Source organism: Nocardiopsis sp. NRRL B-16309, from assembly GCF_001279585.1.
GTDB lineage: Bacteria > Actinomycetota > Actinomycetes > Streptosporangiales > Streptosporangiaceae > Nocardiopsis.
Map to the genome: position 1 here is coordinate 173,015 of NZ_LGEC01000058.1, position 56,477 is coordinate 229,491.

The window sequence follows — 56,477 nt, forward strand, 5'->3', positions numbered from 1 at the left end:
TTGTTGTCGTCGGCCGCGTCGATGGACACGACCGTGAGGTTCTCCCCGGTGAGGCTGTCGGCGGCGGCGTCGAGCGCGGCGGCCTCGCCCTCGGGGACGTAGGCGGCCAGCGCCTCCAGGCGCGCCTCGGGGTCCTCGGTGTCGAGGTAGGTGTCGGCGAAGCGCAGCGCGAAGGCGGCCGCCGCGGTCTCCGGGAAATCGACCGTCTCGGCCTCCTCCGGTTCCTCGGCCGTGGCCGGCAGGGCGAGGCCGCCGCGCAGGGGGTACCAGATGCCGTTGAAGAGGACGACGATGATGAACGCCCACAGGACGGCGCGTCCCACGCCGACCCACCAGCGTCCGCCCGCACCGGCCCGCGGCCGACGGGCGCGCGGTGCACCGAGCCCCGCGTCGTCCTCCAGGTCACCCGCGGCGGTGCCGCGCCGTGACGCCTTCGCCATCCCGCCTCCTGCACACAGGTCCGTGCCGCCCGGTCCGGGCGGCGTATCCGCCATGCCTTGTCTACCCCATCCCTATAGTGAGGCATTGTGCGGGTTGGGAGCGGACATGGCGTCTCCGCGTTTCCCCGTCAAGGGCACATTGCACGCACCAGCCAAACACCCCAAAAGGTGCACAATACGGCAATAAGCCACCTAACTCACCACTCAACTCCCCTAGAGAACCCCTTTTCGGCTCGACCAGAAAGGGATTAGTCACCCGGCGGAGAGCAAGATGTCTCCTTCGTGACGGCCGAACCCCTCCGGAAACCGTCCGCACCCCGGGCCGGTGTCCCGAAGGCGAGACGAGGGTCACTCGCCACGCGGGCGACAGGTGTCGGTTGATGCGGAATGCCCGAAATCGGGCCGGTGTTGAGGACCTCAGCGGAGAGAACCTCCACGGTGGGAGCGGCACGCGCCCGCCCGAGCACAGCCACAAGGAAGCCGCCCATGCGCGTCGAGATCTGGACCGACATCAACTGCCCCTGGTGCTACGTCGGCAAGGCCCGCTTCGACCAGGCCCTCGCCGGCTTCGAGCACCGCGACGAGGTCGAGGTCGTGCACCGCTCCTACGAGCTGGACCCCTCGCGCCCCCAGAGTGTGACGGAACCCGTGCTGCCCATGCTCGCGAAGAAGTACGGCCTCACCGAGGCCCAGGCCCGCCAGGCCGAGGAGCGCATCGCGGGCAACGCCGCCGCCGAGGGCCTGGAGTACCGCACCGCCGGGCGCGACGTCGGCAACAGCTTCGACATGCACCGCCTCCTGCACTTCGCACGCGAGCACGGCCGCCAGCACGTGCTGATCGACCTGCTCTACCGGGCCAACTTCGCCGAGGAGCGCTCCGCCTTCGAGGGCGTCGAGCGCCTCGTCGAGCTGGCCGTCGAGGCGGGGCTCGACGCCGATGCCTCCCGCGCGGTGCTGGAGGATCCCGAGCGCTACGCCGCCGACGTCCGCGAGGACGAGCGGGAGGGCGCCCGGCTCGGAGCGACCGGGGTGCCCTTCTTCGTCCTGGACCGCGCCTACGGGGTCTCCGGGGCCCAGCCGGTCGAGGCCTTCGGCCAGGCCCTCGAACAGGCCTGGGCGAACCACGCGCCGCTGGCCACGGTCGGCGCGGCGCGGGACGGCGAGGCCTGCGGCCCCGACGGGTGCCCGCTGCCCGCCGACGACTGAGCACAGGGACGCGCCCGACGGCTGACCGGGAACCGACCCCGAAGCGCGCCCGGCCGGACCGCGCACCGGCCGGGCGCGCTCATGCCCGCCGGGGCGGGGCGGGGGCGCCGACGCCCGCCACGAGCAGGTCGGACCGGGCGAAGTCACGTCCGCCCGGCGGAACCCGGCGCGCTCAGGCCCGCCAGGGAAGACCGGTCCCGGTCAGGAACAGCACCGCCGAGACCGCCGAGAAGCCCAGCAGGACCACACCCATCACCGGGCCGACGTAGCGGCTCGTGGCGACCTCCCTCCCACGCAGCCGCGGCACCAGCAGCGCCAGGGCGACACCCTGGACCACCCCGACCGCGGCGATCGACACGTCGTCGAGCAGCAGAGCCAGCGGAAGGAAGTGCGAGGCGACGATCACGGCCACCCACCAGGCCATCCAGCGGACGTTGCCGAAGCCGGCGAGAACCAGGCACCCGACACCGGCGGCGACCACCTCCACGGCGACGAGAACGCCGAACCAGTGGTACTGGCCGTCGAGGGCGGACTCCCCGGACCAGCGCAGAGCCGTGGCGACTCCGAACAGGCCCGCCAGTGCGATCCCCAGGACCGAGCCGACCCCCAGCCGCCACCGCCACGGGCCCGGCGGGTCCTCCTGGCCCCAGCCGAACCACACCACGGCCATCAGGCCGAACCAGGCGATGGTGAACGCATGGTCCCGCGCGTACTCGGTGAGCACAAAGCACCTCCACGGCGGATTATCGCGTCACCGTGCTCCCACGGTTCCCCGCGGGGCACGCTGGACCCTCGCGCGCCTGAGCGACACCCTGGACCACCCGCCGGAACCCGCGGGTCGCCACACGCAGATCGGCGCAGGCGGACCGGCTGACACCGCGTGCCCGCGCGGGCCGATGGGCGCCGACCCGCGTAGGCTCGCGTCGTGACAGTGAAGATGGACAACGTCGGCATCGTCGTCGAGGACCTCGACGCGGCGATCGAGTTCTTCCGCGAACTCGGACTCCGGCTCGAAGGACGGACCGTCGTGGAGGGCGAGTGGGCCGGACGCGTCACCGGCCTGGCGGACCAGCGCGTCGAGATCGCGATGATGCGCACACCGGACGGCCACGGACGACTGGAGCTCTCGCGCTTCATCGAGCCGTCCGTCCTCGCCGACCACCGGAACGCGCCGGTGAACGCGCTGGGCTACCTGCGCGTCATGTTCGCGGTCGACGACCTGGACGCGACCCTCGACCGGCTGAGCGGGCACGGCGCGGAACTCGTCGGCGAGGTGGTCCGGTTCGGGGACGCGTATCGGCTCTGCTACGTGCGCGGACCCGAGGGCATCCTCATCGGGCTCGCCCAGGAGCTCGGCTGAGTTCCGGGCACGGCCGAGGACGGGCGGCACGGGGAGCGACCGCGTGAGGGTGCTCGCGTTCGGCCGCGGTGGGATCACACGGCTTACGGATGAGCGCTCGGGTGAACAGGTCACCATGTCGGGTCCCTTGTGCGACTTCCTTGTGCGACCGGGCCGATCAGCGCGGCACGGAGACACGACCGAGTTCGGGACCCGCCGCCTGGTGGAACCGCTCGGATCGGCCGAGAGGCACCGTGGCTCTCGAAGACCGGTCGCCTCACCCCGCTCCCCCGCCGTCCTCGGGTCGCTCGGCTCCCATTGGGCCGAGGCATTGAGTTCAGCAACTGAACTCTGTAGCGTGAAGGCATGTCACGCCGCCGCTTCGCCGAGTTCGCGTGTTCGCTCGCCAGGTCCCTCGACGTCATCGGCGACACCTGGACACCGCTGATCCTGCGCGACGTGTTCCTCGGTGTCGACACGTTCAACGACATCGTCCGCGACCTCGGCATCTCCCGCGCGCTGCTCACCGACCGCCTCGCCCTCCTCGTCCGCGAAGGGATCCTCGACGAAGCCGAGTACCGCGAGCGCCCGCGGCGCGTGCGGTACACGCTGACCGACAGCGGCCGGGAACTCGTTCCGATCCTCGTCGCTCTGACGCAGTGGGGCGACCGGTGGCGCAGCGGCGGGGAGGCCCCGCTGGAGTTCACCCACGACTGCGGTGCGCCGCTGGAGTCCCGTGTCTCCTGCGACGCGTGCGGCTCACCGATCACGTCCGAGTCCCTCACCGCACGGCCCGGGCCCGGCGGGCGCGCGGCCCCCGGCACCGCGGTCATCGCCGAGCACCTATCCCGAGGAAGGACCTGACGATGAACGCGGCTCTGACGGCGTGGATCCGGGCCGGCGAGCACGGCGATGCCGAGGCGGCTCGCGTGGCGCTCGCCGACGACGCCGTGATCGTCTCGCCCCTGACCGACCAGTTCGTGTTCCGCGGCAGGGACGAGGTCGTCGACCTCCTGCGCGACGTGTTCGAGGTCGTCACCGCGACCCGCTACGTCCGGACGGCACGCGTGGAATCGGGGGCCGTGCTCCTCGCCGAGACGCGGGTGGACGGCCTCGCGATGAACGAGGCCCAGTTCGTGGACCTCGACGAGGAGGGGCGGATCGCGGCGGTGACGCTGTTCATGCGGCCCCTGCCCGCGAGCACCCGCTTCCTGCGACGGCTCGGACCACGCGTCGCGCGTCGGCAGGGCAACAACGGCGTGGCCCGCACCCTCTCGCTCGCAGGGGCGTTCCTCGACTCCGTCGCGACGTCCGGCGACCGTACGTTCGTCCCGATGGCCGCACCGACGAGCACGCGCCGCGGTTGACCGGCGCTTCGATCACACATCGCACCGGAACCCCGCCGCGTTCCGCGATCCGGGCGCACCGGCTCCTGCCGCTCAGACGTTGAAGCGGAACTCCACGACGTCGCCGTCGGACATGACGTAGTCCTTGCCCTCGATGCGGACCTTGCCCGCGGCACGGGCGGACTGCATGTCGCCGTGCGCCACGAGGTCGTCGTAGGAGACCACCTCGGCCTTGATGAAGCCGCGCTGGAAGTCGGTGTGGATGACCCCGGCCGCCTCGGGCGCGGTCGCGCCCTTCTTGATCGTCCAGGCGCGGGCCTCCTTGGGCCCGGCGGTCAGATAGGTCTGCAGGCCCAGGGTGCCGAAGCCGACCCGCGCCAGCTGCGCCAGGCCCGACTCGGTCTGCCCCATGGACTCCAGGAGCTCCTGTGCCTCGTCGTCGTCCAGCTCGGCCAGCTCGGCCTCGATCTTGGCGTCCAGGAAGATCGCCTCGGCCGGGGAGACGAGCGCCTGCAGCTTGGCGCGCAGGGCCTCGTCGGAGAGCTCGTCGCTGTCGAGGTTGAACACGTAGATGAACGGCTTGACGGTGAGCAGGCTCAGCTCGCGCAGCCGGTCCAGGTCCACGCCCTCGGCGACCGAGAGCGAGACGCCGCCGTCCAGGATCTCGCGCGCCTCCAGGGCCGCCTTGAGCAGCTCCTGGGCGTCCTTGTCCTTGGCGTTGCGCTTGGCGTCCTTCTCCAGCCGGGGGATCGCCTTCTCCAGCGTCTGCAGGTCGGCGAGGATCAGCTCGGTGTTGATCGTCTCGATGTCCCGGGAGGCGTCGACGTCGCCGTCGACGTGCGTGACGTCGGCGTCCTCGAAGGCCCGGATGACCTGGCAGATCGCGTCGCTCTCCCGGATGTTGGCCAGGAACTTGTTGCCCAGGCCCTCACCGGTGGAGGCGCCGCGCACGATGCCCGCGATGTCGACGAAGTCCACGGTGGCCGGGAGCACCTTGGCCGACCCGAAGATCTCGGCGAGCTTGGCCAGACGGTGGTCGGGCACCCCGACCACCCCGACGTTGGGCTCGATGGTGGCGAACGGGTAGTTCGCGGCCAGAGCGTCGTTCTTGGTCAGGGCGTTGAAGAGGGTGGACTTGCCGACGTTGGGCAGGCCGACGATCCCGATAGTCAGACTCACAAGGTCAGAGTCTATGCGGACCAACGGGTCGGCCGGTCCGTACAGGTCGGAAAGCGGGGCCAATCGTCGAAACGCGCTGCGCCGACAACACTACGCAGAGTAGGTTTGGACGACCGCCGGAGGCCCGGGGCCGATGCCGCGCGGTGCCTCCCGGGGTGCCGCGCACTCCCCGGCCCGACCGGTGAACGTACGGCCGCCGGTACGGGAGGGACGGGGCGTCGGCGGACGGCCGACCGCCTCGCGCGAGGACCGATGAGGGAACCGGAACGCCACGGCGTCCGGCATCCCGGCGGCCCAGGGGGAGTCCGCCGGCCTCGGACCGTGCGGGCGGCACTGGTTCCTTGGGGGGAAGGCAACTGTGGTCACCGACCAACTGCGCGCACTCGTACGGCGCTACCCGCTCATCCGCTTCGCCACGCGGCGCGTCCGTGTCCACCTGCCCAGACGCCTGGGCGGACTGGATCCGGCCCGGGTGCCGCCGCGGAGCCGCCGGTTCACCGTCGCGCTGCCCCGGCTGGACACGGACAAGCGCCGCCACGGTCCCGACAGCCTCACCCTGGAGCTGTCCGGCGACCTCACCGTGCCCCGGCGCCTGGCCGAGTTCGGGCTCGCGCGGCACGAACCGGACAGTCTGGCCTGTTTCCTGGCCATGCTCGACCACACGCGGCCGGGCGCCGCCCTGGACGTCGGCTCGGGCATCGGGGTGTACGCGGCCCTGGCCGCGGCGCGCTCGCGCCGCCCGGTCTTCGCGTTCGAGCCGACGCCGGAGATCGCCTCGGCCGCCCGGGTGGTCTCCGCCACCGCCGAACTGGGGTTCACCGTGGTCGAACTGGCCCTGAGCAACCACAACGGCACCACCCACCTTCGGCGCGCCGCGCACAACGACATGTGCAACCGGCTGGTGCACTCCACGCGGACCGACCTCACCCACGTCACGGTGGACGTGGCCACACTGTCGCGGTGGCACGAGCGCGCCGCCGTCGTCCCGGCGGTGCTGACGGTCGACACCGCCGGGACCGAGCCCGACGTGGTGGCCGGGGGCCTGGAGGTGCTGCGCCGGTACCGGCCGTGGATGCTGGTGAAGGTCCGCCCCGACCGGGGTGTCGAGGAGCGCCTGATGGCCCTGCTCGAACCGCTGGAATACACCTGGTACCCGGTGAGCGGGCCACGGCCCTACGTTCCCGTGTCGGAGATCTCCGGGCGGGCGTCACCGGCCTGGGAGCGGATGTGGATGTTCGCCCCGGAGCCGGCCACCGCCGAATTCTGGTCCTCCGTCGACGCCTGGCGCGCGGCGCTCGACCGCTGCTCCCCCGTTCCAGCGCTGTCGTGACGCCGCGGGCAGGGGCCGGCTCCCGGCCCCTGCCGGGTACCTGGCGCCGGGTGCCCGGGGCGGTCCCCCCGGCACCCGGGCGGCCCCGGGCCTCCGGGCACCCGGGCGTGGTCTCCGGCCTCCGGGCGCCGGGCCCGGGAACGGGCCCGGGAACGGACCCGGCGCGGGCCAGGGGTCCCGGCGCCTCAGCCGCCCAGTGCGGCCACCAGTTCCGCCAGCCGCTCCACCTCGGCGGGGTCCTCGCCGGAGGCGTAGGTGCGGTCGGCGGTCAGCGCGCTCACCGAGACCGCGCCCTCCGCCAGGAGCGCCGTGCTGTCGGCGTCCGCGCTGGTCTCGGGCACACAGCCCGGGGTGTCCGGCTCGCACACCCGCACGCCGAGTTCGTAGGCGTCCTGTCCGGTGAACTCGGGGATCAGGACGGTTCCGGTCCCCGCCCGCGTCCACCGGACGTCGGTGCCCGGTGCGCCGTCCGGCGCGTGCGGGTGGTTGACGTTGATCATGTAATCGCTGGTCAGAAGGTCCGACCCGACCAGTCGGGCCACGAGATCGGTGCTGAACTCCGCGGCGGCCGTGTACGTCCGCGGCGCCACGGTGAAGTCCTCGTCCAGGCCCGCGCTCACCGCGATCGCGGGGACGCCCGCGCCCTGGCCCGCGAACGCCGCCCCGGCCGTGCCGGAGTTGGCGATCTGGGAGGCCACGTTCGGGCCGGAGTTGACCCCCGACACCACCAGGTCGGGCGGCCCGTCCCAGCCGACCAGCTCGGAGAGCCCGTGGTGGAGGGCGAAGGTGACGGAGTCGACGGGCGTGGCACTGGGCGAGTCGTCCTCGCAGGGGCCGTCGGCGACGCAGACCCCGTGGACCGCTCCGCCGCTCGGGGCGTCGGCGCAGTCCCCGGCGTACTCCTCGGGCGGACCCGGGTGCGCGCCCAGGCCGAAGGAGCCGCTGTGCGAGATCGCGCTGCTCATGCTCGACTGGTAGCCCCAGGGCGCGAAGACCACGACGTCGGCGCCGGCCGCGCACAGCGCCGAGCGCAGCTCGTACAGCCCCAGGCCGTCCGAGCCGTCCTCCTCGCCGGCCTGCATCGAGTCGTCGTTGGCCAGGAGCACGCGCAGTCCGTCGAGGGACGCGGCGGGGAAGTCCGCACCCGTCCCCGCGTCCTGGTCGGGAGCGGGGTCGGGGTCGGCGGCACAGGCGCCGAGCAGGGTCAGGGCCGCCAGGGCGGCCGAGGCGGTCAGCGCGGCCGAGCGGATCGGGGCGGCCGGGGCGGCCAGGTGTCGCGGGGACGTACGAGGGGGCATGGTCGTGCCTTTCTGGGGGATTCGGGGGGTGGCCGTCGTCAGATCCAGCCGTCGAGCGAGGCGAGGAAGCCGGGCAGGTCGTCGCGGTGGACGCAGTGCCCGGCGCCCGGCACCACGCGGACCGTGAATCCGCGCTCGGCCAGCAGGCGGGCGCCGTCGGCGTCGACGGTGAAGCTGGGGTCGGCCAGCTGGACCAGGGAGGGCACCACGGCCTTGGCCGGAAGCCGGTCCCCGGCCGAGGCCTCGTCGATGACGTCGAAGAACGCGGGGTCGAAGGCGGCGAACCCGGCCAGCTCGGCCGCGATGTCGGCGTCGCTCCAGCGGGGGTTCATGGCGCGGACGCTCTCGGCGGTGGCCCGCTCGACCATCGAGCGCATGGCGCCGGTGGCCGCGGTCGTGACCGAGCCGAACTGGAAGGCCGGGTCGGAGTACACGGCGCGGGCCGGGCGAAGGTGCTCGACGGCCAGCGACAGCGCCAGGCCGCCCATGGAGTGGCCGATGGCCAGGTCGGCGCCGGTGGGCAGGGTGTCCACCAGGTCCTGTCCCAGCGCCGCCACGGTGTACTCGCCGCGCGGGCTGCGGCCGTGGCCGCGCAGGTCCACCCCGACCACGCGGTAGCCGCGGTCGACGAGGTCGGCCTCGACGGCGTGCCAGGTCCCGTGGTCGGACATGGCGCCGTGGACGAGCAGTGCGGTGCGCGGGCCGGTTCCGGCCTCGTAGGTGTTGAGTCGCATGAAGGTCTCCTGAGGAACGGTCGGGGGCGGGCCGGGGAGGCGGGGCGCCCGGGTCCGCCCGTCGGCGGAAGGGAGGTCAGCGGACACCGCGGACGAAGACGAGGGCGAGCGCGCCCAGCAGGCCCACCGCCGATCCCACGAGGAAGAGGGACCCGTAGCCGCCGAGGTGCAGGATGATCGCGGAGGCGATGAACGGGGCGATGATCTGCGGCCCGGCCGCGGCGATGTTGAGCACGCCCATGTCCCGCGCGGCGTCGGCGTCGTTGGGCAGGACCAGCGTGGCCAGGGCGGTGTCCACGGCCATGAAGCAGCCGAACGCGCCGCCGTTGACGACGGCGAACACCAGCATCCCGCCCCAGGTCGGAGCGAAGTACGGGATGAGCATCGCCAGCGCGGACGCGGAGCCCGCGACCAGCGCGAACAGCCTGCGCCGGTCGAGGCGGTCCGAGAGCGGCCCGCCGACGGCGGTCACCACGATCGTGCCGACCGCGGTGACCATGGTGAACACGGTGACGGCGGCGGCGGGCTCCATCCCGGCGGGCAGCTCGATGAAGTAGTCGAAGAGGTAGAACTGGAAGCCGAGGATGAGGAAGTAGCCGAGGAAGAGCAGCGCCCGCCCGACGAAGACCAGGGCGAAGTTGCGGTGGGACAGCGCGGACAGGAACCGTCCGAAGGCGGCCGCGGGGCTGGCGGAGGCCACCGCGCCCCGCTCGGGCAGTTCGTCGCCGCGGGGGTCGTGGGTGAGCGTGGTCATGAGGACCGCCACCGCGACGACGAGCCCGCCCAGCACGATGTAGCCGATCGGGAGACGGGCGGTGAAGAGGGACGCCAGCCCCGTGCCCACGACTCCGGCCAGGGAGAGCGCGACGCCCATGAACGCGGCGGCCGTACCGCGCATCCCTGGGGAGACGCGGTCGGGGATGACGGCGGTGAGCGCCGCCTGGTGCAGGTTCATGGCGCCCTGGGCCAGGCACCAGCCGATGACGATCATCAGCAGGGAGTCGGCGTAGCCCAGGACGAACACCAGGAGGAACCCGGCCACCGCGCCGCCGAGGATCCACGGGTTGCGGCGTCCCCAGCGCGACCGGGTGCGGTCGGACAGCGCGCCGCCGATCGGGTTGAAGACCGTGCCGAAGACGGCGGCGATGCCGGACACCACGCCGAGGTTGGCGACGGCGGCCTGCTCGTCGCCGGGGGTGAGGGCCTGCACCTGGAGGGGCAGGAGGACGGCCCCGATACCCAGGTAGAAGGCGAAGACGGCGAGGTTGCCCACGCCCAGCATCGGCAGGAGGCGCCGCATGCTGCGTCGGCCCGAGGGTGTCGGGGTCGTCTGCTCCGCGTCCGAGAGGGGGGAGGGATTTTCGGACATCTGGTTCTCCCTGGTGTGAACCCACGAGGAAATGCCTGTTCAGGCTCCGGTTATGCGATTAAGCTAGGTTAAGCGTTTAACCTTGTCAATACATTCGACATCAGGAGTTCACACCGGGATCGGTCCCGGACACCGGACTCCCCGGCAGGCAGGGCAAGATAGCCGCATGACTTCGATCCGCCCCCGACCCGCGACCATCACCGACATCGCCAAGCGCGCCGGAGTGTCCACCGCGACCGTCTCGTACGTGCTCAACGACGCCCCGGGCTCCCGCATCCCGGAGAGCACCAGGACCCGGGTGCGGTCCATCGCCGACGAACTGGGGTACGTGCCGCACGCGAGTGCGCGGTCGTTGCGGAAGGGGTCCAGCGATCTGGTGCTGTACGTCCAGATGGACGTCGTGCACGGCCCCCTGGCCGCGGAGTTCCACCACCAGCTCACGCTGCGGCTGCGCGACATGGGGTACACGCTGCTCCAGTACGGGGGCGAGCGGCACCGGGGTGTGAAGGCGGCGCGCACGTGGGCGGCGATGCGCCCCAGCGCCGTCATCGTGGAGCACGAGCGGCTGACACCGGCCGGCATCGAACTGCTGCGCAAGTCGGACATCCAGGTGATCGCGACGGGCGTGGCCGCCGAGGCCGTCAAGGGCGAGGGCGTGTCCACGCTCAACATGGACGACGTCGGCGTCGGTGCCCGCGCGGGCGAGCACCTGCTCGGGCGCGGGTACCGCGACCTCGCGGCCGTCGTGCCGCGCGGCAACGTGCTCCGGCGCATCGGCACGCTGCGCCTGAGGGGCCTCCAGGAGGCCGTCGGCCCGGCCGGAGCCACCGTGCGCTCCCAGGACATGGACTGGTCGCCGGAGAGCGCCGCCGAGGTCGTCCGTACCTGGCTCGACGAGGGGTTGCCGGAGGCGGTGTTCGGTTACAACGACGAGTTCAGCGGGCTGCTCCTGGGAGCGCTTCAGGACGCGGGTGTCCGGGTGCCCGACCAGACCGCGCTGGTGGGGGCGGACGACGTCATGCTGTGCCGGATGCTGCGGCCCCGGCTGACCAGCGTCCGCCTCGAACCCCAGAGCATCGAGGCGACCGCCGGGGAGATCATCCGGGCGGTCACGGAACGCACGGAGGTCCACCTGTCCCCGTGGACGCCGGTCCTGGTCCGCCGCGACACCTGAGCCCCGCGCGGACGCGTCGGCGAAGCCTCGCGCTCCCCGGCCCCGAGCCGTCGACACACCCGCCCGGTCAGCCCGCGGGCGGACCGGCGGGGTTCAGGCCAGGCGGAGTTCTCCGACCAGGCGGGCCACGCGCTCGCGGTCGGCGGCGCCCAGGCCCAGGACCGGGCGCGGCAGGCAGTGCGGGGCGACCAGCCCCAGGTGCTCGGCGATCGCGGCGGTCACGCGCAGGCTGCCGTGGGCGGCGAACAGGTCCCACAGCGGCCGCAGCCGCTCCGACTCGGCCCCGGCGGTCGCGGTGTCACCGCCGAGCGCGGCGCGGGCCAGGGGCAGCACGGCGCCGGGCACGGTGCCGCCCACCACGGAGTACCAGGCCCGGCAGCCGGCGGCCAGCCCGGTGGCGGCCGCGCCGTCGCCGGAGACGCCGATGCTCACGTGGTCGGGCACGGCCCCGCGGATCGCGGCGACGTGTTCGCGGGCGGCGGCCGGGTTCGGCGGAACCGGCGGGATCTTGATCGCGGCCACGTTGGGCAGCGCGGCGACGCGCGCGTACAGCTCGTTCGAGAAGGTGACGTGCGTCGTGCCCGGGTTGTCGTAGACCACCAGCGGCACCGACAGCTCCGCGGTGACGTCCTCGTAGAGCCCGAACACCTCCTCGTCGGTGAGCTTCTGGTAGCTCGTCGGGGACAGCAGGACCGCCGCCGCACCGGCCCGCTGGGCGTCCTCGGCCAGGGCGCGCACGTGGGAGGTGCGCAGCGAGCCGATACCGACGATCACCGGCACGTCCCCCACCGAGCGCACGGCGGCCCGGGCCACCCGGCGGCGCTCCTCCCGGTCCAGGTAGGCGAAGGATCCGGTCGATCCCAGCGCGCCGATGGAGTCGACGCCCGCCTCGACCAGCCGCGTGACGAGCCCGGTGAAGGCCCGTTCGTCGAAGCGGTCGTCGTCCAGCGGGGTCAGTGGGAAGGCGCTCAGGCCGGTGAACATGCTCTCTCCGTGCGTTGCCGGGCGGCTCGGCCGCGTCGTGGCGGTTCCCGGGCGATGGAGGCGAGGCTAGCGGACCGGCCCGCGGCGAACGCCCTCGGCGTGCCCGGAGACCGCGCACAGTGCCCAGGACGGCCGACCACCGCACACCGCAGGGGGAGGCCGACACCGGTCCCTCCCCCGCTAGGCGAGTTCGATGCGTGCGGTCAGGCGGGTGTCAGCGCTGGAGCGGCCGACCAGGAGGTCGTAGCCGCCCGGGACGAACTCCCACTCGTCGGCGTCCTCCGCCCACCGGCGCACGGCCGAGCGGGGCACGGTCACCTCCGCCTCGGCGGAGGCCCCCGCCTCCGCGCGCACGGTCGCGAATCCGGCCAGGACGCGCGCGGGCCGGCCGCCCGGTTCGCGCGGGGCCAGGTAGGCCTGCACGACCTCGTGGCCCTCGCGGTCTCCGGTGTTGGTCACCCGGACCCTGACCACCGCCAGGTCGTCCCCGTCGGTGAGGTCGACGTGGACGGCGTCGTAGCGCCAGGTCGTGTAGGAGAGCCCGTGCCCGAAGCAGAAGGCGGGCTCGGCGCCCGCCCGGTCCCAGGCCCGGTAGCCCACGAAGACCCCCTCGGCGTAGTCCAGCGCGCCCTGGTCGGGCGCCACGCCCAGGACCGGCACGTCCTCCTCGCGGGCGGGCCACGTGGTGGGCAGGCGGCCGGAGGGGTCGCGGCGGCCGAGCAGGACGTCGGCGAGCGCGCCGCCGAGCTCCTGGCCGCCGAACCAGGTCAGCAGGATGCCCGAAACGTCGTCGCGCCAGGGCATCGTCACCGGGGCGCCCGTGTTGACGACCACCACCGTGCGGTCGTTCACCTCGGCGACCCGCGCGACCAGTTCGTCCTGGCGGCCGGGCAGGGTGAGGGTGGACCGGTCGAAGCCCTCCGACTCCACGTCGGCGGTGGTGGCGACCACGACGACGGCGACGTCCGCGTCACGGGCGGCGGCGACCGCCTCCTCGATGAGCTCGTCGTCACCGGCCATCGGCGCGCGGTGGGTGAGGGTGAAGCCGATGAACGCGAAGTCGCCCATGCCCAGGTCCTGGTGGGCCTTGACCACCCGCACGTTCACCTTCTCGCCCTCGGTGAGCGGGATGACGGCCGTGGTGGCGGGCGGGTCGAACATGGCGGCGGCCGGGTCGTCGCCCTCGAAGTCGAGGTCCCCGTCGAAGAGCACCCGCTCACCCACAGTGAGGCGGTACCGCCCCGCGCCCGAGACGCCGAAGACGTGGTCCCCGGAGGCGGCCGGGACGAAGTCCCCGCTGACCTCGATCCGGTCGAGTTCGGCGTTGGTGACGCCCTCGGGGAGCTCCCCGATCCAGCGGGCGGTGCCGTCCGGCAGGGGTTCGCGGGCGAGCACCCGGCCGTCGGCGGCGTGGAAGGTGGCCGTCATCGGCGCCTCCACGGCGGGCAGGCTCGCCCGGGGGTCGGTGCCCACGGCGTAGGTGAGCTCGACGCCGTCGGGCAGCGCCGCGCGCAGGCCCTCCAGGGGCGAGACCGTGCGCTCGGCGAACACGCTCGCGCTGCCGCCGCCGCTGGTGCGCGCCTCGGAGGCGGCCAGGCCGATCAGCGCGACGCGGTCCACGCTCCGCGGCTCGACGGGCAGCGCGCCCTCGTTGCGCAGCAGGACGAAGGAGCGGGTGGCGACCTCGCGGGCGACGGCCCGGCCGTCCAGCCCGGCGGGCCGGTCCCGCGGGGCGACCACGGGGTCGGCGCCCTCCAGCAGGCCCACGCGGGCGGCCAGGAGCAGGACGCGCCGCGCGAGGGCGTCCACGGCCTTCTCCGGGACCCGGCCGTCGCGGACCGCGTCGAGCAGGTGCTGGCCGTAGACCGTGTTCGGGCCGGGCATGGCCACGTCGAGGCCGGCCAGGCAGTCGCGGACGGTGTCGCGGGCCGCGGTCCAGTCCGAGACGATGAACCCGTCGAAGCCCCACTCGTCGCGCAGCACGGAGTTCAGCTCGGTGTGCTCGGTCATCGTGACGCCGTTGACCTTGTTGTAGGCGGCCATCACTCCCCAGGGGCGGGCCCCGCGGACGATGCTCTCGAAGGGCGCGAGGTAGATCTCCCGCAGCGTGCGCTCGTCGGCCCGCACGTCCACCGTGAACCGGTCGGTCTCGGAGTCGTTGGCCACGAAGTGCTTGACGGTGGTGCCCACGCCCCCGTCCTGGACGCCGAGCACGTAGGCGGTGCCGATCTCGCCGGTGAGGTAGGGGTCCTCGGAGAAGGTCTCGAAGTGGCGCCCGCCCAGCGGCGAGCGGTGCATGTTGACCGCCGGGGCCAGCAGGACGTGGACGCCCTTGCGGCGCGCCTCCTGGGCCAGCAGGCGACCGACCTCGCGGACCAGGCCGCGGTCCCAGGTGGCGGCGATGGCCGTGGGGCTCGGCAGCTGGATCGAGGGGTCGTCGGGGGTCCAGCGCTCGCCCCGCACGCCCACGGGGCCGTCGGACATCACCAGGCGGCCGAGGCCGATGGCGGGGTTGGCGGCGATGGACCACATGGAGTCACCGGAGAGCAGGCGGACCCTGCCCTCCAGGTCCAGTGCGGCCAGGGCCTCGTCGACGCGCCGTGCGCGGGCGGCGTCGTCCGTCGGTGCGGTCATGTCTCTCCGTTCGTCGACAGCCCTTGCGGCTGGTCGCTGTAAAACCGGGTTTCCCTACCGATCACTCGGCTAACTCGTAGCTTAAACGAATAACCTCGGTCTGTGAAGGACGTCGCGGAGGTGTCCGATATGAGAGGGGTTCTCCCCACCCTGCGTGGCGAGAGGCCCTCGGGGGCCGCGGACTGACACCATGGAGCGCCATGGACGGCCTCGTACTCGTACTCATGCTCCTGATCGGACTGGCCATCGGTGCGGCCGTGGGATGGATGCTCGCGCGCGGGCGCGACGCCGAGGCACGGGCCCACGCACGCGCCGCCGAGGAGCGGGCGGCCTACGTGGAGGAACAGCTCGCCGACCGGTTCCGCGCGCTCTCCGCGCAGGCGCTGGACCAGACCAACCAGCGCTTCCTCGAACTGGCCGAGGGGCGGCTGCGCGCGGTCAGCGCCGCGGCCGACGGCGACCTGGAGGAGCGCCGCCGCGCGGTGGAGCGCATGGTGGAACCGCTCACCGCGACGCTGAACCGGGTGGAGACCCAGCTGCGCGAGGTGGACGCCGGACGGGCGGCGGCCCACGCGGAGCTGGCCAAGCAGGTCGAGACCGTGCGCGAGGGCTCCGAACGGCTCCGGGACCAGACGCAGTCCCTGGTCACGGCGCTCCGGCGCCCCGAGGCCCGGGGCCGCTGGGGCGAACTCCAGCTGCGCCGGGTGGCGGAGCTGGCGGGGATGAGCGCGCAGTGCGACTTCGAGGAGCAGGCCGCGACCCGGGACGGTTCGCGGCGCCCCGACATGGTGGTGCGCCTGGCCGGCGGCAAGAACATCGTCGTGGACTCCAAGGTGCCGCTGGCCGCGTACCTGGACGCCGTGGAGGCGCGGGCGGAGGAGGCCGCCGAGGACCGGCTGCGCGCGCACGCACGGCAGCTGCGCACCCACGTGGACCAGCTGGCGGCCAAGTCGTACTGGGCCGCGTTCACCCCGGCTCCGGAGTTCGTGGTGCTGTTCATCCCCGGCGAGGCCTTCCTCGCGCCGGCGCTGGAGTACGACCCGGGGCTGCTGGAGCACGCGATGGCCCGGCGGGTGCACATCGCGACCCCCACGACGCTGATCTCCCTGCTCCGCACGGCGCAGTACGCCTGGCAGCAGGAGGCGCTGAGCGAGAACGCCCGGGCCGTGTTCGACCTGGGCAAACAGCTGCACTCCCGGCTCTCGACCCTGGGCGGCCACGTGGAGGGGCTCGGGCGGGCCCTGACCCGCACGGTCAGCGCCTACAACCAGACGGTGGGATCACTGGAGAACCGGGTACTGGTGACGGCACGGCGGTTCCACGAGATCGGCCTGGTGGACGGCGAGCTGGACCGGCCCACCGGAGTGGAGGACAGGCCCCGCACCACCGCCGCCCCCGAGCTGACCGACATGGACACGCCCCCGGTCGACGACATTCGGCGAGTAGAAAATGGGCCCAACGGCTCGACCCAAAACCCCGGAACCGAAGACGCTCACGGACGGTGACGCACGCCCGCCGCGCGGCCCGCGGGGGCGGACTGCCCGGTTTCCACCAGAACCGGGGTGGCGCATCCCGGCGTCCAAGGGTGAGGGTGGAGTGTTCGGCGCGGAAGGGGTCAAGTAGCCGAAATGACGACACGATCCCCGGAGAAGTCGAGGGATCCTCACTAGAAGTGACACACTAAATACCGTGAGTAACAAACTTGGGAGGCGTACGGTCGTGCCTCAGCGCAAGACGGACGGTCCGGTACCCGGACGCGCCCCGTACTTCGTGCGAACGCAGGACCGCGGCCACAACGGACCAGCCGCAGGACAGGCGACGCGCGCCGACGCGCGTCCCCAGGCACCGCAGGGAGCGCCGGGACCGCACACGGCCCCGTCCCCCTGGCGGCCACCCCGGTTGACCGGTCGCGGCGGCATCCTGCTCATCATCCTCAGCAGCTTCGCCGGGACCATGGTCGCGCACTGGACGGAGACCTCGGCCCCGCCGGGTGTGGCCTTCACCCTGGCCTGCCTGCTGACCGCGGCGCTGGTCCGCCCCACCGACCTGCTGTCACTGTCCGTGAGTCCGCCGATCGCCTTCTTCGCCTCCGTGGTCGCCGCGGAGGCCGTGCTCGCCCTGGGCAGCGAGGGGTTCGCGCGGGTGCTGCTGCTGGGGCTGGCGTCCCGCCTCGCCGAGGTCGCTCCGTGGCTGTTCCTCGGGACGGCGCTCGTCCTGGTGATCAGCGTGTTCCGCGGCCTGCCCGGCAACATCCGGGAACTGGGCGACGAGCTCAACGGCCGCAGGTAGCGGACGGGCGCCGCCGGTCCCGCTCCCAGGCCGCCCCGACGCGCTCGCCGCGCCTCCCCCGCGCCGGCCCTCCGCGCGCCCTGCCTCAGAAGGGCGTGTCCTCGTCCTCGGAGGTCTCACCACGGCGCTCGTCCATGGCCGCGGCCATCGTGGCGCGGGCCCCCTCCAACCAGTGCTCGCACGTCTTGGCCAGCTCCTCGCCCCGCTCCCACAGGGCGAGGGAGTCCTTGAGGCTGAGGCCGCCGGACTCCAGCCGGCGGACGACGTCGGTCAGCTCCTCCCTGCACTCCTCATAGCTCTGCTTCGGCTCGGCTGCGCCCTTGTCGGCCATCTCTGCTCCGTCCGTCGGTGGGTGGGTGTCCCGGGCTGGGCCGGGTGGTGTCGGTGCCCGGAGGCCGGTGTCCCCGTGGCTGCGCGCCCGGGACTACCGCCCGGTGTCATCCGTGGTGGCGTCGGATCCGCCTGATCCGCTCTCGGTTTCGTCGACCGGTCCGGCCGCTCCGCCGTCGGCCGCGTCGGACCCGCCGTCGGGCCCGCCGTCTGCTCCGCTGACTGGTCCGGCCGCTCCGCCGTCGGAACCGGCACCGGCGGGGTGCACGGCCGTCACGGTCGCGGACAGGCTGTCCTCGGCGAAGCGGATCCGCAGCTCCTCCCCCACATCGGGCTCGGCGGCCGAGCGGACCACCGACCCGTCCTCGCGCTGCACGATGGCGTAGCCCCGGGCCAGCGTGGTGGCCGGGGACAGCGCGTGCAGGCGGGCGCGCGTGTGGGCGAGTCCGTCGGCCGAGCGGTCCAGCGCCACGGTCAGGCTGCGGCGCGCGCGGTCGCGCAGGTCCACGACCTGTTCGGTGAGCCGGTCGATCTCGCGGACCGGGTCGGCGAGCGCCGGACGCGAGCGCATGCCCTGGAGCCAGGACAGCTCGCGGTCGACGGCCCCCCGCAGTACGCGCCGTGCCCGGTCGCGGAGCTGGCGGACCAGCTCCAACTGCTCGCCGACGTCGGGCACGGCCTTCTTGGCCGCGTCCGTGGGGGTGGAGGCGCGCACGTCGGCGACGTAGTCCAGCAGCGGCGCGTCCTGCTCGTGGCCGATCGCGCTCACCACCGGTGTGCCCGCCTCGGCGACGGCGCGGACCAGCGCCTCGTCGGAGAAGGGCAGGAGGTCCTCCAGGGAGCCGCCGCCGCGCGCGATGATGATGACGTCCACCTCGGGGCGTGCGTCCAGGTCCCTGAGCGCCTCCATCACCTCGCGCACGGCGCGGTCGCCCTGCACGGCGACCGGGCGCACCTCGAACCGCACGGCGGGCCAGCGGCGGCGCCCGTTCTCCAGGACGTCGCGCTCGGCGGCGGAGTCGCGGCCGCAGACCAGGCCGACCGTGGAGGGCAGGAAGGGCAGCGGGCGCTTGCGCGCGGCCTCGAACAGGCCCTCGGCGGACAGGGTGCGGCGCAGCTGCTCCAGGCGGGCCAGGAGCTCGCCCAGGCCCACGTGGCGGATCTCCAGGGCGCGCAGCGAGAACGTGCCGCGCACCTCGTAGAAGTCGGGTTTGGCGTGCACCACCACGCGGGCGCCCGCCTCGGGCGGCGGGCTCTGCGCGTCCAGCACCGAGGTCTGGCAGACCACGCGCACGGACACGTTGGCGACGGGGTCGCGCAGCGTGATGTAGGCCATCCGGCCCCGCCGGTTGAGCTCGGCGATCTGGCCCTCGACCCAGATCCGGCCGAGGCGGCCGATCCACTGGCCGACGGCGTTGAGGACGACTCTGACCGGTTGCGGCGCCTCGGCGGAACTCTCCATGCCCATGACACCCGAGCCTAGGCCAGCGCTACGACAGCCCAGCTCATCCGACGCCCGCCGCGCCAGGGGACGCGTCGGCCGGGGCGGCGCGCCCCGGCCTCGTTCAGGACTGCGCGTCGCCGCCGGCGGAGATCTCGTTGTTCGTGCCGACGTCGATGACCGAGGGCTCGCCGGTCGCGTGGTGGACGGTGTTGTCGGCGCCCACGACGTTGATGGTCTCGGCGCTGCCGACGTGCACGATCATGTCGCTGCCGAGGACGTTCACCCGCTCGCAGGCGCCGTTGAGGACGACCTCGCCCGCGCTGGCGGTCACGTTGACCGTACGGCCCTCACAGTCCTCGGTCACGGTGCCCTCGGAGCTGGCGATGGTGAGCGAGCCGTCCCCGTCCACGCTGACGGCCGGGTCGCCCTCGGAGTCGACGGAGACCTCGCCGTCGCCGTTGCCGACGCTGACCCCGTCCTCGTCCACGGACACCGAGCCGTCGCCCCAGGGCAGGTCGACCGAGCAGCCGGTCACCCAGAATCCGGCGGCGAGCACGGCCGCGGCGGCCAGAGGTCGCTTCATCATGAGGAGCCCTTCGCACGAGGGGCGCGTGGTACGCCCCGTCAGCAGGGTAGACGTCCGAAGCCGCCGAAGGGTTCCCGAGCGCGCCCGAACCGGGACCCGAACGCGGCCGAGCCCCCGGCCGGAGGTCGTCCGGAAGAGGGCTCGGTACGCGCGTGGGAGGGGCGGTCTACTCGCCCGACTCCAGCTTCGCGATGCGGTTGTCGTACATCTTGATGAACTCGGGGCGCCCCTGGTGGGCGACCTCGTAGGCGCGCAGGTCGCGGACCTGCTCGATGGTGAGCTTGCGCAGTCGGGCGCGGATCGACGGCAGGGTGAGGTCGTCGTAGGTGGGCACGGCCAGGTCCTCGGCCGCGGGGGCGGCGCCCTTGCGCACCTTCGCGAGCACCTCGTCGCTGGCGACCTCCGTGTGGGCCTCGGCCACGGCGAGCTCCTCGGCGATCGCCGCGCCGTCCTTCTCCACGTCCACCGCGGGGGCGGGCTTGGCGGACTTCTGCCCGGACGGGGCCTGCTCGGCGGCCGCGACCTCCTCGGGAGCCTCGACGACCTCCGCGGCCTCGACCGCCTCGGCGTTCGCGGCGGGCGCCTCGTCGGCGGACCCGGTGGAGGACTCCTCGGCGGAAGCCCCCTCGGCGGAGGTGTCCTCGGTGGTGGAGCCCGCGGCCTCGGGCTCCTCGGCCTTCTTCTCGTCGGCCTTCTTCTCCTCGGCCGCCGGCTCGGCGGCGGCCTCGGCGGCCTCGTCCTTCTTCTCGGCGTCCTCCGCCACGGCCGACGCGGTGGGGGCCTCGTCGGTGGTCGCGGCGGGGGACTCGACCGTCTCGGCCGCCTGGGCCGTGGACGCGGTGTCCTCGTCCTTGGGGGCGGAAACGGTGGAGGTGACCGGCTCCTTTCGGCCGAAGATGCCCTGGACCAGGGTCTTCAGCTTCGTGGCGATCGTCGGGTTCGACATAGGACGGGGGCTCCTGATGATCTCGGCGGTTGGGCCAGCGGCGCGCGTCCAGCAAACCAGGCAAGGCCGAGTTGAGGGCGAACCGCCTATAACAGATGTGATGGTGAACCAGGATAGAGGAGGGAGGAACACCATGAGCAGGGGATAAGTGAACGATTTCGCCACGTCGAAGCGGAAACGAGCACGCTCCGTCACGGTACCGTGACCCTGACCGCCGATCCGTCGGGTATGCCCACTTCAGTGCCCTCGCCCACACCCGCACACCGGACCGTTCATCGCACCTAGGATGTGACACATGACTGCGACGACGACTGCGACGAATCAACGCCGTGTGCTACTCGCCAACCCCCGGGGCTACTGCGCCGGTGTCGACCGTGCGGTCATCACCGTCGAGAAGGCCCTGGAGCAGTACGGCGCGCCCATCTACGTGCGCAAGCAGATCGTGCACAACACGCACGTGGTGCGCACCCTGGAGGAACGCGGGGCGATCTTCGTGGAGGAGACCGAGGAGGTGCCCGAGGGCGCCATCGTCGTCTTCTCCGCCCACGGGGTCTCCCCCGCCGTGCACGAACAGGCCGAACGGCGACAGCTCAAGACCATCGACGCCACCTGCCCGCTCGTGACCAAGGTGCACAAGGAGGCCAAGCGCTTCGCCTCCGAGGACCGCGACATCATCCTCATCGGCCACATCGGCCACGAGGAGGTCGAGGGCACCAGCGGTGAGGCTCCCGAGCACATCCAGATCGTCGAGAGCCCCGACGAGGTGCACAAGGTCGAGGTCCGCGACCCCGACAACGTCTCCTGGCTCTCCCAGACCACGCTCTCGGTGGACGAGACCACCCAGACCGTCGACGCCCTGCGCAAGAAGTTCCCGAACCTGCTCGACCCGCCCAGCGACGACATCTGCTACGCCACGTCCAACCGCCAGGACGCGGTCAAGGCGATGGCGCCGGAGTGCGAGCTGGTCATCGTGGTCGGCTCCGACAACTCCTCCAACTCCGTCCGCCTGGTGGAGGTCGCGCTGGACGCCGGCGCCGACGCCGCCCACCTGATCGACAACGCCTCCCTCATGGAGGACGCCTGGCTGGAGGGCGTGACCACGGTCGGCGTCACCAGCGGCGCGTCCGTCCCGGACATCCTGGTCCGCGAACTCCTCGACAAGCTGGCCGCGCACGGATACGGCTCCGTCAGCCCGGTCACCACCGCCGACGAGACCCTGACCTTCTCGCTTCCCAAGGAGCTGCGCCGCGACCTGCGCGCGGAGTAGCACCCGGCACGCACGAAGGGGACCCGCGCCGAGCGCGGGTCCCCTTCGTGCGTGCCCCCGGTCCGTCCGCCGCCCGGGGAGGAGGACGGACCGGCGCGGTCAGTCGGATCCCGCCGGGTCCGTCGTCAGGCCCCCGGCCAGGTGGGCGAGCTCGTCCACGTCGGCGCTGCCGGCCACCACCAGCGTCACGTCGTCCTCCAACAGCACCAGCGCGCCCCAGTCCGCGGAGTCGTAGTGCTCCCACTCCCGGCCGCCCACGGCGACCGTGCCGACAGGCTCGGCGTCCTCGACGCTGTCCGAGACCACGCTGGCCGGGTCGTCGTCGCTCTGGATGAGCCGGGCGTGGCTGTCCTCGGCCGTGGCGAAGCCCACGCTCCAGTGCACGGGGCCGGTCACGTCGAGGATGGAGCTGGTGGGCGTCCACCCCTGGTCGACGAGGTCCTCGTCGGGCACCGTCACCGGATAGTCCGCGGCCTCGCGCAGCACGTCGATGTCGGGACGGTAGTCCACGGAGGGGATGTGCTCGCCACGGCGCGTGGCGACCACGAACGCCATGGCCAGCAGGATCGCGACGAGGATCCCGAGGGAGATGGCGTAGTTCTTGAAGGTGGCGTTGGACCGGCTGTACTCACTCATGACAGCTCCCAGCTTGCCCCAGGCCCGCGACCCCTCTGATCCGGGGTGCCGCTAGGGAGTGTCCGAGTTCCCGCCCCGGGTCGGTCAGGACCGGCGCTCGAACTGGGACAGCAGCGCCGTGATGTCGTCGGCGAGCCTGCGCGCGTCGGCGTCGTCGCGCCGGACCACCTCGGCCACGGCCAGGAGCATGGCCCCGCTCACCACGATGAGCAGTGCCTCGTCCACGGGCTCGTCGGCCTTGCGGAACAGGGCCACGTTGCGGTCGCTCCACTGGGTGAGCCGCGCGCGGAGCTGGTAGTCGAAACCGGGAGGCCCGTCGCCGCTGAAGAACAGCCGCGCGGTGTCGCGCTCCTCGATGCTGCCGAGCAGGTAGGCGCGGGCGGCGATGTTCATCAGCCGTGTGGGATCACTCTCACCCTCGGCCCGCGCGTCCACCACCGCCTGGTGGGTGCGCTCCTGCTGGCGCTGCTGGAACTCCTCGTACAGCGCGAGGTAGAGGTCGGCCTTGCCGGTGAAGTGGTGGTACAGGCTGCCGACGCTCGCACCGGCGACGGAGACGACCTCGCTCACGCCCGCCTTGGCGAACCCCACGGTGCGGAACACCTGGGCGGCCGCCCTCAGCAGAGCACTGCGTGTGGCGGCTCCGCGCGGCGAGACCCGCACGGCCTTCTCCGGCCTGTCCGTCTTGTCCACTGTCACGCCCTCACTCCGGTCCGGGTCAAGCCAGCGTAGACCGTCATCCCCACCGCGCGCCCGTCGCGGGTGGCACCCGCGGGCGCCCGGCGGTGTGACACCCCGGGCCACCCGTGCCAGTCGGGGAACACGTCGGGTGACTACCCTAAGACGTGTATCCCCGCCCTGATCCCTGATGGAAGGTGTCACCTCCATGTCGCAGTCCGCGAGCTCCACCGCGCAGTCCTCGGCGCCCGACAGAAACCTCGCGTTGGAGCTGGTCCGCGTCACCGAGACCGCGGCGCTCGCGGCGGCCCGCTGGGTCGGCAAGGGCGACAAGATCGGTGCCGACGGGGCGGCCGTGCGCGGCATGCGGCACATGATCAGCACCGTGTCCATGAACGGCACCGTGGTGATCGGCGAGGGCGAGAAGGACAACGCCCCGATGCTCTACAACGGGGAGAGCGTGGGCGACGGCGGGGGGCAGGGCTGGGACGTGGCCGTCGACCCGATCGACGGCACGACGCTGACCGCCATGGGCATGCCCAACGCGATCGCCGTCATCGCGATGAGCCCGCGCAACACCATGTTCGACCCCTCCGCGGTCTTCTACATGGAGAAGCTCGCCACGGGACCCGAGGCCGCCGACGTCGTGGACATCGCCGCACCGGTCACCGACAACATCCGGGCGGTGGCCCGCGCCAAGGGCAAGTCCCCGCAGGACGTCACGGTCGTCATCCTGGACCGGCCCCGCCACAAGCAGCTCGTGCAGGACGTGCGCGACGCGGGCGCCCGGATCAAGTTCATCAGCGACGGCGACGTGGCGGGCGCGATCATGGCGGCCCGCGCGGGCACCGGCGTGGACCTGCTGCTGGGCATCGGCGGCACCCCGGAGGGCATCATCACCGCCTGCGCGATGAAGTGCCTGGGCGGCGCCATCCAGGGGCGGCTGTGGCCCAAGGACGAGGACGAGCGCGCCAAGGCGCTCGCGGCCGGCCACGACCTGGGCCGCGTGCTGCACACCGGCGACCTCGTCTCCTCCGACGACGTGTTCTTCGCCGCGACCGGCATCACCGACGGCGAGCTGGTCGGGGGCGTGCGCTACGAGGCGTCGCGGGTGATCACCGACTCCCTCGTCATGCGCGGGCGCAGCGGCACCGTCCGCGAGGTCCGCAGCGAGCACCGGCTGAGCAAGCTCGCGGCCTACAGCGGCGTGGACCTGACCTCCGCGCCCTGACCCCGCGCCCCGGTCGACGTGCCGGCCCGGCCGGATCGCGGTGTCCGGCCGGGCCGACGCGGTCCGACCCGTGCCGTACCGTGCCGGACGGGGTCGGCCTGTGGGCCGCCCCACCCGCGCGGTCGGCTCCGGATGCGAACCACACCGGGGTGACCCCGCATCAGAACCCACGTTGACCCGCGCCCGCGGGCGCACTGCACTTCCCCGTCGGAGGCACGATGTCCTACCCGGATCCCCCACAGCAGCCCCCATGGCAGCCGCACCAGCCCGGGCAGCCTGGGCAGGGCCACCCTCAGTACGGTGCCGCCCCCGGGCAGCCGTACCCCCAGCAGCCCCAGCAGCCGCCGTACCCGCAGCAACCGCCGCACGGCGCCCCCGGCGGCGGCATGCCCGGCGGCGGAGCGCCCGGCGGTCCGCCCTACGGGGGCCAGTACCAGGGCGGCCAGATGCCGCCCTCCGGCGGCCGTCGCCGCCACCGCTGGCTGATCCCGACCGCCGCGGGCGTGGCCGTCGTGGTCATGGCGGGCACCGTCTGGGCCACGGTGTCGCTGGTGGACTTCGGCGGGCCGCAGCCCGAGACCGTCCTGCCCGGCAACTCGATCGCGTTCGGCAAGATGGACCTGGCCATCGACGGCTCCCAGGCCATCGAACTCCTCCGGTTCGTCGACCGGCTGCCCGAGGAGATGCTCGAGGAGGTGGGCGAGCCGGAGGAGGACACCTCCTCGATGATGGCCGAGGCCTTCGTCGAGGCCTTCCCCGAGGCGGACCAGGCCGAGGTGGAGGAGTGGATCGGCCAGGGCGTCGGCGGCTCGGTGTGGCCGACCGACGACGAGGAGGCGTCCGAGGGCACCGGCGTCGGCGGGGCCATCGCGTGGTCGGTGACCGACGAGGCGCTCGCCGAGGAGCAGCTCACCGCCCTCACGGGCGAGCGCGACGACATCGCCTTTGAGGTCGTCGCTGACTTCGCGCTGATGTCGTACAACGAGGCCGCGCTCGCCGACCTGGACAGCCAGGTGGAGGCGCACGGCACCCTGGACGGCAGCGACACCTTCACCGGTGACCTGGCCGACGTGCCCGGCGGGAGCGTGGCGGTCGGCTGGACCGACCTGGGCGGCCTGATGTCGGTCGAGGAGTTCCGGCGCGAGGTCGAGGCCGAGATGCCCGCGGACTCGGGCGCGATGGAGGGCCGGGCGACCGCGTCCATGCGCGTCGACGGCGACTACCTCGAAGCGCGGATGGACGTGTTCGGCTTCGAGGTGGACCAGACCGACCTGTCCTGGCTCTCGGAGTCCCCGGGTGCGAGCGTGGCCGCGATGGGCGACCTGCCTGAGAACACCGCCGTCGCGGTCGGCGGCACCGGACTGGACGAGGCGTTCACCAGCGCCTACGAGCAGGGGATCCCCTTCCTCAGCAGCGGTGAGCAGACCGAGATGGAGCGGTCGTTCAACTCCATGGGGGTGCCGATGCCGGACAGCTTCGGCGGTCTGCTGGGCACGTCCACGGCGTTCGGCGCCGCCGACCTGGACTTCACCGCCGGGAGCCCCGACGGCGCCACGTACGAGTACCGGGCGGTCGGCGGCGACGAGCAGGTGCTGACCACCCTCGTCGAGCAGATGGCCGGGCCCTACTCCTCCTCGGTTCCCGAGGTGCGCGGCGACGGCGACGCCGTGGTGGTCTCGAACGGCCCGGGCGGCGGCCGTCTGGCCGACGACGAGGTGTTCCAGCAGACGATGCAGGAGATGGACGACGCCGTGATGGCCGGATACGTCGACCTGCGGCAGGCCATTCCGGCCGGTGAGGTCGACGCCCCGGAGGAGTGGGGCGCGCTGGGCGTGGCGCTCAGCGTGACCGGGGAGGGCGAGCGCGCGAGCTTCGAGCTGCGCTGGGCGCCCAGCGGCGGCGAGTAGCCGCGTGTGACGGCGGTGGCGCGGGAGGGAGGCCTCCCGAGCTGACGACGCGGCGGCGCATCTGGAAGCCCGCCAGGAACCACATCAGGACGATGAAGGCCAGCAGCACGGCGACGTGGCCGAGCGCCGTCACGGGCGCCAGACCGCCGAAGACCACCCCGCGGATGAGTTCCACGGCGTGGTAGAGCGGGTTGACCATGGCCGCCGACTGCACCCAGTCCGGCAGCTCGGTCAGCGGGAAGAACGTTCCAGCCACGAGGAACAGCGGCGTGAACAGGCCGCTGAACACGTAGTCCATCGACCGCACCGACGTGATGACCGCCGAGATCCAGATGCCGAACAGCGCGAAGGCGAAGCCCGCCAGGAACGCGATGAACGGCACGAGGAGCATGCCGGGGCCGGGCCGCAGCCCGAAGCCGATGGCGACGAGCAGCGGCACGCAGCCGTAGACGCCCGAGCGCAGGGCCAGCCACAGCGCCTCGCCGGTGACCAGTTCGCGCACGTCGATCGGGGTCGCGAGGATGCCCTCGTAGGTGTGCAGGAAGCGGCGCTTGATGAAGGTGTTGATCACGGCGGGCATCATCGACTGGAACATGACCGACACCGCCACGATGCCGGTGCCGAGGAAGTCGATGTAGCTGTAGCCGGCGAGCGTGCCGATGAGCGCGCCCATGCCGAAGCCGAAGCACAGCAGGTACAGCGTCGGCTCGACGACCGCGGCGAACGTGGTCGCCCGCCAGGACTGGCCGTACAGGATCCACTCGCGCGCGACCACGCCCAGGACGGCGTCGGCCTCGAACCGTCCGGGACGCGCGTGGATCTCCGGCCGGGCGTCCTCCCTGGTCTGTCGCAGGGTCATTCCACACTCTCCCCGGTGAGGGTCACGAACACGTCCTCCAGGTTGCTGGCGCGCCGCAGTGGCGTGGCCAGCCGGTCCCGGAGCGACTCGGGCAGTTCTTCGGCACGCAGGACCGACACGGTGGTGCCCGTGCGCCGGGTGGTGAAGCCGTGGCCGCGGATGAGGGCTTCGAGGGCGTCGATGCCGTCCTCCCCCGGCGTGTACTCCTCCACGGTCGCCCCCGCGTACTTGGCGACGAGGTCGGCGGGGGTGCCGCGTTCGACGACCCGGCCCGCCGCCATCAGGGCCACCTCGTCGGAGAGGCGTTCGGCCTCCTCGATGTAGTGCGTGGACATCAGCACGGTGACGCCCTCGGCGCGCAGGGCGTTGATGACACCCCACAGGTCCTGGCGGACCTGCGGGTCCAGGCCGACCGTGGGCTCGTCCATGAGGACGAGTTCCGGCCGGTGCAGGAGGGCGCGGACGATCAGCAGCCGACGGCGCATGCCGCCGGAGAGGTCGTCCACGAGGGTGTCGCCGCGGTCGCCGAGCTGGGCCAGGCGCATGGCCCGCCCGATGGCCTCCCGGCGCTGCCGCCGGGGGACGCGGTAGAGGAAGGAGAACATCCGCAGGTTCTGCTCGACGGTGAGTTCCTCGTCGAGGTTGTCGTGCTGGGGGACGACCCCCATGCGGGCGCGCGCCCACTTCGACTCGGCTGGGATCTCGTGGCCGAGGATGCGGATCTCGCCCTCGTCGGCCAGGCTCTGGGCGGTGAGCATCTTCATCGTGGTGGACTTGCCCGCGCCGTTGGGCCCGAGCAGTCCGAGGACGACACCCTGCGGGACGTCGAGGTCCAGACCGTCGACCGCGGTCAGGGAGCCGAAGCGCTTGACGACGCCGCGTAGCAGGAGCGCGGGGACGGCGGAGGAGTCGCTGGGGCCCATGGACGCGCTCCCAGGCACACTCCGGCCCGGATCAGATGAGGTCATGAGGCCACGGTGGCAAATTCGCGGGTGAATATCCAGCGAGTTTTCCGCCCCGGGGCGGGCGCGGGGCACCCCTTCATTCACGCCCGGCGGAACCGCCTCGCTCGCGGCTCAGCCGGGCCACAGGGGATTTCCCCGTTGCGGATTCTCCGATTCGGCCCTACAACGGCGTCAGAGCTCGTTAACGAGTTCGATTATGAAGGTGGTCGTGCGCGTCAAACTGCTCCCCTCGCCGGAACAGGCGGAGGCGCTTCCCCGTAGCCTCAGCCACGGGTAGCTGGCGTTCGAGTACTCGGTCACCACGGACGACTAGGAACCGAAGACGTCGCCGACCTGAACTGAACTGGAGCCCGAGCTGTTCGCCGTGCACCAGAACCCGGTGGCGGGGAACAGCACATACGCGATCGCGCCATCCACCTGGCCCGCAGGCGTCCCGGCCTCGAAAAATCCGTTGCGCGGGGCCGGGCCCCTTCCTAGGATCGGCCGCACCACGACGACCCACCCGGAAGCGCACCCGCCGCCCGGGTCCCAGGAGGCTGTTCATGACCCGGACCGCGCCGAGCGCGCTTCACCACCGTGCGGACGACCACCGGCTCCGGCCGCTCCCGGCCCGCTGACGCGACACCGCCGCACCGTCGAGAACCGCTCGGCCTGCTCCTGCTGCCCGATACCGATGTCCAGCAAGGAGTTCCCGGGTGTCCACCACCGAACCCATCCCCGTCCTGCGCACCTCCACCTTCACCTGCGTGCGCTGCGGCCTGACCACCGCCGTCCTCGATCCCGCGGGCGCGCGGCGCGACCACTGCCCCAGCTGCCTGAGTTCGCGCCACGTCGTCGACCGGGTCGAAGGCGGGTCCGCCGACTGCGGCGGACGCATGGTCCCGATCTCCATCGCCGTCCCGCGCGGCGACGCGTGGCGCCTCATCCACCGCTGCACGCGGTGCGACGAACTGTCGGAGAGCGCCGTGTCCACGGACGACAACCACCTCGTCCTGATGCGCCTCGCCGTCCGGCCGCTCGCCGAACCGCCCTTCCCGCTCGACCTGTTCGGGGAGGTGTGAGCGTGGGTCGGCGCAACACACGGGGGCGGCGGCGCGCCCAGCGCGCGAAAAGCGTCACGCACGCCCACGGCGAGGTCGGCCGGTCCCGGTCGTTCCGCTGCGCGCGCTGCCGGTTGGAGGTCCCCGCCGACGCACCGGGGACGGCGCACCGCAACCACTGCCCGCACTGCCTGACCAGCCTGCACGTGGACCGCCGCGTCCCCGGGGACCGCGCGGCGGACTGCCGGGGGCGCATGGACGCGGTGAGCGTCTCGGCGCGGCCGGACGGCGAGTGGATGATCATCCACCGCTGTACGCGCTGCGGCGGACTCAGCGCCAACCGGATCGCGGGCGACGACAACGCACGGTCGCTGGTGCGGATGGCGGTCCGTCCGCTGGCCGCCGCCCGGCCCTCGGCCGCCGACCTCGCCCGGCGGGTGCTGATCGACCTGTGACCACGGGCGGGCCCGCTCCCCGGGCCCGCCCCTCGCCCACCATCGCCGAGGCCGCCGCGTGCGAGGACGGACCACGGCCGGGGCCGCCCGCCGTCGTTCGTCGGCGCCGCGCGCCACGATGGACCACGACCCTGGGAGGACGCGCGTGAGAGGGCGGTTGCTCTAGTGTTGACCGACGTGAGTGAGGAACTGTCCCCCGCCAGGCTCCGTGCCTCCGACGCCGACCGCGAACGGGTCCTGAGGATCCTGCGCGAGGCCACCGCCGACGGCCGCCTGGACCTGGAGGAGTTCGAGGAGCGTTCCTCGCTCGTACAGGCCGCCCGGACCCTGGGCGAACTGCCCGGCGTGACCGCCGACCTCGTCCCCGCCGACCAGCAGCCCATCCGGCTCGACTCCCAGCCCGTGATCGGCCTGTTCGGACGGGTCTCCCGCCGCGGTCGCTGGGTGGCGATGCCCGGTGAGCTCGTCGCGGCCTTCGCCGGCCGCGTCGACGTCGACATGCGCGAGGCGCTCCTGTTGCGCAACCACCACCGGGTCGTCGTCCACGCCGTCCTCGGCCGGGTCGAGATCGAGGTCCCCGAGGGGGTCGAGGTGCGGATGGCCGGCTGGAGCTTCCTCGGCCGGCGCACCACCAACGCGCAGCGGTCCGAGCTGCCGACGCCGCCCGTCGTGGAGATCGACGGGTTCAGCGTGTTCGGGATCGTCCGCGTGCGGGCGCCCCGCCGACGGCGCTTCCTCGGCCGGGGCCGGCGCCGCCCCCAGCGCGGCATCAGCTCCTGATCACGCGGCCCCCACCTGCACGGATGTCAACATGACGCGTGCAACACGGGTGAGTGCCACCGCGCTCCTGTGCGTCTGGCAGGCTTGTCTCACAGGATTTCCCAGGAGAGATGGGCCAGCGATGAGTGAGTTCCGTATCGAGCACGACTCGATGGGTGAGGTCAGGGTTCCCGCCGAGGCCAAGTGGCGGGCCCAGACCCAGCGTGCCGTCGAGAACTTCCCGATCTCGGGCCAGGGCCTGGAGGGCGCCCACATCGCCGCCCTCGGCCAGATCAAGGCCGCCGCCGCCAAGGTGAACGCCGAGCTGGGCGTCATCACCGACGAGTTCGGCAAGGCGATCCGCGACGCGGCCCTGGAGGTCGCCGAGGGCACGTGGAACGACGAGTTCCCGATCGACGTCTTCCAGACCGGCTCGGGCACCTCCAGCAACATGAACACCAACGAGGTCGTGGCGACGATCGCCAGGGAGCGCACCGGTCTGGAGGTGCACCCCAACGACCACGTCAACGCCTCGCAGTCCTCCAACGACGTCTTCCCGTCGTCCATCCACATCGCCGCCACCTCGGCCGTGCAGAACGAGCTGATCCCGGCGCTGCGCCACCTGGAGGGCGAGCTCACCCGCAAGTCCGTCGAGTTCGCGTCCGTCGTCAAGAGCGGCCGCACCCACCTGATGGACGCCACCCCGGTCACCCTGGGCCAGGAGTTCGCTGGGTTCGCCGCGCAGGTCCGCTACGGCGTCGAGCGCCTGGAGGCCGTCCTGCCGCGCGTGGCCGAGCTGCCCCTGGGCGGCACCGCCGTGGGCACCGGCATCAACACCCCCGAGGGCTTCGCCGCGCGGGTCATCGCCGAGATCGCCGCGAACACCGGCCTGCCGCTGACCGAGGCCCGCGACCACTTCGAGGCGCAGGGCGCCCGCGACGGCCTCGTCGAGCTCTCCGGCCAGCTGCGGACGATCGCGGTCGGCTACTGCAAGATCGCCAACGACATCCGCTGGATGGGGTCGGGCCCGACCACCGGCCTGACCGAGGTCTTCCTGCCCGACCTTCAGCCGGGTTCCTCGATCATGCCCGGCAAGGTCAACCCGGTGCTGTGCGAGGCCATGCTCCAGGTCTCCTCCCAGGTCGTGGGCAACGACGCGGCCGTCGCCTTCGGCGGCGCCAGCGGCAACTTCGAGCTCAACGTGCAGCTGCCGATGATCGCCCGCAACGTGCTGGAGTCCATCCGCCTGCTGGCCAACGTCTCCCGCCTGTTCGCCGACCGCTGCGTGGCCGGGATCGAGGCCAACGAGGAGCAGTGCCGCACCTACGCGGAGTCCTCCCCCTCGATCGTCACGCCGCTCAACCGCTACATCGGCTACGAGGAGGCCGCCAAGGTCGCCAAGCAGTCGCTGGCCGAGCGCAAGACGATCCGCCAGGTCGTCCTGGAGCGCGGCTACGTCAAGGACGGCAAGCTCACCGAGGAGCAGCTGGACGCCGCCCTCGACGTGCTGAAGATGACCAACTCCCAGTAGTCCCACGCGTGACCGGTCAGGGCACCCCGCGCCGCGGGGTGCCCCTTCCGTCTGCGCACGGCCGACGCGGTCCCAGGTCGCGATTCGGTTCCGCTCCCGCCCGGCCCGGAACCTTCGGTCCGGGGTGGACGTCGGACCCTCGTGCCAGTACATCTGGTTCGACCCCTTCGCACCGGATAGCAGCCCGCCTCGAGAGGGCAGTACATGTCGAGCAACAGCGGTGGCGAGCACATCGTCGCGGACCGTTACGTCCTGCGCCGTGAACTGGGACGCGGCGGCATGGGCGTCGTCTGGGAGGCCTTCGACCCCTCCCTCGACCGCGTCGTCGCGATCAAGCAGGTGCTCCTCCCCGACCACTTCACCGACGAGGAGCGCGCGGACGCGCACGCCCGAGTGCGCCGCGAGGCGCAGTCGGCGGCGCGGATCTCGCATCCGAGCGTCATCACCATCCACGACGTCTTCCAGTTCGGGGGCGACCCGTGGGTCGTGATGGAGCTCGTCGAGGGCGGATCGCTCCAGGAGAGGCTCAACGAGCACGGTCCGCTGGATCTGGAGACGGCGGCCTCGGTCGCCGAGTCGCTGCTCAAGGCGGTCCGGGCGGCCGACGCGGCCGGAGTCCTGCACCGCGACATCAAGCCCGGCAACATCATGATGTCCTCGGACGGCCGGGTCATCCTCACCGACTTCGGGATCGCCACCATGGAGGGCGGTCCGAGCATCACGCGCACGGGTGCGCTGATCGGCTCACCCGAGTACATGCCGCCCGAACGGCTGGAGGGCGGCCCCGCGGAGCACCGGGGCGACCTGTGGAGTATCGGGGTGACCCTCTTCGCGGCGGTCGAGGGGACCTCGCCGTTCCGCCGGGACAGCATCACCGCGGCGATCGCCGCGGTGATGTCCGCGGAGCTGCCGCCGATGACGAGGGCCGGATGGCTGCGCCCGGTGATCGAGGGCCTGCTGGAGCGCGACCCCGACCGGCGGCTCACCCCGGAAGCGGCGCTCGACCTGCTGCGCGGGAGCCGTGAGGACACCGGAGGCGCCGGAGGCCCTGACGAGGCGACCGGCTCCGGGACCGGCCCGAACACGCCGGGTCGAGCGGTGGGCGGTGGCGCCGCGGCCGGTGGTGCGGCCGGTGCCGCGGCCGGTGGTGCGGCCGGTGCCGCGGCCGGTGGTGCGACGACGGCCGGGGGCACGCCGGCGGGTGGCCCGGCCTGGGGTGCGGCCGGAAACGCGACAGCGGGTGGTGCGGCCGGAGGCGCGGGTCCCGCCGGGCCGGGCGGTACTCCCCACCCGTCGCACAGCGGAGGGTACGCCGCTCCCAGCGGTGGCTACGCGGCCCCGGGCGTCGGTTACCGGTCCCCGGCCGACACGCGGCCCTCCCCCGCCCACCCGGGACCACCGCACGGCGGCGGACCCCGGGGCCCGTCCACGCCCTTCCCCGGCCACGGACGGCCACCCGCCTACGGGCCTGTCGCCGGGCACGGCGCCGGTCACCCGTCCGGCGGCCATCCGGGAGGAGGAGGCCCGCCCACCGGCCACCTCCGCACCGGCGGCACCGGCGGCTCACGTTCGGGCTCGACCTCGCGGATCCTGCTCGGTGTCGGCGCGGGCACGGTCGCCCTGCTGCTCATCGCGGTCGCCACGGTCGTGGTCGTGATGAATCGCACGGACGGCTCCGGCCGACCCCTCGCACCGACACCCGACGCCGCCGGCCCCGCCGGAGGCGAGGCCGAACCGGGCGAACTCGACTCCGGCGTCAGCGCCGGCCCGCCGGCCGACGACGACGATGACGACGCCGCCACCGGGGACCGCCCGGCCTACGACTCCCTGGAGACCTTCGACTCCGAGTGGTTCTCGGTGGGCCACCCGCAGGGCTGGTACGTGGACGACTCCGGCATCGACAGCACCATCGTGGCGATCCAGGCCGAGGGCGGGAACCACCAGGTCTGGATGTCGGGATGGACCGAGCCGGACTTCACGGGCACGAGCGCGGAGTTCCTGGAGTCGACGGACGGCGGCACCGACACCGGCGGCGAGTCCATGCCCGATTACACCCAGTTGGACCTGGCGGAGGTCGGCGACCACGACCTGGGCGCCGGCTGGGACGTCGCGCGCGTCGAGGCGGAGTTCACCAACGAGTCGTGGCCCTCGCGGGAGCGCCGGTTCTGGTCCTACGCCATGAGCACGGACTACCAGGACGAACGCGTCTTCTACCTCATGAGCGTGAACGTCCCGGTCTCGGACGCCGAGTACTACGCCGACCTGCCCGAGGACGTCTTCGAGACGTTCACGCCGCACCTCTGACCACCCGTACGACCGCGACGGCCCCCGTTCCGCGCAGGGAACGGGGGCCGTCGCGCCGTGGTGTGTCCGGCTGTGCGACGTCAGTCGAACAGGTGCACGCCGCAGTGCGGCCACTGGCTCTGCCAGTTCCCGCCCACGGCGTTGTAGAGCTGCTGGGCCCGCTGGGTCTGCTCGTCGGGGCTGGCCTCGGACGGCAGGCCCGTGCCGCCCACGGACTCCCACGTGGCGGTGCTGAACTGGTAGAGGCCGTAGTAGCCGCCGGCGGAGTTGACCGCGGTGGGGTCGCCGCCGGACTCGCACTGGGCGAGGGCGGGCCAGTTCAGTCCCGCGGCGTCTCCGCCGCCCTGCGGCGGCGTGCCGCCGGACTCCTCCTCCGGCTCTTCCTCCTCCGGCTCCTCCGGCTCGATGGCGGGGGCCTCGCCCTGAGCGGTGCGGCTGCCCTCGCTGAGGGCGGCGTCGCGCTCCCCGGCCGAGGCCTCGCGGAGGGCGGCGAGCTCGTCCTCGGTCAACTGGTCCGAGGCGGCGAAGAACTCGTCGCCGGTGTCGGCTTCGGGGGTGGTCTCCTCGACCGCGGCACCGGCCGCGACGTCCGGATCGACCCTTTCGTCGGCGAACGCGGAGACGGCGAACGTCGCGCCAGCGACCAGGGTCGCCGCGGCGACCGCCGCCGTACTACGCAACGACATGCGATTGAGTAACACGATGTCCTTTCCCCAAGAGGGGGCAATAGCCAGGGAAAGCCCTATTAATACCAGTTGTTGGCCTGCGAGTGGGACCAGGCGCCGCACGGGTCCCCGTAGCGGTCCTTGATGTAGTCGATCCCCCAGGCGATCTGCGTGGCGGGATTGGTCCGCCAGTCGTCACCGTGGGACGACATCTTGCTGCCGGGCAGCGATTGCGGAATGCCGTAGGCGCCCGAACTGGGGTTCTCGGCCGTGTGGTTCCAATTGGACTCCTTCTCCCAGAGCGGCTCCAGGCAGTCGGAGAACTGGTCGGAGCTCCAGCCCTCGGCCAGCACCATGTCCAGGGCGATCTCCTTGGCCGATCCGGCCGGGACCGGCGCGGCGGAGCCGGAGGAGCCCTCGTCCTCGGCGGGCTCGCTCTCGGGCTCCGGTTCGGGCTCGGGGACGTCCTCGCCCTCGTCGCTGGCGGACTGCACGGCCTCGTCCGCCGCCGCTTCGGCGGCGCTGCGGGACTCCTCGCGCGCGGCCGCCAGGTCCTCCTCGGACGGGGTGGGCGGTGCCGCGAAGAAGTCGTCCTCGGTGGGCTCGGCGTCGGGGGTGGTCGGAGCCACGGCGGCGGAGGTCACCTGGTCGGGGTCGACCTCACCGCTCTGGGCGAAGGCCGCCACGCCGAAGGTGGCGCCGGCGACGAGCGCCGCCGCGCCGACGGCACCGACATGACGCAGTGAGATCCGGTGGAGTAGCAAGATCGCCCTTTCGCGCGTTGACGCTCACGGACGGAGGGTCCGCGGGTGTTGTTCGCCGCTCTCCGTGCGGCCCGGGTCAGGCGCGGAGGGAAGGGCAGCGCCGTTCAACCGTCCGCGTTCGGGCTCCCGCACGGGTGGGGGTGCTCTGTGCAGCGGATTCAGCCTGCATCATCGTCACGGCCAAGTAACGCCATATTTACTATGTCTTGGATCACATCACGGAATGTGCCTGCAATGCGGGGCTTTGACCTGCGAGGCATCACCAAGAGTCAAGGGATGGTCAACTCGCGCGGTGGGTGTGGCGACTGTCTCCGTGTGCTCGGGGGAGACCGAAACTCCGGGACCCGATCCGCCTGGGGCGGTCGGGAGACCGGGGGCCGGTGGTCCCGTGGTCGTGCCGGACGTCCGGCCGCCAGGGCGATCCGCCCCCATGGCACGCCGCCAGGCCGTGTTCGGCGAGGCGACACGCGCGAGGGACGGAACGACCCTGGCCGTGTCCCTGAGTACGCGCGTCTGAGTACGCGTACGGATGCCGTCGGCCGCGTTTCGCCCCACCATGGTCGGTATGAACGCCCACGGATCGCCTCCCCCCGCGGCCCCGCCCCTGCGGTGCCCCGACTGCGCCGCGCCGCTCCGGCCCGGCGCGGCGGCCTGCCCCCGATGCGCCCTCGTCCTCGTCGGGCCGCTCGCGCAGCGGCTCTGGGAGATCGACACCCAGCTGGTGGACCTGGCCGACCGCTCCCGCCGGCTGCGCGCGGAACGGTCCGAGGTCCACCGGCTCCTCCGCCGGGAGTCGGGGGCGCCCCGCCCCGTCGGCGAACCCGCCGCACCCGTGGCGCCGGGCCACGCCGCGCGGTCGGGCCCGTCCGGGCCCCCGGCGCCCCACGCCGGACCGCAGGCCGGTCCGGTGCCCGTCGGCGCGTACCACCGGGCGCAGGTCCCGCCACCCGCGCCACGGCGTTCGGAGCTCTCGCAGCTCTCGGCGCAGAACCTCATCCTCGGGCTCGGCGGCCTGCTCGTCGGCATCGCCGCCCTGGTGTTCGCCGTGTGGACGTGGAGCGACCTGACCACGGGTACGCGCGCGCTGATCCTGACCCTGACCACCCTGTTCTTCGCCGGTGTGGCCCTCCCCCTGCACAGGCGCGGGCTGGCCTCGACCGCCGAGACCTTCGGGGCGCTGGGCGCCGCACTGCTGTGCGTCGACGCGCTCGCGCTCTACCTGGTCTCCGACGGGATCACCAACGGCCCCGGCTACGCGGCGGCCGCGCTGGCGGTGATCGGCGCGCTGCTGGTCCTCTATCCGCTGCTGGTCCCCCTGCGGGCACCGCGGGTGATCGCGGTCCTGCTGGTCCAGCCGGTGCCCGTGCTCCTGGTGGCCGCCTCCTCCTGGGACGGGCGCTGGCCCTGGATGCTGACCGCCCTGGCGGTGACCGCGCTGCTCGACGTGCTGGTCGGGACCCGCCTCGGCGCCCCGCGGCCCGGCGTGCCGGTCCGCACCCTGCACGTGGTGGCGCTCGTCGTGTGGGCCCTCACGATCGGGTTCACCGTGCTGGCGGTGGCCCTGATGTCCTCCGTGACCGACCCGCTGCGGTGGTGGTCGGTGGCGGCCACGCTGCTGGTCTCGGGGGCGGCCTCGCTGCTGCTGGCCCGGCAGCCGCGCACCACGCCCGCCGAGCGCGCGCGGGGACGGTTCCACACCGTCGCCGGGCTCCTGGCCCTCGGTCTGGTTCCCCTGGCCGCGGGCCCCGCCCACCTGCCGGTCCTGCCGCGCGTGCCCGGGCGGGTGTGGTCGGACGACCCCTCCCTGGCGATGCGCACGGCGACCGACGTGCTCGGGCTCGTCCCGGTGGGCTCGGCGGTCCCGTCGGCCCCGGCCCAGCTGTCGGCGATCCTGGTCGGCGCGGTCCTTGCCGTCGGCGTGGCGGCGCTGCCGCGCCGCGCGCTCCTCGTCCCCGTCCTGGCCCTGGTCGCTCCCCCGACCCTGCTTCCCGTGCCGCTGCTGCTCGGGTTCCCGCTGGTGGCGGCGTCCGTGTGGGCGCTGCTGCTGGGCGCCGCGCTGATCGTGTGGGCCACGCTGCTGCGCACCGGCCACCGGAGCCGTGTCCCCGCCGTCACCGGGTTCCTGACCCTGCTGACCGGGCTGGCCTGGGCCCTGCCCGAGTGGTACACGTCCGCGGCGGCCCTGCTCCTGGTGGCGACGAGCGCGCTGGTCGCGGCCCTGGCGGTGAACCGGACCGCCGGGGACCGCGCCGAAGGCCCAGCCGCCACCCTGTACGCGGCCGCGACCGCCCTGTGGCTGGTGGTCCTGCTGGTCGGCGCTCCCCTGCTGGTCTCGCTCCTGGCCATGCCCCGGCCGGACCGGATCCAGTGGTGGCTCCTGGCCGCCCTCGCCCTACTGGCGGGCGCGACCGCCCTCCGGCTCGGCCGGACCGCGCCCCCGTTCGGGAACGGCTCCGTGGCCGACCCGCGGCCCGCACTGACCTGGGCCGGCCTGCTCCTGCTCCCGTTGGCGCCGCTGGCGGCCGTGGTCCAGGGGCCGCCGTCGGCCCCGCTGTTCGCCGGACCCCACGGGGTGTGGGCGGCGCCGCTGGCGGAGATGCTCGAACCCGCCTCCGCCGTCCTGGGGTACTCCGCCCCGCCTGGCGCGGGCGCGGCGGCGCTGTCCGCGCTGGGCCTACTCGCGGCCTCAGCCCTGGCGGTCGGGACCGTCCGGCTCGCCGACCGGCGGCTGGTGTCGGCCGCGATGGCGCTGACCGTCCCCGCCGCACTGGTTCCGCTGCCGGTGGTCCTGGGCCTGCCCTACGTCGTCGCCGTGGTGTGGGCGCTGGCGGTCGGCGCCGCGCTGACGCTGTCGGTGGCCAGGACCGGCGATCGGCCGCACGCCTGGGTCGCCACGGCCACCGGGCTCGCCACACTCCTGCTCGGCCTGGCGTGGGCGCTGCCGGAGCGGTACACGAGCCTGGTCGCGGCCGTGCTGCTGGCGTGCGCCGCGCTGCTCGGCTCGCTCGAACTGCGCCGTCTGGGCCGGCCGGGCACGGACGGGCCGGGTTCACCGGTCCGCCTGGTGTACTCGTCGGTCCTCGGGATCGGGGTCGCCGACCTGGTCCTGGTCGGCGCGCTGGTGGCCGACTCGGCCGCGGCCGTCCGGCACACGCCCGCCGTCTGGGCCCTGGCGGCGCTCGCCGTCCTGGGGATCGCGACGACCGCCCTGGTCGTCGGCCGCCTCCCCTACGCCGGACCGTGGCCCACGACGGTCGGCGCCACGCCCGCCGGGGCCGGGCCCGCGCCCCAGGGCTACGCCGGAGCGGGAGGGTTCCGCACGCCGGGTGCCGCCCCGGTTCCGGGCGCGCCTCCCGCCGCGCGCGGTGGGGCTCCGCGTCCGACGATCCGTCCGGCGCCCTCGGTGTCCCCGTACAGCGTGCTGGGCCTGGTGCTGCTGACGATCGCCCCACTGGTCGCCGGTCCGCCCGGCCTGCCGGTCTTCGCCTTCGCCCCGTGGGGCCACGGTGTGGCGGCGGCGCCCCCGGAAGCGCTGATCGGGCCCGCGCACACCGTCCTCGGGCTCCCGGGCCCGGCCGACACCGCCACCGGCCTGGCCTTCGCGCTCGGCTGCCTGCTGGCGGGCGTGCTGGCGGTGCTCGCTGCCCGGCTGGTGGACCGGCCCCGCGCCCTCCACGCCGCCGCGCTCGCGGGTCCGGCCGCGCTCGTCCCGCTGCCGGTCGCCCTCGGCGCGCCGTTCCTGTTCTCGCTCGTGTGGACGCTGGCGGTGGGCGCCGGGCTGGCACTGTGGGCGGCGCGCCTGGCGGATCCGCGGCTGAGCCGCCTGCCCGCGTCGACCGGCCTCTTCGTCCTGCTGCTCGGGTTCGGCTGGTCCCTGGCCGAACCGTTCACGACCGCGGCGGTACTGGCGTTCGTCGCCGTGGCCGCCTCCTTCGCCGCGGCCCTGTCCCGGACCACGGTCACGGCCGTGGGCGCCACGGCCCTGGCCACCGCCGCCACCGGCGGGCTGGCGCTGGCCCTGCCGCTGGCCCTGGACCTGCCCGTGCAGCTCGCCGCCCTGGGGCCCCTGCTGGTGGTCGCCGGAGTGGCGGCGGTCGCGCCCCGGCTGCGGTCGCCGCTGCTGGAGGCCACCGAGGTCCCGGCCGCGGTGTGGGCCCTGGTGGTCCTGGGCCTCAGCTCGCTCGCGCACACCGCGGTCCCAGTGCCGGGCCCCGAGCGGTACGGCGCGTTCGCCGAACCCCGGCCGGAGCTGGTCGCGGTCGCCCTGGCGGTGCTCGGCGTGATCTCGCTGGGCAGCGCGGTCCGTCCCGGCCGACGGCCGCTGGCCGTGGTCGGCGGGCTGCTGATGCTCGCCGCGATGTGGACGGTGCTGGCCGCCTGGGACGTCGGCGTCGCCGAGGCCTACACGGTCGTGCCGGCGCTGGCCGCGCTGGTCCTGGGCTGGGAGTGGAGCCGCAAGGCCAAGGTCCCGCCGTCGAGCTGGGCCGCCTACGGGGGCGGGCTGGCGCTGCTCCTGCTGCCGACGGTCGGGCTGGTGCTGGGAGGACAGGACCTGCTCTGGCGGGTGCCGGCCCTCCTCGCCGCGGGCCTGGCCGTGGCCGTGTGGGGGCTGCGCGGACGGCTCCAGGCGGCACTGGTGATCGGTGGCGCGGCGCTGGTCCTGACCTCGCTGCGGGCCTTCGGTCCGCCGCTGTGGGACCTGACCGTGCTCCTGCCGAACTGGGTACCGTTCGCGGCGGCCGGCGCGCTGCTGCTGGTCGTCGGGGCCCGCTACGAGGCGAACCTGGCACGCCTGCGCCGACTCGGTCGCACGGTCGCCGCCATGCGGTGACCGAAGGCCCACCCCGGCCCGAGAGGCCCCCGCGGGAAGGTGGACCCGCGGGGGCGCGGACCGCCTCCGTGCCCGGACCGACCGCCCCGGGCGGGGGCGGAGCCCGGGGCGGTCGGTCCGGGACAGGGCGGCCCGTGGCGGGCCGCCCGGATCAGCTCTCCAGCATCTCCGTGACCAGCGCGGCGATCGGCGAGCGCTCGGAGCGGGTCAGGGTGACGTGCGCGAACAGCGGGTGGCCCTTGAGCTTCTCGATCACCGCGACGACGCCGTCGTACCGGCCCACCCGCAGGTTGTCCCGCTGGGCGATGTCGTGGGTGAGCACCACCCGCGAGTTCTCACCGAGCCGGGAGAGCACCGTGAGCAGGACCCCGCGCTCCAGGGACTGGGCCTCGTCCACAATGACGAACGCGTCGTGCAGCGAGCGCCCCCGGATGTGCGTGAGCGGCAGGACCTCCAGCATGCCGCGGTCGACGATCTCCTCGATGACCTCCTCGGTGGTCACCGCCGACAGGGTGTCGTGCACCGCCTGGCCCCACGGGGTCATCTTGTCGTTCTCGGTGCCGGGGAGGTAGCCCAGCTCCTGGCCGCCCACCGCGTACAGCGGGCGGAACACCATCACCTTGCGGTGCTGGCGGCGCTCCAGGACCGACTCCAGGCCCGCGCACAACGCGAGCGCCGACTTGCCGGTGCCCGCGCGCCCGCCCAGGGACACGATGCCGACGTCGGGGTCGGTGAGCAGGTCCAGCGCGACCCGCTGCTCGGCGCTGCGCCCGTGCAGACCGAACACGTCCCGGTCGCCGCGTACGAGCTTCACCGACTTGTCCGGCTGCACCCGGCCCAGCGCCTTGCCGCGCTCGGAGACCAGCACCAGGCCCGTGTGGCAGGGCAGGTCGCGGGCCTCCTCGATGTCGCTCGCGCCGCTCTCGAACAGCTCCCCGATCTGGTGGGCGGGCACGTCCAGCTCGGCCATGCCGGTCCAGCCGTGCTCGATGGCCAGCTCCGCGCGGTACTCGTCGGCCGGGAGCCCGATGGCGGACGCCTTGATCCGCATCGGCAGGTCCTTGCTGACCAGGACGACGTCGCCCTCCTCGCCGTCCTGGCCGGGCTCGCTCCCATGCGGCGCGGCCTGGAGGTTGCGGGCCACCGTCAGGATCCGGGTGTCGTTGTCGCCCAGCCGGAAACCCGCCGGCAGGATCGACGGATCGCTGTGGTTGAGCTCGACGCGCAGCGTGCCGCCCTGGTCGTTCACAGGAACCGGATCGTCAAGGCGGCCGTTGGCGACGCGGAGGTCGTCCAGGAGGCGGAGCGCCCGACGAGCGAAGTACCCGAGTTCCGGGTCGTGACGCTTGCTCTCCAGCTCGGTGATCACCACCACGGGGATGACCACCTGGTGCTCGGCGAACCGGGTCACGGCCATCGGGTCGGCGAGCAGGACGCTGGTGTCGAGCACGTAGACGCGCATTCCCTCTCCTACCTCCGGGACGGGGGCGGTGGGGGACTGGGTGTCGCGGCGATCGGTCGAGGAACTAGCCACTCGTTCTCCCCTTGGGCACCACTGGGGCACCCTACTGTCACGGGATCATGGAGGACCGGGACCAAGCCCCTGAGGGCCGGGTCCGGCCCTCCTCGTCGAAGTTCCTCGATGACGCAGGAGTTCAAAGAGCCGGGGCCTCCCGAACGGGTGGACGGACGCCACCCGCCTTTTCCGACGCTACGCGCCCGTGAACCCCGGGTCCAGGCCCCCGTCCCTCCACGCGGTGAACACCGCGTTAAGGGGACGGCCGACAGGGAGCTGCTGAGGGGATCAGGAGCCGAAGCGGCGGTTGCGCGCGCCGTACGAGCGCAGTGCACGCAGGAAGTCCACTCTGCGGAACGCGGGCCAGTAGACCTCGCAGAAGTAGAACTCCGAGTGCACGCTCTGCCAGAGCATGAAGCCGGACAGGCGCTGTTCCCCGGACGTGCGGATGAGCAGGTCGGGGTCGGGCTGGCCGCGCGTGTAGAGATGCCGTGCGATGTCCTCGATGTCCAGGCGCTCGGCCAGCTCCTGGATACCGGTGCCCTTGGCCGCTTCCTCGTGGAGGAGCGACCGAACCGCATCAGCGATCTCACGTCTACCCCCATACCCGACGGCGACGTTGACAACCAGGCCAGGGTTGCCGGATGTGGCCGACTCCGCCTCCTTGAGCGCACGGGCGGTGGAGTCGGGCAGCACGTCGAGGGCGCCCACGGGGCGCGTGTTCCAGCCCTCCTCGCGCAGCCGCGCGATGGTGGCCTCGATGATGCGCACCAGCGGGCCCAGCTCCGACTCGTCCCGGGTGAGGTTGTCGGTGGACAGCATCCACAGCGTGACGACCTGCACTCCGAGCTCGTCGCACCAGCGGAGGAGCTCGAAGATCTTGTCCGCGCCGGCCTGGTGGCCCTGTTCGGCCCCCCGCATGCCGCTGCTCTTCGCCCACCGGCGGTTCCCGTCCATCGCGACACCGACGTGCCGCGGGATCTCCTGGCTGGTCAGGCGGCGTTCCAGCCGCCTTTCATAGAGCCAGTACAGGGGGTCACGAAGCCCCATGGGCGAAACCTCTCAGAGCTGGAGCATGGCCGACACGCACACTCGTGTGGCTGATGTGCCGACGGGGATGGGATCCAGGGTAGTTCGCCGCGGGACTCTACGTCACGGTCAGGGACTTGCGCACGTGCTTGCGGCCCTGGTGGATGCGGGACTTGACGGTGCCCAGGGCGAGGTTGAGCTCTGAGGCGATCTCGTTGTAGTCCATCTGGCACAGGTCGCGCAGCACCAGGGGCGCCACGAGGTTGGGGCGCTCCTTCTCCAACTGGTCGAGGGCCTCCAGGAGGTCGATGCGCGAACCGGCGATGACACTCGTGGTGCGGGGGTCGCTCTGCGGGGGCATGCGCTCGGCCTCGGTGGGGTACTCGGCCGAACGGCGCTTCATCGAGCGGTAGGTCTGGCGTGCGGAGTTGGACACCACGGTGTAGAGCCACGTGGTGAAGAGCGAGTCGCCCTTGAAGCTGTCGATCTTGCGCGCCACGCGCAGCAGCGCGTCCTGGCAGGCCTCCTCGGCGTCCTGCCGGTAGGGCAGGAAGCGGGCGCACCGGCGCAGCACCTCCGGCTGGATCCGGCGGAGCAGGTCGTCCAGCGCCGCGGCGTCGCCCGCCTTGGCGCGGCGCGCGAGCTCCTCCAGCTCCTCGTCGACGTTGCTCGCCACCCGCCGGCGGGGCTTGGGCGCCGAGTGGTCGGCCTGGTCTTCGTACTCGCCACTGCTCATGGCTGGCTCTCTCCCTGGCTGACGGCGGACATCCGTCCGTTGGAGGACGCGTGGGCGTCCACGATGGATCACGCGTCACGTGGACGCGGACCGGCTCCTGCCGGTCCGCCGCACCGGTGACCGGGTTTCGGCCACCATTCCATGGTGCACACGACTCTCCGGGCATTCCACCCGGTTTCGCCGCCCTCACGCACCGGTGCCACCCGAAGACGTGGATCATATCCGCGAAAGCGAATGCGAACGCGTAGATGGTGTATTAGTGGGCAACGAACGCGTACGCACCCCCCTGACAGACCGAGGCGGAAATGAGTCAACCGGAGGCCTTCGGGCGCTACCGCGTCATACGACGCCTGGGCTCCGGTTCGTTCGCCACGGTATGGCTCGCCCAGGACGATCTGCTCAACTATCCGGTCGCCATCAAGGTACTCGCCGAGAACTGGGCGCACCAGATGGACATCCAGCACCGTTTCCTGGAGGAGGCGCGCATCCTGCGCCAGACCGACTCCACGTGGCTGGTGGCCGTCCACGACGTGGACGTCCTGCCCGACGGGCGGCCGTACATGGTGATGACCTACGCGGACCAGGGCAGCGTCTCCGACCTCGTCAACCGAGGTCAGCTGCCCTTGGACGAGGCCCTGCGGCTGCTGACCGAAATCGGCCAGGGCATCACCGTGCTACACAACCACGGCACGATCCACCGCGACATCAAGCCCTCCAACGTGCTGCTCCAGTCGTCACCCGTGGGGCAGAGGGTGCTGGTGGCGGACCTGGGGTTCGCCAAGTCCATCGACGAGGCCTCGGGCTTCACTGCGGCCGCCGGAACCCCCGGCTACATGTCGCCGGAACAGAGCATCCCCGGCGGTGACCTGGACGTCCGCTCGGACGTGTACTCGCTGGGCGCGGTCGCCTACGAGCTCATCACGGGGCGTCCGCCCTCCCGGCCGCCGGTGCGCATCGCACCTGGCCGGATCCGGCCAGGTCTGCCCCCGGCGCTGGACGACCTCATCCTGTCCGCACTTTCGGTGGACCGGGAAAGCCGCCCGGCGGACGCCAAAACCTTCACCGACCGCGTCAGGGCGATCCGTATGGCACCGGACCTGCCGCGCGCGGACCCGTGGTGGCAGCGGTACCGGATGCCCTGGCGCCGCGCCGCCGTGCTCGCCTCGGCCCTGGTCGTCCTGGGCGCCGTGCTGACCGCCTCGGTCGGCAGCCCCGGCCAGTCGCTGACCACGGTGCGCATGGCGTCCCAGGGGATCTCCATGACCGTCCCGCTCGTGTGGGCCAAGGACTTCCACCCGACCATGGCGGCCCGACCGGCGGCCACGAGCGCCGGTGCCGACACGGGCATGCTCGTGGCCACCGACTCCGACCACTGGGACGACACGGACGTCCCCTCCTACGGGGTGTACACGACCGTGCTCCCCGGCTCGCTCGTCCTGGACGGCGTCGCCGACGCCGACGCGTGCGAGGGCACGCCGTTGGAACGCGGGATCGCCCTGAACGGCTGGGAGGGCTCGGCGTGGGACTGGCCCGACTGCAACGGCTCGGGCGCGTTCACCAGCCTCGCCGTGCACACGGCGGACGAGCCCACGACGGTGTACATGGAGGTCCGCCAGCCGCACCACAGGCCGGACCTGGTGGACGAGATGGTGAACGGGCTGCGGCTCTCCTGATTCCTTGGGCCTCTGTGTTCTTCTGGGGCCTCCGCTCGTTCCTCGCTTCGGCCCGTGCTCGGGCGCCTTCGAGACCGCGCCTTCGCGCCCTACGGACGTGGCTCACGGGGTCCTGGACCGGGCGTCAGATGGTCGTGAGCTGGTCGCGGAGGTCCTCCGGGGTGGTGACGGGGAGCTTGCAGACGAAGCCCTCGCAGACGTAGGCCGTCGGGCGTCCGCCGCGCGGCGCGCGGTCGCGCAGCAGCGGCACTCCCCCGTCGTCCGCTCCGTCCCCCCTGGACAGAGCGGTGCCCAGCGGCGCCCAGCGCAGGGCCGTACGCACCAGCTCGTCGGTGGCGGGGTCGGCCGGGTCGCCGACCACGGCGACCGCCCGCGGTCCGGTGAGCAGCGCCTCACTCGCGGCCAGGCCCCAGCCCGCGAACCGGGCCGCCTTCTCCGCGAGCAGGGAGACCGCCGACAGAGCCGACTCGGCCGCCGTCCGGTGCCGCTCGGACCCGGTCAGGGCGGCGTAGGTCAGCAGCGCGGAGGCCGCGGCGAAGCGGCCGGAGGGGGTCGCGCCGTCGGTCGGGTCCTGGGGGCGGCTGAAGAGCCGCTCGGCGTCGTCGGCGGTGTCGTAGAAGCCGCCGTCGCCGTCGGCGAAGCGCTCCAGGACCGTGTCCAGCAGGAGACCGGCCTCGTGCGCGTACCGCGCCTGCCCGGTGACGCCGTGCAGGGCGAGCAGCCCCTCGGCGACGTCGGCGTAGTCCTCCAGCACGCCGGCGCTGGTCCCCGGCCGACCGTCGCGCGAGGTCCGCACCAGCCGCCCGTCCACCATGTGCGTGGTCAGGAGCAGCTCCGCGGCGCCGCGGGCCGCGTCCACGAGGTCGGGGCGCTGCAGAAGCGCGCCCGCCTCGGCCAGTCCGGCGATCGCCAGCCCGTTCCAGGCGGCCACCACCTTGTCGTCGCGCGCCGGCGGCACGCGCTCGGCCCGGGCGGTCAGCAGGGCCTCGCGGACCCGGTCGTAGCGCCACCGGTCGGTGGGCGGGGCGGGCAGCTGGAGCACGGAGGCCCCGCGCTCGAAGGTGCCCTCCTGGGTGACCAGGAAGGTCCGGGCGGCGAAGTCCGCGTCCTCCTCGCCCAGCACCTCGTGCAGCTGGGCGGGCGTCCACACGTAGTAGGTGCCCTCCTCGCCCTCGCTGTCGGCGTCCAGCGCGGAGGCGAATCCCCCCTCGGCGGTCCGCAGGTCGCGCACCATCCAGTCGGCGGTCTCCTCGGCCACCGCGCGCAGGGCCGCGTGCTCGCCCTCACTGAGCGCGGTCCGGTCGGCGGGCCGCCGGGTCATCCGGGTGTAGGCGCGCAGCAGCAGGGCGTTGTCGTAGAGCATCTTCTCGAAGTGCGGGACGACCCAGCCCTTGTCGACGGAGTAGCGGGCGAAGCCGCCGCCGAGCTGGTCGTAGATCCCCCCGCGGGCCATCGCCAGGGCGGTGCCGCCCGCCATCAGCGCGGCGGGGGTGGGTTCGTCGGCGGTCTGGTACGGCCGGGTGCGCTCGTCCTGGGCGACGAGGAAGGACAGCAGCATCGAGGGCGGGAACTTGGGCTCGTTGCCGAAGCCGCCGTCGGCGTTGTCGTAGTCGCGCACCAGCGCCCGTACGGCCAGGTCGAGCCGGTCGGGCCCCGGGGGCTGGGCGGAGGGCAGGGTCCGCGGCGCCGACAGCGCGTCGACCACGCGCTTGCCCTGGTCGATGAGATCGGCGCGCTGGTCGCGCCAGGCGCTCGCCACCCCGTCGAGGAGGCGCTGGAAGTACTCGCGCGGGAAGTACGTACCGCAGTAGAAGGGGGCGCCGTCGGGGGTGGCGAACACGGTCATCGGCCACCCGCCCTGGCCGGTCATGGCCTGGGTCGCCTCCATGTACACCGCGTCGACGTCGGGGCGCTCCTCGCGGTCCACCTTGATGTTGACGAACCGGCCGTTCATCATGTCGGCGGTCGCCCGGTCCTCGAAGGACTCGTGCGCCATGACGTGGCACCAGTGGCAGGCGGAGTACCCGACGGAGATCAGCACCGGCACGTCGCGGCGGCGGGCCTCGGCGAAGGCCTCCTCGCACCAGGGCCACCACTCGACGGGATTGTCCGCGTGCTGCAACAGGTAGGGGCTGGTCGCGTCGCTCAAACGGTTCGGCATGGTTCCACTGTGCCACCCGACGGCGCGGAGGGCTCCCACCCGTCCCGCGGGTCAGGGCGGGACGGGTGGGACACCGGTGCCGGCCTCAGGCCTTGCGGGCCGGGCCGTCCGAGGAGTCGTCCTCAGGGGTGTCCGCGTCGGAGGAGGCGGCGACCCCCGCGCGGGCCGCGTCGGTCCGCGCGTCCTCCGAGTCGTCCGCATCGGCCTCCGCCGCCGCCCGATCCGCCTCCTCGGCGCTGCGCAGCGTGCCGAGCTTGCCCGACATGTTGCGCATGAGGAAGTAGAGCGCCGCGCCGATCGCGGCCACCATGAGGAAGCCCAGGACGCCCGGTGTCACGGAGTCACGGTCGAGGTCGACGCTGTCGGCCAGGACCACCGCGGAGGTGAGAAGGGTGTGCATACCGCTCATACTCTCACTGCTTCTCGGACACCGTCGAAGAGGTCCTTCTCCGGGACCTCGGTGTCCACCAGCGAGCGCACCAGGTGGTAGTCCTCGGTGGGCCAGGCCTCGGCCACGACCTCGTTGGGGATCGCGAACCAGAAGCCGTTGGGGTCGACCTGGGTCGCGTGCGCCTTGAGCGCCTCGTGGGCGACGTCGAAGTACTCGGAGCAGTGCACGCGGGTCGTGATCTCCCAGGTGGGGCGGTCACGGTCCTTGATCCGGTCCACCCACTCCGCGAAGGGGTTCTCCATCCCGCGCTCGGCCAGGACGTCGGCGAGGGCGTCGAACCGCTCGGCGGGGAAGGACACGAAGTAGTACAGCTTCAGCGGCTGCCAGGGGTCGCCCGCGTCAGGGTAGGCGTCGGGGTCGCCCGCGGTGTCGAAGGCCCGCATCGAGACCTTGTGGGTCATGATGTGGTCGGGGTGGGGGTAGCCGCCCTGCTCGTCGTAGGTCAGGACCACGTGCGGCCGGAACCGGCGGATGGACGCGACGAGGGGCTCGGCGGCCTCGTCCACGGGCAGGGTGGCGAAGCACCCCTCGGGCAGGGGCGGGAGCGGGTCGCCCTCGGGCAGGCCCGAGTCCACGAAGCCGGCGAACTCCTGCTGGATACCCAGGATCTCGCGAGCCCGGTCCATCTCCTCGCGGCGGACCTGACTGATGTTCTCCAGGATCTCGGGACGGTCCATGGCCGGATTGAGGATGTCACCGCGTTCGCCACCGGTCATGGTGACGACGAGCACGTCGACGCCCTCGTTCACGTAGCGCGCCATGGTGGCCGCGCCCTTGCTGGACTCGTCATCGGGGTGGGCATGAACGGCCATAAGCCGCAGGCGCTCGGACAACGGAAGGGATCTCCTTGACTCGGTGGGCGGACGCGTGGTCGCGGCCGTCCGGACGCCCCTCGCCCTCGTCCCCGCGACTCACGCACGGGCCGAGTAGGGGGGCTGTCAGGTCGGGGATATCTTAGACAACACCGTCCCCTTGTTCGGAGATTCCCGATGCAGCCGACCCCGGAAGAAGACCCCGTGAACAGTGCCGACACCGCGCCCGCGCTACGCAAGCGGCACGGCAACGGCCCGGTCTTCTTCGTCATCGCGACCGTGTTCGCGGTGCTGTGCGCCGTCGGCTGGGGCTATTCCGTCATGAACTACAGCGGGCTGGGCGGCGGCGTGTACCACCAGGTGGTGTCGTACTCGGTCGCCTCGGCCGACGAGGCGGCCATCACCTACGAGGTGAACAGCCGCGACGGGGCCGACTGCCTCATCACCGCGCTGGACGACCAGCACGTCGAGGTCGGCCAGACCAGGTCCTCCGTCCAGGCCGGGAACCGAATGGTCTCCACGACCGTTGACACGGTTCGTCGGGCTTCCACGGTAGAAGTGGCCTCCTGCAGGGAACAAGGTTCGCAGGACTGATCCGCACAGACCCACAGACCGCCCCTGCCGGTCCCGGCCACCACCGCTGAACCGACATGTCACCGCACGACGTGCGCCGAGGCCTCCGACGAGGAGAACGTGCGCCACGACGCACGGTGATATTCTCGTAAGTTCAGCTCTGGCCGCCTGGTGGCCTTTGCTACTAGCACTCAAGGAGTTCCCGTGACCCAGACCCGCGATGACAACGTCACCTGGCTCACCCAGGAGGCGTATGACCGGCTCAAGGGAGAGCTGGACCACCTGTCGGGGAGTGGTCGCATCGAGATCGCGGAGAAGATCGAGGCGGCCCGAGAAGAAGGCGACCTCAAGGAGAACGGCGGATACCACGCCGCCAAGGAGGAACAGGGCAAGATGGAGGCCCGCATCCTCCAGCTCACCGAGATCCTGCGCACCGCCCGGGTGGGCGAGGCTCCCCGCACCGAAGGCGTGGTCGGCCCCGGCATGACCGTCACCGTCAAGTTCGACGGCGACGAGGAGGAGGTCACCTTCCTGCTCGCGTCCCGCGAGGAGAGCGGCGCCCCCATCGACGTCTACTCTCCGAGGTCACCCCTGGGCGCGGCCATCAACGGCAAGCGCGTGGGCGAGAACGTGAGCTACAAGCTCCCCAACGGCAAGAGCCTGGGTGTCGAGATCATCGACGCGGTCCCCTACAGCGGCATGTGACCGGCACGGTGTTGACCGAAAGGGGCGGCTCCGGCCGCCCCTTTCGGTCTGTGTACTCCGGAAAGGGCGTGTGCCGTGACGGGGTCCGTCGGTACTCTGGAACCTGCGCCGGCCCGCGACGCTCACGGTGACCACCACTCCCACGGAGAGACGCCCACGCCGATGTCCTCGCCCCACTGGAACCCCCCTCCGCACGGCCGCCCCTCCTCCGGCGGGTGGGAGATGGCCGCGTACCCGCCCGGTCCCGCGCCGACGCCTCCACCCGGTTGGGGGCCGTCCGCGGCGGCCCCGCGTCCCCCCGCCCTGGAGCCTGCGTCGTTCGGCCGCCGCCTGGCCGCGCGGACCATCGACTACGTGCTGGCGGGCATCACGGCCGTGGCGTTCTTCTTCGTCATGATCATCGTGACGGTGGCCATCACCGGCGACAGCGACTCCACTGACGGCGAGGCGGCCCTGTGGTTGCTGCTGTGGCTGTTCGGGTGGGGGCTCCTGCTGTTCTTCTACGACTGGCTGTACCTGGTCACGTGGGGCCGCACGATCGGCAAGCTGGTGCTGGGGATCAAGGTGGTCACCGCCGCCGACGGGAGCCGGCTCACCCAGGGCCAGGCCGTGCGCCGGTCGGCGGTCTTCTGCCTGCCCCAGACCCTGCCCGTGGCGGGCCACCTGTTCTCGCTCGGGGAGTCGATGGCCGCGCTCGGCACCAGCGCGCAGGCCCTGCACGACCGTTCGGCGGGCACGCTGGTCGTGCGCGTCAGGTAGGCGGGGGGCCGGGTCCGGGCTCGTCGGTTCAGGAAGCGGTGCCCGAGCCCGGCTCCTCAGGCTCGTCGGGCCCGGAGGCGGTGCCCGATGCCGGGCCGCGCGTGTCGTCGGGCCCGGAGGCGGTGCCCGGGCCGTCCTGCTCCCCCGGCTCGCCGCGGCCGTCGGAACCGGCGGGGCCGCCGCGCTCGGCGTGCTCGCGGACCAGTTCCAGGATGTACTCCGCGCCCCGTTCGTAGGGTTCCACCACCATGTCGGCCCCCGCCGCGCGCAACCGCTCGGCGTCGCGCCGGGTCAGCGTGGACAGCACCACCGTTCCCCCGTACTCGTGGTGCTGGAGCGCGTGCAGCAGCACCAGGTCGACGTTGGACGACGGGATCGCGCTGATCACCATCGGCGTGGTCGCCAGCGGCAGCGCCTCCAGGAACTCCACGTCCTCGGCGCTGCCGTACACCGTGGTCACCCTCGGGTGGATGGACCGGGCGACCCTCTGCGGGTCGTAGTCCACGGCCAGGACGTCGTATCCGGCCTCGGCGATGCGCTGGGCCGTGCTGCGTCCCATCCGGCCCAGGCCGTAGAGGATCACGTCCGCCCGCCCCGTCAGGTCGTCGGGCAGCCGCCGGGTCCGGCCGATCCGGTCCAGCGGCTCCAGCCAGCGCTTGAGCAGGTCGTAGAGCTGCTTGGAGTACAGGATCAGGTACGTGGAGATACCGATCGTGATCAGGCCCACCACGGTCACCAGGCTCAGCGTCGTACTGGTGATGTGCCCCAGACTCAGCCCGAGCGCGGCCAGGATCAGGGAGAACTCACTGATCTGGGCGACGGAGAGGCCCGACAGGAAGCCGATCCGGACCGGGTACCCCATCAGCCGCATGATCAGCACGACGATGAGCGGGTTGCCGACCAGGACGAACAGCGACAGCAGCCCGGCCTCCAGCAACTGCCGCGAGGCGTCGCCGAACTCCAGCTGCGCGCCGAGCTGGATGAAGAAGAACAGCAGCAGGAAGTCCCGCAGGCTCACCAGCCGTGCGCCGAGCGCGTCCCGGTAGGTCGTCGAGGCCAGGGACATGCCCGCGAGGAAGGCGCCCACCTCCAGGCTGAAGCCGAGCCACTCGGTGAGCGCCGCCACGGACACGGCGTAGGCCACGCCGAAGATCACCAGGAGTTCCTGCGAGCGCGCGATGTAGTGCAGGAGCCACGGCAGCACGAACCGCGACAGCAGCGCGAGCCCGACCAGGAGCCCCGCCCCGGTGCCCACCGTCAGCGCGACGCGCTCGGGCACGGCCTCGGAGCTGGCGCGGCCGAAGGACGTCAGCGCGATCATGACCAGGACCACGACGATGTCCTGGATGATGAGGAAGCCGACCGCGATCCGGCCGTGCAGCTGGTCCAGCTCCCGCTTGTCCGAGAGCAGCTTGACGATGATGATCGTGGACGAGAAGGTCAGCGCCACGGCCACGTAGAGCGCGGTGACGGAGTCCATGCCCAGCCCGAGGGCGATCCCGTACCCGATGACCGAGGTGAACACCACCTGGCCGATACCGGTGGCCAGCGCGACCGGCCCGGTCGTGCGGATCAGGTGCAGGTCGAGCCGCAGACCGACCATGAACAGCAGCATCGCGATGCCGGTCTGGGCGAGGAGTTCGATGACGCCCTCGTGCGAGACCAGCCCCAGGCCCACCGGACCGACGAGGATGCCGACGGCGATGTAGGACACGATGAGCGGCTGCCGCAACAGGTTTCCGAGCAGCGCCACGGCAGCCGCCACCGCCAGGACCGCGGCGAACACCCAGAAGTCGTCTGCAGCCGTCATTGTCCTGATCGAAACACATGTGTACTGGTCGACGCGAGCACGAACCGCAAAATCCGCCCCTTGTTCGGTCCCGCCGGGCGTGCGTCAGGGCCGCGGAGGGGCGGTGCCGGGCGCGCACTCGGGAGCCTGGTCGCCGCCGTCGGCGAACACCGCCGGGACGTAGTGGTCCGCGCCGATCCGGTACCAGGCCCGATCCGTGCCGAAGGGCCCTGTCGCGGAGTCGCCCGCGGTACGGCACTCGACGTCCACGTTGGCCGCGTGGGCGGCCAGGCCGACCGGGTCGAACTCCAGTCCGGGACCGTCGCGCACGATCACCGGGTCGCTGCGCGTGCTCGTGGCGATCTCCGCGCGGGCGCGGTACTCGCCGGTCCACAGGTAGTCGACCTCCACCCAGCCGTTGGTGGGCAGCTGGAGGCCGTGGCGGAACGCGCCGTCGGCGAGGTCGATTCCGGCGGGATTGGCCACGCGGCGGCCGAAGCCGTCGAGGCCGTCGTTGTAGCCCTCGGCGTAGGCGGCCTGGGCCTGGGGTCGGCCGCGGTCCAGGTCGCGCCAGGACTGGCGGTCGTCGTTCCAGTGGTCGTCGGTGATGTTCCACGGGCCGACGTCCCACACGGGCAGGTAGACGCAGCGCGGCTCGTGGTTCTCGGTGTCGCCCCTGCCCTCGGGGCCCAGGGCGCCGGTGGTGCACACGCGCACGGTGTACTCGCCGCCGCCGCGCGCGGCCAGGCCCCGCCGGGAGGGCAGGGCGGCGAAGTGGTCGTCGGGCCGCACGGTGTGGCCGTTCGCGGTGGTACCGCCCACCAGCCCGATCCGGGTGGCGAAGAGCCGCGCGGAGAAGGGCGGGTCGGGCACGTCCTCCTCGACGGACCCTTCCTCGCCCTCGCCGTTCTCGGCGTCCCCGTCATTCCCGGCGCCCTCGCCGTTCTCGGAGTCCTCGCCGTTCTCGGGGTCCCCGTCGCCCTCGCCGTTCTCGGCGCCCCCGTCGCTACCGTCGGTCTCGTCCGCCTCGTCGCTCCCGTCACCCTGCTCCGGCTCCGCGTCGAGGGGTTCGAGCGGTCGCAGCCGCACCCCGTCGATGGCGGCGTCGGCGCCGTCCACCTTCACGCGCACCTGGACCTCGAACACGCCCGCGTCGAGGATCACCCGGCCGCCGCCGTCGGGGACGGGGTGCCACTCCGTCCACATGCCGTCGGACCGGGTACCGCGCGCCTCGGCGGTGACGTCCTCCGCCGTGCCCTCGCCCTGGAGCCGCACGTCCAGAACGTCGGTCGCCTCCTCCAGGGGCTGCTCGGGGAAGGTCGCCAGCCCGCTGCGCGCACTCCCCGGATCGCGGCGCGGCGCGGCCGGGCCGCCGACCTCCTCGGCGTCCAGGCGCAGCGCCCCGTCGTCGAGCACCAGTCCGACCCGGTCGGCGGACTCCAGGTCCTGCCGGATCCAGCCGTCCTCCGCGTGTGCCACGGGCACGGCCGTCGGCAGCAGCAGGGCCGCCACCCCCAGTACCGTCATGGTCCGTATCGCGGTGCTCTCGCACCGGTCGTCCGCCATCGCGCCATCCCCCACCCATCACCTTGAGCACCTGAAGAATCACTCTCAGTAATAGCCCGGTTCTGGGCACACTCAAGGAGCTTGTGGCGAGTGTTGGTGATCCGCCGGTAAAAGTCCGACTCGCCCTCAGCGGGAGAAGGCCAGCAGGCAGGCGGTGAACTCGTGCACGTGGTTGACCCCGCTCACCGGTCCGATCTCGCCCGCGGCGAAGAGCCCGGCGACCGCGTCCACGCCCAGGATGCGGCGGACCGCGAGCACGTCGTGGTCGGGGCCGGGGAACAGGGCGGAGCCGCGGCCGTTGCAGGAGAACAGCAGGCCCGCGCCGACACTCCGGTCGGTGCCGAAGGAGGCGAGTCTGCGCGCCAGGTCCTCGTCGGCCGTCCCGGCGTCGCGGACCTGGAAGCGCACGGTCTGACCGACCTCGACCATGTCGCCGATGGTGAGCGCGCCGATCTCGGGATCGGCCCCGCTGAGCGACCGGATCAGGAAGTCGCCCTGTTCGTGGTGGTCGGCGTACTCGTCCATGGCGATGCCGATGTGCAGCCCCTGGGCGGCCAGCTCCCGGTCCTCCTCGGACAGTCCTTCGACCAGCTCCTCCAGCTTCTCGTAGGCGTTGGTGCCCGCCAGCTCGACGAGCAGGTTGCCCTCGGCCTTGGTCACGGTCATGCTCGGGCCGATCGGCCGGCACCCCTGGCTGACCACGGTGCCCAGCACGCCGTCGCCGCCCACCAGGACGCCGATCGCGCCGTTCTCCGCGACCTCGCCGTCGACGAAGAGGCGGACCGACTCCTCCCCGCGCAGCCCGTCGGCCATCCCGCCGACGACCGGCAGCCCGTGCAGCGCGTCGGTGGACTCGCGCACGAACGCCTGCGTGGGGAACTCGTAGGGGTTGGCGAGCAGGATGGCGGCCCGGTCGCGCGGGCCGGGCTCGCGCATGCCGACGACGGCCAGGTGGTCGCCCTCGATCACGGTGTCGAGCCGGAACGGGGTGATCTCCACGTCCGGCAGGCTGGCGCACCAGACGCTGACCGCGCCCTGGCCCTCCACACTCCGGCCGCCGCCGATCACGCCGGTCGAGCTGCACCCCAGGGTGACGGCGTCCCCGGCGAGCGCCATCACGCGCTTGCCCGCGAGCGTGACCTCCTCCGGGTCCGACCCGCACACGAAGAAGCACACCAGGTCGGCGCCGCCGCCCCCGGCCGCCGCCGCGCTCCCGTCCAACTGCTCCAGGGCCGCCATGACGGCGCGTTCGGCCGCGTTCACGAGGTCGGCCCCCGTCGTCAGTGCATCGCCGAACCGTGCCACCTGCCGCCACCCCGCTTCCACCGACGCGTCGCGCCGGATCTCGGACTCCGCCGTCATCCCCATTCTTCCACTCCCGGGCCGAACCAGCCCTGCTCACGTCGACCTACCACCCGTCACCTCGGTGTCCGTCGCGCGAAGAGTGCGGGGCCACCGTCCCCGCCGGAGGGCCCCGGCACCCGCGTTACCCCTCCGGCCACCCGCCGTCGACCCGGCGTTCACTCCCGCGCACCGGCGGCGCCTGCGCGGCGGCCGGTACGTACACTGCGGGAGTGACCCACGACTCACCCCCGCCGACCGGTCTCCCCCACACCCTCGACGACCTGCGCGCGTCCGGCCACGTGCACCGGCCCGTCGCCGTGGAGGTGCGCGAGAACCTCCTGCGGCGCATGGGCTCCGGGCAGGCCCGCTTCCCGGGCGTGCACGGCTTCGACACCACCGTGCTCCCCCAGGTGGAACGGGCCCTGCTGGCGGGGCACGACATCGTGCTGCTGGGCGAGCGCGGCCAGGGCAAGAGCCGACTCATCCGCGCCGTCGCCGCCCTGCTCGACGAGTGGTCCCCCGCGGTGGACGGCTGCGCGATCAACGACCACCCCTACGCCCCGGTCTGTCCGGGCTGCCGGCGGCGTTCGGCGGCGGAGGGCGGCGCCCTCCCGGTGGTCTGGCGGCACCGGCGGGAGCGCTACGGCGAGAAGCTGGCCACGCCGGACACCGGTGTCGGCGAGCTGATCGGGGACGTGGACCCGGCACGGCTGGCGGAGGGGCGTTCGCTCGGCGACCCCGAGACCGTGCACTACGGCCTGGTGCCGCGCGCCAACAGGGGCGTGTTCTGCGTGAACGAGCTGCCGGACCTGCCCGCGCGCGCCCAGGTGGCGCTGTTCAACG

At 72.8% G+C, this 56,477-nt stretch carries 49 protein-coding genes (2 of these 49 running past the window's edge); 22 read left to right on the forward strand and 27 right to left on the reverse strand.

The genetic code is table 11. The features are described from left to right. Nucleotides 1–440, reverse strand: partial view of a conjugal transfer protein gene (locus ADL05_RS07400; RefSeq protein ID WP_053616115.1) — the start only. It extends 508 nt beyond the left edge of the window; the window shows 440 of its 948 coding nt (coding positions 1–440); it begins with the start codon at nucleotides 438–440; its stop codon lies beyond the left edge, outside the window. A gap of 486 nt (nucleotides 441–926) precedes the next feature. Here ADL05_RS07400 and ADL05_RS07405 point away from each other — a divergent pair, with 486 nt between their 5' ends. After that, entirely contained in the window at nucleotides 927–1,646 is a 720-nt protein-coding gene (locus ADL05_RS07405; protein WP_053616116.1) for a DsbA family oxidoreductase, read from the forward strand. A 172-nt stretch (nucleotides 1,647–1,818) separates the two neighbouring features. On the opposite strand, the gene ADL05_RS07410 is transcribed toward ADL05_RS07405, so the two are convergent. Then, on the reverse strand, nucleotides 1,819–2,370 hold the full coding sequence (locus tag ADL05_RS07410) for a hypothetical protein (protein ID WP_053616117.1): 552 nt from the start codon (nucleotides 2,368–2,370) through the stop codon (nucleotides 1,819–1,821). A gap of 201 nt (nucleotides 2,371–2,571) precedes the next feature. Here ADL05_RS07410 and ADL05_RS07415 point away from each other — a divergent pair, with 201 nt between their 5' ends. The 3 genes from ADL05_RS07415 to ADL05_RS07425 all read left to right on the forward strand — a co-directional run bounded on the left by ADL05_RS07415 (nucleotide 2,572) and on the right by ADL05_RS07425 (nucleotide 4,352). Beyond that, nucleotides 2,572–3,006, forward strand: coding sequence for a VOC family protein (locus ADL05_RS07415; protein ID WP_369800904.1), 435 nt, complete (start codon nucleotides 2,572–2,574; stop codon nucleotides 3,004–3,006). A gap of 345 nt (nucleotides 3,007–3,351) precedes the next feature. Beyond that, nucleotides 3,352–3,849: a helix-turn-helix domain-containing protein gene (locus ADL05_RS07420; protein WP_053616119.1), complete on the forward strand. Its 498-nt coding sequence runs from the start codon at nucleotides 3,352–3,354 to the stop codon at nucleotides 3,847–3,849. Nucleotides 3,850–3,851: 2 nt separating this feature from the next. Beyond that, nucleotides 3,852–4,352: a nuclear transport factor 2 family protein gene (locus tag ADL05_RS07425; protein ID WP_053616120.1), complete on the forward strand. Its 501-nt coding sequence runs from the start codon at nucleotides 3,852–3,854 to the stop codon at nucleotides 4,350–4,352. Between the two features lie 72 nt (nucleotides 4,353–4,424). Here ADL05_RS07425 and ychF read toward each other — a convergent pair whose 3' ends face one another. Continuing rightward, nucleotides 4,425–5,510 carry a redox-regulated ATPase YchF gene (gene ychF / locus ADL05_RS07430; protein WP_053616121.1) on the reverse strand — a complete coding sequence of 362 codons (1,086 nt, stop codon included), beginning with the start codon at nucleotides 5,508–5,510 and terminating at the stop codon, nucleotides 4,425–4,427. 358 nt (nucleotides 5,511–5,868) lie between these two features. Between ychF and ADL05_RS07435 the strand changes: the two genes are divergently transcribed. After that, nucleotides 5,869–6,840, forward strand: a complete 972-nt coding sequence (locus tag ADL05_RS07435) for an FkbM family methyltransferase (protein WP_053616122.1) — start codon at nucleotides 5,869–5,871, stop codon at nucleotides 6,838–6,840. 185 nt (nucleotides 6,841–7,025) lie between these two features. On the opposite strand, the gene ADL05_RS07440 is transcribed toward ADL05_RS07435, so the two are convergent. The 3 genes from ADL05_RS07440 to ADL05_RS07450 all read right to left on the reverse strand — a co-directional run bounded on the left by ADL05_RS07440 (nucleotide 7,026) and on the right by ADL05_RS07450 (nucleotide 10,241). Then, on the reverse strand, nucleotides 7,026–8,138 hold the full coding sequence (locus ADL05_RS07440) for a 5'/3'-nucleotidase SurE (protein ID WP_082376177.1): 1,113 nt from the start codon (nucleotides 8,136–8,138) through the stop codon (nucleotides 7,026–7,028). A gap of 38 nt (nucleotides 8,139–8,176) precedes the next feature. Next, complete coding sequence (locus ADL05_RS07445) at nucleotides 8,177–8,872, reverse strand: alpha/beta fold hydrolase (RefSeq protein ID WP_053616123.1); 696 nt, start codon at nucleotides 8,870–8,872, stop codon at nucleotides 8,177–8,179. Nucleotides 8,873–8,948: 76 nt separating this feature from the next. Next, nucleotides 8,949–10,241, reverse strand: coding sequence for an MFS transporter (locus ADL05_RS07450; protein WP_053616124.1), 1,293 nt, complete (start codon nucleotides 10,239–10,241; stop codon nucleotides 8,949–8,951). Between the two features lie 166 nt (nucleotides 10,242–10,407). Here ADL05_RS07450 and ADL05_RS07455 point away from each other — a divergent pair, with 166 nt between their 5' ends. Further along, nucleotides 10,408–11,415, forward strand: a complete 1,008-nt coding sequence (locus tag ADL05_RS07455; protein ID WP_053616125.1) for a LacI family DNA-binding transcriptional regulator — start codon at nucleotides 10,408–10,410, stop codon at nucleotides 11,413–11,415. Between the two features lie 93 nt (nucleotides 11,416–11,508). On the opposite strand, the gene ADL05_RS07460 is transcribed toward ADL05_RS07455, so the two are convergent. Continuing rightward, complete coding sequence (locus ADL05_RS07460) at nucleotides 11,509–12,399, reverse strand: dihydrodipicolinate synthase family protein (protein ID WP_053616126.1); 891 nt, start codon at nucleotides 12,397–12,399, stop codon at nucleotides 11,509–11,511. A 180-nt stretch (nucleotides 12,400–12,579) separates the two neighbouring features. Then, nucleotides 12,580–15,033 (reverse strand): glycoside hydrolase family 3 protein, encoded by a 2,454-nt coding sequence (locus ADL05_RS07465; RefSeq protein ID WP_053616127.1) that lies wholly within the window; start codon nucleotides 15,031–15,033, stop codon nucleotides 12,580–12,582. A 200-nt stretch (nucleotides 15,034–15,233) separates the two neighbouring features. Between ADL05_RS07465 and ADL05_RS07470 the strand changes: the two genes are divergently transcribed. After that, nucleotides 15,234–16,538: a DNA recombination protein RmuC gene (locus tag ADL05_RS07470; RefSeq protein ID WP_082376178.1), complete on the forward strand. Its 1,305-nt coding sequence runs from the start codon at nucleotides 15,234–15,236 to the stop codon at nucleotides 16,536–16,538. A gap of 214 nt (nucleotides 16,539–16,752) precedes the next feature. Next, nucleotides 16,753–17,322 carry a DUF6542 domain-containing protein gene (locus ADL05_RS07475; RefSeq protein WP_053616128.1) on the forward strand — a complete coding sequence of 190 codons (570 nt, stop codon included), beginning with the start codon at nucleotides 16,753–16,755 and terminating at the stop codon, nucleotides 17,320–17,322. Between the two features lie 85 nt (nucleotides 17,323–17,407). Here ADL05_RS07475 and ADL05_RS07480 read toward each other — a convergent pair whose 3' ends face one another. From ADL05_RS07480 to ADL05_RS07495, 4 genes are all read right to left on the reverse strand, one after another. Then, the gene (locus ADL05_RS07480) at nucleotides 17,408–17,653 is read right to left on the reverse strand and encodes an exodeoxyribonuclease VII small subunit (RefSeq protein ID WP_053616129.1); all 246 of its coding nucleotides are present in this window, start codon (nucleotides 17,651–17,653) and stop codon (nucleotides 17,408–17,410) included. Between the two features lie 93 nt (nucleotides 17,654–17,746). Further along, nucleotides 17,747–19,120, reverse strand: a complete 1,374-nt coding sequence (gene xseA, locus ADL05_RS07485; protein WP_082376179.1) for an exodeoxyribonuclease VII large subunit — start codon at nucleotides 19,118–19,120, stop codon at nucleotides 17,747–17,749. A gap of 97 nt (nucleotides 19,121–19,217) precedes the next feature. Next, nucleotides 19,218–19,682 carry a DUF3060 domain-containing protein gene (locus ADL05_RS07490; protein WP_231640648.1) on the reverse strand — a complete coding sequence of 155 codons (465 nt, stop codon included), beginning with the start codon at nucleotides 19,680–19,682 and terminating at the stop codon, nucleotides 19,218–19,220. 166 nt (nucleotides 19,683–19,848) lie between these two features. Beyond that, complete coding sequence (locus ADL05_RS07495; RefSeq protein ID WP_053616130.1) at nucleotides 19,849–20,628, reverse strand: hypothetical protein; 780 nt, start codon at nucleotides 20,626–20,628, stop codon at nucleotides 19,849–19,851. A gap of 295 nt (nucleotides 20,629–20,923) precedes the next feature. Between ADL05_RS07495 and ADL05_RS07500 the strand changes: the two genes are divergently transcribed. Further along, the gene (locus tag ADL05_RS07500; protein WP_082376180.1) at nucleotides 20,924–21,895 is read left to right on the forward strand and encodes a 4-hydroxy-3-methylbut-2-enyl diphosphate reductase; all 972 of its coding nucleotides are present in this window, start codon (nucleotides 20,924–20,926) and stop codon (nucleotides 21,893–21,895) included. Between the two features lie 99 nt (nucleotides 21,896–21,994). Here ADL05_RS07500 and ADL05_RS07505 read toward each other — a convergent pair whose 3' ends face one another. Together ADL05_RS07505 and ADL05_RS07510 are read right to left on the reverse strand one after the other, a co-directional pair. Next, nucleotides 21,995–22,531 carry a DUF4245 domain-containing protein gene (locus ADL05_RS07505; RefSeq protein ID WP_053616132.1) on the reverse strand — a complete coding sequence of 179 codons (537 nt, stop codon included), beginning with the start codon at nucleotides 22,529–22,531 and terminating at the stop codon, nucleotides 21,995–21,997. Nucleotides 22,532–22,615: 84 nt separating this feature from the next. Beyond that, the gene (locus ADL05_RS07510; protein WP_053616133.1) at nucleotides 22,616–23,224 is read right to left on the reverse strand and encodes a TetR/AcrR family transcriptional regulator; all 609 of its coding nucleotides are present in this window, start codon (nucleotides 23,222–23,224) and stop codon (nucleotides 22,616–22,618) included. A 193-nt stretch (nucleotides 23,225–23,417) separates the two neighbouring features. Here ADL05_RS07510 and glpX point away from each other — a divergent pair, with 193 nt between their 5' ends. Both glpX and ADL05_RS07520 read left to right on the forward strand, forming a co-directional pair. Continuing rightward, a complete protein-coding gene (gene glpX / locus ADL05_RS07515; RefSeq protein WP_053616134.1) occupies nucleotides 23,418–24,440 on the forward strand; it encodes a class II fructose-bisphosphatase in 1,023 nt (340 codons plus the stop codon). Nucleotides 24,441–24,658: 218 nt separating this feature from the next. After that, a complete protein-coding gene (locus ADL05_RS07520; RefSeq protein WP_053616135.1) occupies nucleotides 24,659–26,347 on the forward strand; it encodes a hypothetical protein in 1,689 nt (562 codons plus the stop codon). Here ADL05_RS07520 and ADL05_RS07525 read toward each other — a convergent pair. Next, nucleotides 26,280–27,206, reverse strand: a complete 927-nt coding sequence (locus ADL05_RS07525; RefSeq protein WP_231640649.1) for an ABC transporter permease — start codon at nucleotides 27,204–27,206, stop codon at nucleotides 26,280–26,282. The two genes, ADL05_RS07520 and ADL05_RS07525, sit on opposite strands and share 68 nt — an antisense overlap. Beyond that, nucleotides 27,203–28,129: an ABC transporter ATP-binding protein gene (locus ADL05_RS07530; protein ID WP_053616136.1), complete on the reverse strand. Its 927-nt coding sequence runs from the start codon at nucleotides 28,127–28,129 to the stop codon at nucleotides 27,203–27,205. Before ADL05_RS07530 ends, ADL05_RS07525 begins: the two co-directional genes overlap by 4 nt. A gap of 737 nt (nucleotides 28,130–28,866) precedes the next feature. Here ADL05_RS07530 and ADL05_RS07535 point away from each other — a divergent pair. The 5 genes from ADL05_RS07535 (at nucleotide 28,867) to ADL05_RS07555 (ending at nucleotide 34,260) form a co-directional block, all read left to right on the forward strand. Next, nucleotides 28,867–29,232: an RNHCP domain-containing protein gene (locus ADL05_RS07535; RefSeq protein ID WP_053616137.1), complete on the forward strand. Its 366-nt coding sequence runs from the start codon at nucleotides 28,867–28,869 to the stop codon at nucleotides 29,230–29,232. Further along, complete coding sequence (locus ADL05_RS07540; RefSeq protein ID WP_053616138.1) at nucleotides 29,229–29,666, forward strand: RNHCP domain-containing protein; 438 nt, start codon at nucleotides 29,229–29,231, stop codon at nucleotides 29,664–29,666. Before ADL05_RS07535 ends, ADL05_RS07540 begins: the two co-directional genes overlap by 4 nt. 189 nt (nucleotides 29,667–29,855) lie before the next feature. Beyond that, entirely contained in the window at nucleotides 29,856–30,446 is a 591-nt protein-coding gene (locus ADL05_RS07545; protein ID WP_053616192.1) for a DUF1707 domain-containing protein, read from the forward strand. A gap of 121 nt (nucleotides 30,447–30,567) precedes the next feature. Beyond that, nucleotides 30,568–31,956, forward strand: coding sequence for a class II fumarate hydratase (locus ADL05_RS07550; RefSeq protein ID WP_053616139.1), 1,389 nt, complete (start codon nucleotides 30,568–30,570; stop codon nucleotides 31,954–31,956). Nucleotides 31,957–32,160: 204 nt separating this feature from the next. Beyond that, nucleotides 32,161–34,260 (forward strand): serine/threonine-protein kinase, encoded by a 2,100-nt coding sequence (locus tag ADL05_RS07555; protein ID WP_053616140.1) that lies wholly within the window; start codon nucleotides 32,161–32,163, stop codon nucleotides 34,258–34,260. Between the two features lie 80 nt (nucleotides 34,261–34,340). Here the strand turns inward: ADL05_RS07555 and ADL05_RS32255 are convergent, their stop codons facing one another. Both ADL05_RS32255 and ADL05_RS07565 read right to left on the reverse strand, forming a co-directional pair. Then, nucleotides 34,341–34,946 carry a transglycosylase family protein gene (locus ADL05_RS32255; protein WP_304437779.1) on the reverse strand — a complete coding sequence of 202 codons (606 nt, stop codon included), beginning with the start codon at nucleotides 34,944–34,946 and terminating at the stop codon, nucleotides 34,341–34,343. A gap of 59 nt (nucleotides 34,947–35,005) precedes the next feature. Beyond that, nucleotides 35,006–35,689 (reverse strand): lytic transglycosylase domain-containing protein, encoded by a 684-nt coding sequence (locus ADL05_RS07565; protein ID WP_053616142.1) that lies wholly within the window; start codon nucleotides 35,687–35,689, stop codon nucleotides 35,006–35,008. A gap of 565 nt (nucleotides 35,690–36,254) precedes the next feature. On the opposite strand from ADL05_RS07565, the gene ADL05_RS07570 reads away from it, so the two are divergent. After that, nucleotides 36,255–40,520 (forward strand): SCO7613 C-terminal domain-containing membrane protein, encoded by a 4,266-nt coding sequence (locus ADL05_RS07570; protein ID WP_053616143.1) that lies wholly within the window; start codon nucleotides 36,255–36,257, stop codon nucleotides 40,518–40,520. 151 nt (nucleotides 40,521–40,671) lie between these two features. Here the strand turns inward: ADL05_RS07570 and ADL05_RS07575 are convergent, their stop codons facing one another. From ADL05_RS07575 to ADL05_RS07585, 3 genes are all read right to left on the reverse strand, one after another. After that, nucleotides 40,672–42,054, reverse strand: coding sequence for a PhoH family protein (locus ADL05_RS07575; protein ID WP_053616144.1), 1,383 nt, complete (start codon nucleotides 42,052–42,054; stop codon nucleotides 40,672–40,674). Between the two features lie 270 nt (nucleotides 42,055–42,324). Next, nucleotides 42,325–43,086, reverse strand: coding sequence for an isoprenyl transferase (locus tag ADL05_RS07580; protein ID WP_053616145.1), 762 nt, complete (start codon nucleotides 43,084–43,086; stop codon nucleotides 42,325–42,327). 97 nt (nucleotides 43,087–43,183) lie between these two features. Beyond that, a complete protein-coding gene (locus tag ADL05_RS07585) occupies nucleotides 43,184–43,741 on the reverse strand; it encodes an RNA polymerase sigma factor (RefSeq protein ID WP_053616193.1) in 558 nt (185 codons plus the stop codon). 365 nt (nucleotides 43,742–44,106) lie between these two features. On the opposite strand from ADL05_RS07585, the gene ADL05_RS07590 reads away from it, so the two are divergent. Further along, entirely contained in the window at nucleotides 44,107–45,474 is a 1,368-nt protein-coding gene (locus ADL05_RS07590) for a serine/threonine-protein kinase (RefSeq protein ID WP_053616146.1), read from the forward strand. 124 nt (nucleotides 45,475–45,598) lie between these two features. Here the strand turns inward: ADL05_RS07590 and ADL05_RS07595 are convergent, their stop codons facing one another. The 3 genes from ADL05_RS07595 to mca form a co-directional block, all read right to left on the reverse strand. Continuing rightward, entirely contained in the window at nucleotides 45,599–47,635 is a 2,037-nt protein-coding gene (locus ADL05_RS07595) for a thioredoxin domain-containing protein (RefSeq protein ID WP_053616147.1), read from the reverse strand. Nucleotides 47,636–47,720: 85 nt separating this feature from the next. After that, on the reverse strand, nucleotides 47,721–48,035 hold the full coding sequence (locus ADL05_RS07600; RefSeq protein WP_082376182.1) for a hypothetical protein: 315 nt from the start codon (nucleotides 48,033–48,035) through the stop codon (nucleotides 47,721–47,723). Nucleotides 48,036–48,040: 5 nt separating this feature from the next. Then, nucleotides 48,041–48,919, reverse strand: a complete 879-nt coding sequence (gene mca / locus ADL05_RS07605; protein ID WP_053616148.1) for a mycothiol conjugate amidase Mca — start codon at nucleotides 48,917–48,919, stop codon at nucleotides 48,041–48,043. A 156-nt stretch (nucleotides 48,920–49,075) separates the two neighbouring features. On the opposite strand from mca, the gene ADL05_RS07610 reads away from it, so the two are divergent. The 3 genes from ADL05_RS07610 (at nucleotide 49,076) to ADL05_RS07620 (ending at nucleotide 50,935) form a co-directional block, all read left to right on the forward strand. Then, nucleotides 49,076–49,492, forward strand: a complete 417-nt coding sequence (locus tag ADL05_RS07610) for a DUF4307 domain-containing protein (protein WP_053616149.1) — start codon at nucleotides 49,076–49,078, stop codon at nucleotides 49,490–49,492. 183 nt (nucleotides 49,493–49,675) lie between these two features. Continuing rightward, nucleotides 49,676–50,176 (forward strand): transcription elongation factor GreA, encoded by a 501-nt coding sequence (gene greA / locus ADL05_RS07615; RefSeq protein WP_053616150.1) that lies wholly within the window; start codon nucleotides 49,676–49,678, stop codon nucleotides 50,174–50,176. A gap of 162 nt (nucleotides 50,177–50,338) precedes the next feature. Beyond that, nucleotides 50,339–50,935, forward strand: coding sequence for an RDD family protein (locus ADL05_RS07620; protein WP_053616151.1), 597 nt, complete (start codon nucleotides 50,339–50,341; stop codon nucleotides 50,933–50,935). Nucleotides 50,936–50,963: 28 nt separating this feature from the next. Here ADL05_RS07620 and ADL05_RS07625 read toward each other — a convergent pair whose 3' ends face one another. The 3 genes from ADL05_RS07625 to ADL05_RS07635 form a co-directional block, all read right to left on the reverse strand. After that, the gene (locus ADL05_RS07625; RefSeq protein WP_082376183.1) at nucleotides 50,964–52,745 is read right to left on the reverse strand and encodes a cation:proton antiporter; all 1,782 of its coding nucleotides are present in this window, start codon (nucleotides 52,743–52,745) and stop codon (nucleotides 50,964–50,966) included. An 84-nt stretch (nucleotides 52,746–52,829) separates the two neighbouring features. Further along, the gene (locus tag ADL05_RS07630) at nucleotides 52,830–54,290 is read right to left on the reverse strand and encodes a hypothetical protein (RefSeq protein ID WP_053616152.1); all 1,461 of its coding nucleotides are present in this window, start codon (nucleotides 54,288–54,290) and stop codon (nucleotides 52,830–52,832) included. Nucleotides 54,291–54,416: 126 nt separating this feature from the next. Next, nucleotides 54,417–55,595: an FIST N-terminal domain-containing protein gene (locus ADL05_RS07635; RefSeq protein ID WP_053616194.1), complete on the reverse strand. Its 1,179-nt coding sequence runs from the start codon at nucleotides 55,593–55,595 to the stop codon at nucleotides 54,417–54,419. A 269-nt stretch (nucleotides 55,596–55,864) separates the two neighbouring features. On the opposite strand from ADL05_RS07635, the gene ADL05_RS07640 reads away from it, so the two are divergent. Beyond that, nucleotides 55,865–56,477: the 5' end (the start) of a sigma 54-interacting transcriptional regulator gene (locus ADL05_RS07640; RefSeq protein ID WP_053616153.1), read on the forward strand. It continues 809 nt past the right edge of the window; only the first 613 of its 1,422 coding nucleotides appear in the window; it begins with the start codon at nucleotides 55,865–55,867; its stop codon lies beyond the right edge, outside the window.

Excerpts from the sequence above, each read along its gene's own strand:
- ADL05_RS07405 (WP_053616116.1), top strand. The coding sequence starts at position 927 with ATGCGCGTCGAGATCTGGACCGACATCAACTGCCCCTGGTGCTACGTC.
- ADL05_RS07420 (WP_053616119.1), top strand. The coding sequence starts at position 3,352 with ATGTCACGCCGCCGCTTCGCCGAGTTCGCGTGTTCGCTCGCCAGGTCC.
- ADL05_RS07425 (WP_053616120.1), top strand. The coding sequence starts at position 3,852 with ATGAACGCGGCTCTGACGGCGTGGATCCGGGCCGGCGAGCACGGCGAT.
- ADL05_RS07440 (WP_082376177.1), bottom strand. The coding sequence starts at position 8,138 with ATGCCCCCTCGTACGTCCCCGCGACACCTGGCCGCCCCGGCCGCCCCG.
- ADL05_RS07445 (WP_053616123.1), bottom strand. The coding sequence starts at position 8,872 with ATGCGACTCAACACCTACGAGGCCGGAACCGGCCCGCGCACCGCACTG.
- ADL05_RS07450 (WP_053616124.1), bottom strand. The coding sequence starts at position 10,241 with ATGTCCGAAAATCCCTCCCCCCTCTCGGACGCGGAGCAGACGACCCCG.
- ADL05_RS07455 (WP_053616125.1), top strand. The coding sequence starts at position 10,408 with ATGACTTCGATCCGCCCCCGACCCGCGACCATCACCGACATCGCCAAG.
- ADL05_RS07460 (WP_053616126.1), bottom strand. The coding sequence starts at position 12,399 with ATGTTCACCGGCCTGAGCGCCTTCCCACTGACCCCGCTGGACGACGAC.
- ADL05_RS07465 (WP_053616127.1), bottom strand. The coding sequence starts at position 15,033 with ATGACCGCACCGACGGACGACGCCGCCCGCGCACGGCGCGTCGACGAG.
- ADL05_RS07470 (WP_082376178.1), top strand. The coding sequence starts at position 15,234 with ATGGACGGCCTCGTACTCGTACTCATGCTCCTGATCGGACTGGCCATC.
- ADL05_RS07480 (WP_053616129.1), bottom strand. The coding sequence starts at position 17,653 with ATGGCCGACAAGGGCGCAGCCGAGCCGAAGCAGAGCTATGAGGAGTGC.
- xseA (WP_082376179.1), bottom strand. The coding sequence starts at position 19,120 with ATGGGCATGGAGAGTTCCGCCGAGGCGCCGCAACCGGTCAGAGTCGTC.
- ADL05_RS07490 (WP_231640648.1), bottom strand. The coding sequence starts at position 19,682 with ATGATGAAGCGACCTCTGGCCGCCGCGGCCGTGCTCGCCGCCGGATTC.
- ADL05_RS07495 (WP_053616130.1), bottom strand. The coding sequence starts at position 20,628 with ATGTCGAACCCGACGATCGCCACGAAGCTGAAGACCCTGGTCCAGGGC.
- ADL05_RS07500 (WP_082376180.1), top strand. The coding sequence starts at position 20,924 with ATGACTGCGACGACGACTGCGACGAATCAACGCCGTGTGCTACTCGCC.
- ADL05_RS07505 (WP_053616132.1), bottom strand. The coding sequence starts at position 22,531 with ATGAGTGAGTACAGCCGGTCCAACGCCACCTTCAAGAACTACGCCATC.
- glpX (WP_053616134.1), top strand. The coding sequence starts at position 23,418 with ATGTCGCAGTCCGCGAGCTCCACCGCGCAGTCCTCGGCGCCCGACAGA.
- ADL05_RS07520 (WP_053616135.1), top strand. The coding sequence starts at position 24,659 with ATGTCCTACCCGGATCCCCCACAGCAGCCCCCATGGCAGCCGCACCAG.
- ADL05_RS07525 (WP_231640649.1), bottom strand. The coding sequence starts at position 27,206 with ATGACCCTGCGACAGACCAGGGAGGACGCCCGGCCGGAGATCCACGCG.
- ADL05_RS07530 (WP_053616136.1), bottom strand. The coding sequence starts at position 28,129 with ATGGGCCCCAGCGACTCCTCCGCCGTCCCCGCGCTCCTGCTACGCGGC.
- ADL05_RS07550 (WP_053616139.1), top strand. The coding sequence starts at position 30,568 with ATGAGTGAGTTCCGTATCGAGCACGACTCGATGGGTGAGGTCAGGGTT.
- ADL05_RS07555 (WP_053616140.1), top strand. The coding sequence starts at position 32,161 with ATGTCGAGCAACAGCGGTGGCGAGCACATCGTCGCGGACCGTTACGTC.
- ADL05_RS32255 (WP_304437779.1), bottom strand. The coding sequence starts at position 34,946 with ATGTCGTTGCGTAGTACGGCGGCGGTCGCCGCGGCGACCCTGGTCGCT.
- ADL05_RS07570 (WP_053616143.1), top strand. The coding sequence starts at position 36,255 with ATGAACGCCCACGGATCGCCTCCCCCCGCGGCCCCGCCCCTGCGGTGC.
- ADL05_RS07580 (WP_053616145.1), bottom strand. The coding sequence starts at position 43,086 with ATGGGGCTTCGTGACCCCCTGTACTGGCTCTATGAAAGGCGGCTGGAA.
- ADL05_RS07590 (WP_053616146.1), top strand. The coding sequence starts at position 44,107 with ATGAGTCAACCGGAGGCCTTCGGGCGCTACCGCGTCATACGACGCCTG.
- ADL05_RS07595 (WP_053616147.1), bottom strand. The coding sequence starts at position 47,635 with ATGCCGAACCGTTTGAGCGACGCGACCAGCCCCTACCTGTTGCAGCAC.
- ADL05_RS07600 (WP_082376182.1), bottom strand. The coding sequence starts at position 48,035 with ATGCACACCCTTCTCACCTCCGCGGTGGTCCTGGCCGACAGCGTCGAC.
- ADL05_RS07610 (WP_053616149.1), top strand. The coding sequence starts at position 49,076 with ATGCAGCCGACCCCGGAAGAAGACCCCGTGAACAGTGCCGACACCGCG.
- ADL05_RS07620 (WP_053616151.1), top strand. The coding sequence starts at position 50,339 with ATGTCCTCGCCCCACTGGAACCCCCCTCCGCACGGCCGCCCCTCCTCC.
- ADL05_RS07625 (WP_082376183.1), bottom strand. The coding sequence starts at position 52,745 with ATGACGGCTGCAGACGACTTCTGGGTGTTCGCCGCGGTCCTGGCGGTG.
- ADL05_RS07630 (WP_053616152.1), bottom strand. The coding sequence starts at position 54,290 with ATGGCGGACGACCGGTGCGAGAGCACCGCGATACGGACCATGACGGTA.